Raw genomic sequence first — 50,668 nt, forward strand, 5'->3', positions numbered from 1 at the left:
ACCGGCGGCGAACCGCTGGTGCGTCACGGCCTCCCGGATCTGGCGGCGCGGCTGAACGCCCTGCCGGGCATCGACGACATCTCGCTGTCCACCAATGCGGTGCGTCTGGCGAAGCACGCCGACGCGCTGGCCGCGGGCGGGGTCGGGCGCATCAACGTGAGCCTGGACACCCTGCGCGCGGAGGTCTTCAAGGACGTGACCGGCGGCAAGCTGGAGAAGGTGATCGACGGGCTGATGGCGGCGAAGCGCGCCGGGCTGGACCCGATCAAGATCAACATGGTGGTGATGGGCGGCATCAACGATACTGAGGTCGGCGACATGGTCGACTTCTGCATCGAGCACGGTTTCACCCTGCGTTTCATCGAGACCATGCCGGTGGGCGACACCGGGCGCGCGGCAAACGAAGGCCACTACGTGAACCTGCAGGACGTGCGCCGCGACCTGGAGCAGCGTTTCGAGCTGATCCCCGGGGTGATGCCCGGCGGCGGCCCGGCGCGCTATGTGCAGGTGGCGGGCACGGACATCCGCATCGGCTTCATCACGCCGATCTCGCAGCACTTCTGCGACACCTGCAACCGCGTGCGGCTGTCGGTGGACGGCACCATCCATACCTGTCTGGGCAACGAGCACAGCCTGGCGCTGCGCCCGCGGCTGCGTGACGGCTGCAGCGATGCCGAGCTGGAAGAGGCAATCCTCGAGGCGATCGCGCTGAAGCCCGAGCGCCACGAATTCAACGAGCGCCCGGAGAAGGTCATGCGCTTCATGTCCATGACCGGGGGGTGAATCAGACCACCCAGATCGTCTTGGCATTCACGAACTCGCGGATCCCCAGATCGGCCAGTTCGCGCCCGTAGCCGGAATCCTTTACCCCGCCGAAGGGCAGGCGCGGGTCGCTCTTCACCACCGCGTTGACGAACGCACAACCGCATTCCAGCTGGCGCGCCATCGCCTCGCCGCGGGCGCGGTCGGCGGTCCACACCGACCCGCCAAGGCCAAAGCGCGAACGGTTCGCCAGCTCCACCGCCACCGCGGCATCCGCGGCCCGCGTGATCGCCGCTACCGGACCGAAGGTCTCCTCGTCGAAGGCCGCCATGCCCGGCTCGACGTGATCCAGCACGGTCGGTGCGTAGTAGAAGCCTTCGCCCTCCAGCGGCTCACCCCCGGTGCGGCACACCGCGCCGGCAGCGACACTGCGCTGCACCTGATCGTGCAGCTCGTCGCGCAGATCGCCGCGCGCAAGCGGGCCCAGATCCGTCCCGTCTTCCATCGGATCACCCGTGCAAAGGTCCGTCACCGCCCGGCTCAGGCGGTCCGCAAAGGCCTCGGCGATCGAATCCTCGACGATGAACCGCTTGGCCGCGATGCAGGTCTCGCCGTTGTTCTGGAACCGCCCGCGCAGGGCCTCGCGCACCACGGTGTCCAGGTCCGCGTCATGCAGGACGATGAAGGCGTCCGAACCGCCCAGCTCCAGCACCGAGGTCTTCAGGGCCTTGCCCGCGGCCGCACCCACCGCACGCCCGGCACGCTCCGAACCCGTCAGACTCACGCCCTGCACCCGCGGATCGGCGATCAGATCCTCGACCGCATCGGAGCCCACCGGCAGATTGCGGAAGACCCCCTCGGGGAACCCCGCTGCACGGAACACCTCCTCCAGCGCCTGTGCGCAGTCGGGCACATTGGAGGCATGCTTGAGCAGCACGGTGTTGCCGGCCAGGGTCGCCGGAATGGCCTGGCGGAAGGCCTGCCAGTAAGGAAAATTCCAGGGCATGACCAGCAGCACGGTGCCCAGCGGCTGCCAGGCCACGTACGAGCGGGCCGCCTCGGTGGCCACCGGCACGTCCAGGAGGAAACCCGGCCCGTGCTCGGCGTAGTATTCGCAGGCCACCGCGCACTTCTCCACCTCGGCCAGAGCCTCGACCCGCCGCTTGCCCATCTCGCGGGTCGCGGTCACCGCCAGCTCCTCCTGGCGCCCGCGCAGGACAGCGGCCAGCTGGCGCAGCAGGGCGGCCCGTTCATGCACCGGCTTCAGAGCCCAGGCCGTGCGCGCGTCCACCGCGCCCTGCAGCGCGGCTTCCACGCCGGCGGCATCCATCGGCGGGTAATTCGCCAGCACCTTGCCGGTGGCCGGATTGACGGCAGTCAGTTCAGTCATCTTCGGGCCTCTCTCTCGGGACTCGCCGGGCCAGCGCCCGCCCGGGTGGATTGATCACGCGCCCACAGCCGAGTATAAGACGCACACATCCGTATTCGGTAAGGGCCTTCGCAATCATGTCGAATCTCTCGATCCGCAATGTCTGCCTGCTGGGCGGAACGGGCTTCGTCGGGCACCACATCGTGGCGCGGCTAATCGACCGTGGACTGAATGTACGCGTGGTCACGCGCCATCCGCACCGTCACCGCGAGCTCATGGTGAACCCCGAGGTGGACCTGATCGCCGGCAATATCCACGAGCCGGAAGAACTCGACCGCGTCCTGCGCGACCAGGATGCCGTGATCAACCTGGTCGGGATCCTCAACGAGCGGGGGCATGACGGTTCCGGTTTCCGCCGCGCCCATGTCGAACTGACGGAAAAGGCCCTGGCCGCCGCCGAACGCCAGGGCGTGCGCCGCTTTCTGCAGATGAGCGCGCTGAAGGCCGACATGCCGGACCCGCCCAGCCACTACCTGCGGACCAAGGGCGAAGCCGAACAGGCGGTGTTCGCAACCACGGCATTCCCGGTCACGGTGTTCCGCCCGTCGGTGATCTTCGGCCCGGAGGACAGCTTCCTCAACCGCTTCGCCACGCTGCTGCGCTTCTCGCCGGTGATGCCGCTGGCCCGCGCCGAAGCACGCTTCGCCCCGGTGTTCGTGGGCGACGTGGCCGACCACTTCGCCGAGGCACTGAACGATCCGAAGACCTTCGGCCAGGGATTCGAGCTGTGCGGCCCAAGGGAGTACAGCCTGGGCGAACTGGTGCGCTACGTCGGCCGGGTCTCCGGTCACCGGCGTCCGGTCATTGGCCTGCCGGACTGGGCGGGCCGCCTGCAGGCGAACGTGCTGGAGCACGTGCCGGGCAAGCCGCTGTCGCGCGACAACCTCGCCTCGCTGTCGATCGACAGCGTATGCACCGGGCAGACCCTGCACTGTCCCACCCGGCTGGAGAGCATCGCACCCACCTATCTGGGCAAGGGCGGCCGCGAGGCGCGCATGCAGAAACTGCGCACCAGCTACGAGCGCGACTGAGGCGCCCGCCACCGGGATGCACATCTATCTGGTCGGTGGCGCGGTCCGCGACCGGCTCCTGGGCCGCCCGGTCAACGAACGCGATTACGTAGTGGTCGGCGCCACGCCCGAGGCCATGGAAGCGGCCGGCTATCGCGCCGTGGGGCGCGACTTTCCGGTGTTCCTCCATCCGCGGACCCAGGAGGAATACGCCCTCGCCCGGACCGAGCGCAAGACCGCGCGCGGCTACCACGGCTTCCAGTTCAACGCCGCCCCCGATGTCCCGCTGGAACAGGACCTGGAACGGCGCGACCTCACCATCAACGCCATGGCCGAGGACGACGGCGGCGAGGTGATCGACCCCTTCGGCGGCCGCAATGACCTGGAAAACCGCACCCTGCGGCACGTCTCCCCGGCGTTCGCCGAAGACCCGGTACGCCTGCTGCGTCTGGCACGCTTCGCCGCCCAGCTGGCCCCCTGGGGGTTCGAGATCGCCGACGAGACCCGCGCCCTGCTGCGCGAGCTGGTCGCCTCGGGGGAAGTCGACGCCCTGGTTCCGGAACGCGTCTGGGCCGAGTGCGAAAAAGCCCTGGCCAGCCCCGCTCCGCGCCGGTTCATCGAGGTGCTGCGCGAATGCGGCGCGCTGACGGTGCTGCTGCCGGAACTGGAACACCTGTTCGGCGTACCGCAGCCGGCGAAATACCACCCCGAGATCGACACCGGCGTACACACCCTGATGGTGCTGGACCAGGCCACGCGCCTGAGCGACGCGCCCGAGGTCCGCTTCGCGGCGCTGACCCATGATCTGGGCAAGGCGGACACCCCGGAGGACATCCTGCCCGCGCACCACGGGCACGAGGAACGCAGCGCCACCCACATCAAGGCGCTCGCCGAACGCCTGCGCATTCCCCGGCGCTACCGCGACCTCGCGATCCGCGTAGCGCGTCATCACGGCCTCGCGCATCGCCTGTTCGAACTGCGCCCGAAGACCGTGATGAAACTGATCGAGGGCCTGGATGCCCTGCGCCGCCCGGAGAACGTCGAGCCCTTCCTGCTGGCGGTCGAGGCCGACTTCCGCGGGCGCACCGGCTGGGAGGAGCGCCCCTACCCCCAGGCCGACGCCCTGCGCCGCGCCGTGGAGGCCGCCGCGGCCGTCAGCCCGCAACCCCTGATCGAGGCCGGATACCAGGGCCCGCAGCTGGGCGAGGCCCTGCGCCGCGAGCGCATCCGCGCGATCGCCGAAGCCCTGGAAGGGCACTGAACCCGGCCCCACTTGCCTGCAACGCGCAGCGGCCGTACTCTTCACGGTTCGTTGCCGCACAGAGGATCCCGCAATGGATTTCGCCAAGGCCCGGATGAACATGGTGGAACAGCAGGTACGTCCCTGGGACGTACTCGACATGCGCGTACTGGGGGTCATGGAGACGCTGCCGCGCGAGCGCTTCATGCCCGAACCCTACCAGGCCCTGGCCTATGCCGACACGGAGATCCCCCTCGGTCACGGCGAGGAAACCCTGCCGCCGCGCGTGATCGGGCGCATGCTGCAGGCCGTGGCGGCCAGGCCCACCGATACCGTGCTGGAGATCGGCACCGGGTCCGGCTATGCCACCGCCTGCCTGGCGCGCATGGGCGCCCATGTCGACAGCGTGGAACGCCACGACGACCTGCGCCTGGCCGCGCGCAACCGCCTGCACGACCTGAACATCACCAACGCGGCGCCGCGCACCGGGACGGTGACCCCCGAATGGCGTCCGCCGCGGGAGCGCTATGACGTCATCGCCGTCAACGGCGCCATGACCGAATACAACGACTTCCTGGAACAATTCCTGGCGCTGGGCGGCCGCCTGTTCGTGGTGACCGGGGAGCCTCCGATCATGGAGGCGCTGCTGGTGACCCGGACCACCGAGGACAACACCCTCCACGAGCAGCTGTTCGAGACCCGCGTGCCGCCGCTGGCCGGCTTCGAACCGCAACCGGCCTTCGAATTCTAGGCCACCGAAAGCCCTGTCCGTCCCGAGCCCGTCCGCCACTGGCGGCGGGCTTTGCTAGTATGTAAAGCCTCGCCTGTCCGGATCGAATCGCCATGAAACGACTGCACCCCCTGCTCGCCGCCGCCGGTCTCGCCCTGTTCACGGCCGCCCCCGCCCAGGGCGCGAGTCTGATGGAAGTCTACGAACAGGCCGCGCGCGAGGATGCCGAACTGCAGATCGCCGAGGCGGAATACCGCAGTGCCCTGCAGAACCGCCCGGCGGCCCGCTCCGGCCTGCTGCCTCAGCTGCGCGGCGAGATCGAGGGCGGTGCGTTCTACAACGACCCGGACGGACGCGACAGCACCGATGGCCGGCAGAGCCGTTTTGCGCTCTTGCTGGACCAGAGCATCTACGACCGGCGCAACTACGTGGAACTGAGCCAGGCCGACCTGGAGATCGCCCGGTCCGAGGCGGAACGCGATGCCGCGCGCCAGGACCTGATGCTGCGGGTGTCCGAGGCCTATTTTGACGTGCTCGTGGCCCAGGAAGGCCTGGAGTTCAGCATCGCCGAGCTGGAGGCCATCGAGCGCCAGCTGGAGCAGACCGAACGCCGCTTCGACGTCGGCCTGATCGCCAGCACCGACGTAAAGGAAGCACGCGCCCAGCGCGACCTGGCCGAAGCCCAGCGCATCGCCGCCGAAAACGAACTGGACGTGGCCCGCGAACAGCTGGCCTTGATCACCAACCGCTACTGGGACGAACTCGATACCCTCACCCCCGAGGCCGAACTCCAGCTGCCGCAGCCGCGGGATGCCGAGGCGTGGGTGCAGCGTGCCCTGGAAAACAACCTGGAGCTGGCCGCCCAGCGCCTCGCCACCGAGACCGCACGCGAACAGATCCAGCGCCAGCGGGCCGAAGGGCAGCCGCGCGTGGGCCTCAGCGCCTCGGTCTCGGAAAACCGCTACCACGGCATAGACGGCAGTGGTGACACGGATATCGACTTCACTGCGGCCGGATTCAACGCCCAACAGGCACGGGCGCTCGAAGGCCTGGCCGGCGCCGGCGGCAGCCAGTTCGAGGATGGCCGGGAGGCGCAGATCGGCATCCGTCTGGAGATCCCGCTGTACACCGGCGGCCGGGTGACCGCCCTGACCCGTCAGGCGCGCGAGGACTTCCAGGCCGCGCAGCAGGGGCAGACGCAGGTCGAGCGCATGACCCGGCGCGACACCCGCAACGCCTATCTCGCCTCGGTGGCCACCGAATCCCGCGTGCGCGCACTGAACCAGGCACTGGAATCGACCCAGGCGGCGTTCGAGGCCGCCGAGGCCGGGTTCGAGGTCGGAACCCGCACCCAGGTGGACGTGCTCCTCGCCCTGCGCGAGGTATTCGGCGCCGAGCGCGACTTCGCCGAGGCGCGTTACGACTTCCTCGCCAACACCCTGCGCCTGGAACGGGCGGCGGGACAGCTCACCGAGGAAGACCTGGAATCCATCGACGCCATGCTGGACTGATGAGCACCGCCGCGCGGGCCCGCTGCGAGCGCTCCGACCGCTCGCCGCTGCTGCTGGTGGACCTGCAGGAGCGGCTGATGGCGGCGATGCCGGAGACCGAGCGCCAACGGACGGTGCGCAACGCCAGCCGGCTGGTCGAGGCCGCACGCCAGCTGGAGATCCCGGTGGAGGTGTCGCGCCAGTACCCCCGGGGGCTGGGCGACACCGTGGAGCCACTGCGCTCCGCTCTGGCCGAACTGGACGAACTCGCCACCGTTACCGACAAGACCGCCTTTTCCTGCTGCGGCGAGGCAGCCCTGGAACAGCGCCTGTCCGGCTGTCGCAGCGTGGTCCTCGGCGGCGCCGAGACCCACGTGTGCGTGACCCAGACCGCGCTGGACCTGCTGGATGCCGGGGTCACGGTGTTCGTGGCGAGCGACACGGTCTGCTCGCGCAACCCCGAGCTGCGCGTCAACGGCCTCGAGCGTCTGCGCGCGGCGGGGGCGATCATCACCAACCACGAGTCCGTGCTGTTCGAATGGCTCGGCGATGCCCGCGCCGCCGAGTTCAAGTCGGTCAGCCAGTTGCTGCGGGAGGTCTGACACATGCGCGTCGTCGGCAATCTCCTGCTGGGGATCTGGCTGGTCCTGTATGGCCTGCGCGGCCTGCTCGGCCTGCAGTTTCAGTACGATCACTACGTCATGAGCGCCCTGGCACTGATCGCCGGCGTGCTCTTCATCCTGCGCCGATAGAGAGACTCCGATCGCATGCGCCTGACACCGGACGAATACCGCGAACTGGACGGCCGCCGCATCACCCTGCTGGGGATGTCGGGTGTCGGCAAGACGCGGCTGTCCAACATGCTGCGCCAGGAGGACTGGTTTCATTACTCCGGCGACTATCGCATCGGCACGCGCTACCTGAACGAACCGATCCTGGACAACATCAAGTCCCAGGCGATGCAGGTCCCGTTCCTGCGCGAGCTGCTGCGTTCGGACTCCATCCAGATCATCAACAACATCACGGTCGACAACCTGCATCCGGTCTCCAGCTTCCTCGGAAAGCTGGGCAACCCGGAGCTGGGCGGGCTGCCGCTGACCGAGTTCAAGCGCCGGCAGGCCCTGCACCACGAGGCCGAGGTGCAGGCAATGCTGGACGTGCCGGACTTCATCCACAAGGCGCGCACCCTGTTCGGTTACCCGCATTTCGTGAACGATGCCGGCGGATCGGTGTGCGAGCTGGACAGCCCCGGCGTGCTCGAGACCCTGGCCGAACACACCATCATCCTCTATATCCAGGCCACGGACGAGGACGAGCGGGAGCTGATCGAACGCGCCGAGGCCAACCCCAAGCCGCTGTACTACCGCGAGGCCTTCCTCGACCAGCAGCTGGCCGAATACATGCGCATCGAGGAACTGGAGTACGTCGCCCAGATCGACCCCAATGCCTTCGTGCGCTGGGTCTTCTCGCGCCTGTTCCGGGCGCGGCTGCCGCGCTACGAGCAGATCGCCGAAACCTGGGGCTATACCGTCAGCACCACCGAGGTGGCCCGGGTGCGCAACGCGGCCGACTTTGACGAGCTGGTCTGCATGGCCCTGGAACGCGAGAGGCGACTGTAATGCCCCTGGTTGCACATTCCGGACTCCCCACCTTCGAACGCCTGCGCAGCGAGGGCGAATCCGTTCTGCCGAACGATTTCGCCCGCCAGCAGGAGATTCGCGCGCTGCACATCGGGCTGCTGAACATGATGCCGGATGCCGCGCTGGCGGCCACCGAGCGTCAGTTCTTTCGCCTGATCGGCGAGAGCAACCAGATCGCGCAGTTCTACATCCATCCGTTCACGTTGCCGCAGCTCAAGCGCGGCCGGAAGGGGCGCGAGCACGTCGAGAACTACTACGAGGATTTCGAGCAGCTCAAGGAAGAAGGCCTGGACGCGCTGATCATCACCGGGGCCAATGTGACCCAGCCCGATCTGGCCCTGGAGCCGTTCTGGGAGCCGCTCGCCGAGGTCGTGGACTGGGCCTGGGACAACGTGACCTCCACGCTCTGCTCCTGTCTGGCGACCCATGCGGTGCTGCAGTCGCACTACGGCGAGCACCGCCAGCACATGGGCGAGAAGCTCTGGGGGGTGTTCCCGCACCGGGTGGTCGACCGCAGACACCCGCTGGTGACCGGGGTGAACACCCGCTTCGACGTACCGCATTCGCGCTACAACAAGGTCACCCGCGATCAGTTCGAGCACCACGGGCTGCGCGTTCTGGTCGAGAGCGAAGAAGCCGGCATCCACCTGGGCGCCTCGCCGGACGGCTTCCGCATGGTCTTCTTTCAGGGCCACCCGGAGTACGACTCGATCAGCCTGCTCAAGGAATACAAGCGCGAAGTGGTGCGCTACATCGAGGGCGACCGCAAGGCCTATCCGCCACTGCCGGAGAACTACCTGATGCCGCAGGCGGCCGCGATCCTCGATGAACACCGCGAGCACGTGGAGGCGGCGCTGGAACACTGCACCGAGATCCCGGCCCTGCCCGAGGCCCTGCTGCTGGACCGCCTGGACAACACCTGGCACGACACCGCGCTGGCGGTCATCAACAACTGGCTGGGCAATGTCTACCAGCTGACCAACCTCGACCGCCGCAAGCCCTTCCGCGACAGCGTCGACCCCGACGACCCGCTGGCCGGGCGGCGGTAGAACGTCACGCCGGAACCCGACCCCGGTCATTGCGAGGCGCCGCAGGCGCCGTGGCAATCTTTTCTGCGGAGGCACCCGAGCCGAACGCCCTGTCGGTGTCCGGAGGTTGCCACGGCGCCTGCGGCGCCTCGCAATGACGGGCGACACAACGGAAGGACTGCATGACCGAGACCGATCGCGCGAAACGCCGGCGTCCCCTCGTCAGCCTGTACGAGACTATCGCCGGGGACGAGGATGCCCGTGCCTGCAAGGACATCCCCGAGGGGGCCTGCCGCGCGCAGCCACGCAATTTCGTCGTCCATCTGGTCGCCAACACGCTGTCCAAGATCGGCGACGAGCTGGCCTCCGCGCGCCTGGTCCTGGCATGGCTGCTGAGCGCGCTGGGGGCACCGGCCACGTTTGCCGGCTTCCTGGTCCCCATCCGCGAATCGGGCTCCCTGCTGCCACAGCTGTTCGTGGCCGCCTCGATCCGCCGCCGCGCCATCCGCAAGGGGTTCTGGGTGCTGGGCAGCGCGCTCTCCGGTATCGCGGTCGCGGGCATGGCCATCACCGCCCTGACCCTGGAAGGAGCAGCCGCGGGTTGGGCGATCATCGCGCTGCTGATCGTGTTTGCCCTGTCGCGCGGGATCAACTCGGTGGCATCCAAGGACGTGCTCGGCAAGACCATCGCCAAACAGCGCCGCGGCACGGTGATGGGCTACGCCGCCTCGGCGGCCGGCTTCTTCACCCTGGCCCTGGGCGGGTACCTGACACTGGCCAGCCTGGACGATGCCGGTGTCGGCCTGTTCGTGGCCCTGCTGGCGGCCTCGGCCGGCGCCTGGTGGATCGCGGCGGCGGTGTTCGCCCGCCTGCACGAGGATCCGGGTGCCACCGAAGGGGGCGTCAACGGGTTCGGCGAGGCCCTGCGCTCGCTGCGCCTGCTGTGGAGCGATCGTGCCTTTGGTCACTTCGTGCTGACCCGGGCGCTGCTGATGAGCACCGCGCTGGCGCTGCCGTTCTACGTGCTGCTGGCCGAGGATGCGACCGAGGGGGCGCTGGCGACCCTGGGCCTGCTGATCCTCGCCAGCGGTCTCGCCTCCGCACTCAGTGCCCCGGTGTGGGGCCGGATGTCCGACCGTTCCGCCCGCGGGGTACTGGTGGTCGCCGGACTGCTGGCGACGCTGCTGGGCTTCGTCGTCGCCCTGGGGAGCTGGTTCGCCCCGGCCGCCTCCGGCCTGCTGGACATGGGCTGGGTGCATGCGGTGCTGTTCTTCCTGCTGGGCATCAGCCACGCGGGCGTGCGTCTGGGGCGCAAGACCTATCTGGTCGACATGGCCACGCAGGAGACCCGCGCGGCCTTCACCGCGGTCAGCAACACCGTCATCGGCGTGCTGCTGCTGGTCGGGGGCCTGTTCGGCCTGGTGGCCCAGCTGGCCGGCACCGAATTCGCCATCTTCGTACTGGCGCTGATGAGTCTGGCCGGGGCCCTGAGCGCCTGGCGCATGAAGGAGGTCTGAACATGGCCCTGATCACCCTGCGCGACATCCACCTGGCCTATGGCATGGCCTCGCTGCTGGACGGCGCCGGCCTGAGCCTGGAACCCGGCGAGCGGGTGGCGATCGCCGGGCGCAATGGCGAGGGCAAGTCGACCCTGCTGCGCATCCTCGCCGGCGAGGTGGAGCCGGATGCCGGCGATATCACCCGCCGCGACGGGCTGACCGTCGCGTGGCTGACCCAGGAGCTGCCGCCGGGCATCGAGGGGAGCGTGTTCGACGTGGTCGCCGAAGGCCTGGGCGAGTCCGGGCGGCTGCTGGAACGCTTTCACCACCTGAGCCAGGCGGCCGCCAGCGGCGACGCCGAGGCCCTGGAGAAGATGGGGCCGGTACAGGCACAGCTGGACGCGATCGACGGCTGGAGCTTGCAGAACCGGGTCGAAACCACCCTGTCGCGGCTGGAGCTGGACCCCGAGGCCGAGTTCGCCACCCTCTCCGGCGGGCTCCGGCGCCGTGTGTGGCTGGCCCGCGAACTGGTGCGCGATCCCGACATCCTGCTGCTGGACGAGCCCACCAACCACCTGGACGTGGCCGCGATCCGCTGGCTGGAGGGCTTTCTGACCGGCAGCCGCATGACCGTGGTGTTCATCAGCCACGACCGCCAGTTCATGGAGAACGTGGCCACCCGCATCCTCGAGCTGGACCGTGGCCAACTGCACGAACACCCGCCGTCCATCGCCGCGTTCCGCGAGCGCCAGGCCGAGCGGCTGGAGGTCGAAGCCCGCCAGCAGGCGGAGTTCGACCGCAAGCTGGCGCAGGAGGAGGCCTGGATCCGCCAGGGCATCAAGGCCCGGCGTACGCGCAACGAGGGCCGCGTGCGCGCATTGCAGCAGCTGCGTCAGAAACGCGCCGAACGTCGCGAACGCGCGGGGCAGGTGCGCATGCAGCTGAGCCCGGAACAGCGCTCCGGCAAGCGGGTGATCGAGGCCGAACACGCCAGTTTCGGCCACGCCGGCAAGCCGGTGCTGCACGACGTGAACCTGCTGCTGCAGCGCGGCGACACCCTGGGCGTGATCGGCCCCAACGGCGCCGGGAAAACCACCCTGCTGCGCGGCCTGCTGGGCGATCTGCCGCCGCTGGCCGGGACGGTCAAGCTGGGCACCCAGCTGACCATCGCCTACTTCGACCAGACCCGCGCCCACCTGGACGAACAGACCACCGTGCAGGATGCCGTGGGCGAGGGCCGCGAACAGGTGACGGTCAACGGCGAGACGCGCCATGTGCTGAGCTATCTGGGCGATTTCCTGTTCCCGCCGGCGCGCGCCCGCCAGCCCGTCTCCGCGCTGTCCGGCGGCGAACGCAACCGCCTGTTGCTGGCGAAGCTGTTCCTGCGTCCGGCCAACCTGCTGGTGCTCGACGAACCCACCAACGATCTCGACGTGGAGACCCTGGAGCTGCTGGAGTCGCTGCTGATCGAATACAAGGGCAGCGCCATCGTGGTCACCCACGACCGCGCATTTCTCGACAACGTGGCCACCAGCACCCTGGTGGTCCCCGGCGATGGCAGCATCGAGGAGTTCGTCGGCGGCTGGTCGGATCTGCCCGAGCGCGTGACCCGGCGCCTGATCGAGGGGGACCCGGCGCCGGACTCCGGGGCCGCCGCGGACGCGGCATCCCGGGCCACAACCCGGACCGCCCCGGCGCCGGAGCCCGCCGTCGCGGCCTCGGGCTCGGGCTCGGGCTCGGGCTCGGGCTCGGGCAAGCTCTCCTACAAGGATGCCCGCGAACTGGAGGCCCTGCCGGGCCGCATCGAGGCGCTGGAGACGGAGCAGGACTCGATCAACCAGGCCCTCTGCGACCCCGAAACTCAGCGGGACGGCGAGCGCGTGCGCGAACTGCAGGCGCGCCTGGCCGAAGTGGAACAGGAGCTGGAAGAAGCCTACCAGCGCTGGGAAGAACTGGAATCCTGAAGCTCTCGCCCGCGTCTCTCCCGGTGAAGCCCGGCCGGACCACCTGCCTTTTCGCGGCTCCGGGAGCGATGCCCCCCCACGAAACACTCAACTCCGGGGCATCTTTGCCGTAACAGCAGGAGAAACGACACGACCCGCGGGTCACCCTTTTCGTGTACGCCCGTACGCGGTGGTAGCAAGCGCCCGCAGAGGCGCCGGCGGAGGAGCAACTCATGCTGGACAAGTTTTCGATCCGCGGACTGCTGACGGCCGGCTTCGGCCTGGTGGTCCTGATCCTCGTCATCAACTCGGTCATGGCCCTGCATGCGCTGCAGACCGGCGCCCGGGACGTACAGAACCTGACCGGAGAAGACTACCCGGCCGTCGCCCGGGTCAACGAAGTCCAGCAGCGGCTGCAGGAAAGCGCGGCCTTCCTGGGCTTCTACCTGATGAGCGACGAGCAGGGCCACCATGACGCCTGGCTGGAATCCATGGACGCCCTGCAGACCGCGGCACGGGAGCTCAACAACGACCCGGTGGTGGCGGCCGACCGCGACATGGCCCGCTCGGCCGAAGCGGTCCGCGAACACGTCGACCGCTTCCACGGCCACGTCGACCGTCTGACCGAACTGGCCACCGACGACGCCGCCAACATGCCCGCGCTGGACATCGCCAACCAGCGGGCCAATCCCGCCACCCGCGCCATGGCGCAGCAGGCGTCCACGATGATCGACGCCGAGACCAACCTGCCGGAGTTCCAGCGTTCCCTGGAACGTCTGCAGCAGTTCCATAACCTGCGCATGAGCGCACTGCAGGTCACCTCGAACCTGCGCGGCTTCCTTGCCTTCCGCGACGACGCCTTCGTCCAGAACGTGAATCTCTATCGCGGGCAGCTGGAAAGCATCGTGGAGGATCTCGAAGGGCAATCCGCCACCCTGGACTTCGAACAGGAAATCGCGCTGGAAGATTTCGCCGGATCACTGGAAACCCTGCGGGGTGCGCTGGACGACATCTTCGAGGTCCACGGCTCGCCCGAGGCATTCCAGGATGCCGACATGATCCGCACCGAAATCGGCCCGCTGCTGATGGAAGCCCGCGGGGAACTGGATGGGCTCAGCGAGGCCATCACCCGGCGTGCGGAGACCCGGGCCGGTGAACTGACCACCACCATGCGCAACACCCAGGTGGCGCAGATGGTGCTGGCCATCGCGGGCATCATCCTCGGACTGGCCGGCGCGGCCACCATCATCATCACCATCCGCCGGGCCATGAACCGCTCGTCCACCGCGCTGGAGGAGATCGCCGACGGCGACGGCGACCTGACCCGCCGGCTGGAAGAGCACGGACTGAAGGAGACTGCCGCGCTGGGGCGCGCCTTCAACCGCTTCACCGACAAGATCGCCAGTGCCGTGGGCAAGGCCCGTGGCAGCACCGAGACCCTGCGTCAGGCCACCGACAACCTGAACCAGGAGGCCTACGGGGCGCGCGAGGCGGTTTCGCGCCAGCGCGACGAGACCGAACGCGTGGCCACCGCCATCAACGAGCTGCAGAGCAGCGCCGAGGAGATCGCCCGCAACACCGACGCCACCTCGCAGTCGGGCCAGGAGGCCGGTAACGCCGTACACCAGGGCATGGAGGTCATGGAACGCAACGTGGCCTCGATGTCCTCCCTGCTGGGCACCGTGGAACAGGCCGCCGACACGGTCTCGAACCTGGGCGAGGATTCGCGCCAGATCGGCACCATCCTCGAAGTGATCCGCGGAGTGGCCGAGCAGACCAACCTGCTGGCGCTGAACGCCGCGATCGAGGCGGCCCGCGCCGGCGAACATGGCCGCGGCTTCGCGGTGGTCGCCGACGAGGTGCGCAAGCTCGCCACCCGTACCCAGGAGTCCACCGACGAGATCGAGGGCATGATCTCGCGGCTGCAGAGCGCCACCAATAACGCGGTCTCGGTGATGAAGAAGGGCCAGGAAGAGGCCGAGACCACCATGGAGCACACCGCCGAAGTGAACGGCGCGCTGCAGCAGATCCGCCAGTCGGTGGACAACATCTCGGAGATGACGGATCAGATCGCCGTCGCGGCGCGCGAGCAGACCACGGTGGTCGAGGACATCAACCGCACCATCGTGCAGATCTCCGACGGCGCCGACCAGTCCGCCGAGACCGCCGACCGCGTCAGCGCGGCCTCCGACGAGCTCAAGCAGGTGGAAAGCGAGATCCAGCGCGCCCTGGCGCAGTTCCGTCTCTGAACGCCGGCCCCGGGGTAGCCGGGTCCGCCGCCGGGGCTGCCCGCGCGGACCCGAAACCGCTGCCCCGGGCGGTGCATTGTTCCCCGTCACGCCCCCGTGGCAGTCTTGTTCGATGCTGAACCTGCGACGCCCGGCACCCCCGACGGATCCCGCGGCCGATCGCGAACGCTTCCGGCGCGCGCTGCTGTGGCCCTTCGTCGGGGTGATGACCCTGGTCCTGATCCACGCCCTGCAGGAACTGCTGGGCGCGGATTTCTCGCGTCTGGGCATCCTGCCGCGCGACGGCGTCGGCGCGCTGGGGATCTTCACCTCGCCCCTGATCCACGGATCCTGGGGGCACCTGATGGCCAACGCCCCCACCCTGTGGGTGCTGGGCATCCTCACGCTCTACGGCTTCCCGCAGGCCACGCGCACCGCGGTCCCGCTGATCTGGATCATGGGCGGGCTGGGGGTCTGGCTGTTCGCCCGCGAGGGCCTGCACATCGGCGCCAGCGGCCTGACCCACGGCCTGATGTTCTTTGCCGTGGTCATCGGCATCCGCCGCCGCGATGCGCTGTCCATCGCGCTGACGATCATCGTGCTGTTCCTCTACGGCAGCATGTTCTGGGGGGTGTTCCCGACCACCCCCGGGGTGTCGTTCGAGGCGCACCTGTTCGGCGGCACCGTGGGCGCGGTCTGCGGCTGGTTCCTGTACCGCCGCGACCCCTTCCCGGTGGCGCAGCGCTACGCCTGGGAAGAAGACCCCGACGACCCCACCGACGCGGAGACCCTGCGCAAGATCGAGCAGGGCCGCCTGGACGAGATCGAACCGCCCCGTCCCCGCGACGAGCACGGCCCCGACGACCCGCCCGACCGTCGGGATTAATCCCCGAAGGTCACCCGCAGACCCGCGCGCAGGGTCAGCCCCGGGGCGGGTTCGTAATGCCGTCCGAAGTTGGCGTTGATGCGAACGTTGTCGATGTTGTCGGCATCCAGCAGATTGTCCGCGCCAACGAAGGTCTCGATGTTCGCGCCGTTGCGCGTCCACTCGCGCCCGGCCCGCAGGTTGACCGTGGTCTGCGAGCCGACACGCTCGTCGTTGGCGTCGTCGGCGTAACGCGCCCCGGCGTGCAGCGCATCCGCGGTGACGAACCAGGGACCCTCGCGCCAGTCGGCCTCCAGGAACAGCTGTTCGCGCGGCAGTCCGGGCAGCCGATTGCCGTCGTGGCGCACGCCGTCGACGTCTTCGTATTTTCGAAAGCGGAAATGATTGAGGGTGAAGGCGCTGCTCAGGGTCCATTGCGGCGTCGCCTGCCAGTCCAGCGCCAGCTCCAGCCCGTCGCGCGCGGTGCGACCGGCATTGGTGTAGAAGTCCCGGTCCCCCTCGCCCTCGATCTGGAAGGGCGTGATCTCGTCGCGCACCCGCGTGCTCCAGAGCACCGCCTCCCAGCCGAACGCACCCTGTTCCCCGCGCCAGCCCAGTTCCAGGCTGCGAGCCTTCTGCGGCTCGAGGTCCGGGTTGAAGCCGCCTCCGCCCCCGGGATTGGCAAATTCCGTGAAGGTCGGGGTCTCGAAATTGGTGGCCACGTTCACCCACGCCCGCTGTCCCGGGCGGAAATGCCACACCAGCCCGGCCATCAGGCTCTCCTCGCGGAAGGTGCGGCCATCGGAACGATCCGGCTCGCCGACGCCCTCGGAAAAGTCATCATCGATGCTGAAACGAATACGATCGTGGCGCGCCCCCAGCACCAGGTTCCAGTCCTCGCCGAGCAGGGTGTCGGTATGCAGGAAGGCGCCACGCGTACGGGCACGTTCGGTCTGTTCCAGGGCAAGGTTGGTGACGGGATCATTCGGGTCCGCGGAACAACCGGGAGCCTCGTCATCTTCCTCGGGATCACGGTCGAACAGCTGTCCGGCGGAACAGCGTCGCGTCCGCTCGTCGCGCTGTTCCTCCAGATCCACGCCCGCCAGCCAGCGCGTCGGCCCGAGATCGCCCTCCAGCTGGGCATTCAGCCCGTAGAAGTCCCGCTCGTAGGCCACCCGGCTCGACCCCGGGAACGGCAGCTGCTGGGCGTAGTCGCGCTGCGTCCAGAATCCCCCGACGCGCAGCTCGGCGTCCCCCACCGGCTGTTCCCAGCGTAGCCCGGCGGTCAACTGTTCGGCCTCCTGGGTCGCATCCAGCAACTCGGCGTTCGGGGCGGCCTGGCGCCGGTTCGCGCGCAGCTCGTCGCGGGTCAGCCCGCCCGGGTCGTCTGTGCGCGGGGCGTCCAGGTAGCGCAGGTGGGCACGCAGCGTGCCGTCGCCCAGTTCGCTTGCCGTATGCAGGCGCAGATAGCGCTTTTCCGCCCGCGACTGGTCCCGATAACCATCCATGCGGAAATCGTGCGCGGTCAGCGAGTAGCGGTGTTCGCCGAGATCCGCCTCGCTGGTCGCCTCCAGCCGGCGGAAACCGTGCGAGCCCGCCAGCACCCCGCCGCCATGCCCGCGGGGCTCGCTGCCGTCGCGGGTGCGGATCGAGATCACCCCGCCCGAGGCATTGCCGTACAGCGCCGCGCTGGGCCCGCGCAGCACCTCGATGTCGCGGATGTTCAGCAGGTCGATCGCATCCACCTGCGACTGCCCGTCCGGCGTGGTCTCGGGGATCCCGTCCTGCAGGATGCGCAACCCGCGCACGCCGAACGGCGCCCGCGAGCCGAAACCGCGGATGGAGATGCGCACATCCTGCGCGAAGTTGTGGCGGTTCTGCGCGAACACCCCCGGAACGCGATTCAGGGCCTCGTCCAGCTGCAGCCCCTGGCGCCCCTCGGTGGCCTGACGCCCGTCCACCCGGGTGACCGAGGCCGGCAGCTCCGCCAGCGGTGTCGTCAGCCGCGGCGCCGTCACCTCCACCGGATCCAGTACCGGCACATCGTCGCCGGCCGCGGCCGCCGGGACCGCCAGACCGGACACACCCAGGGCCGGCAACATCAGAAAAAACAAACGCGCCATCGGGCCGGCCCCCATGACTTCGGCGAGGCCCCGCACCGTGCTCTCCGTCATCGCCGCGCCTCCAGAATCACGCGTCAGCCACACCGACCCGGAACGCCTCTCACGGAGCAGGACATTCCCCGCTGCGCTCACTCTTTGCGCAGGTGCTCGTTGACGAAGCGGGTCACGCGGACCATGGCATCGCGCGCGGCCAGGTCATCGGCAAAGGTGCGGTTGTCGCCGTTGCGGAAGTCGAAGCCGCGACCCACGCCCGGGTACTCGATCCACGTGACGTCGCCACCACGATCCTTGAGCCCGTCGGCAGCCATCTTTGCGGTCCGGTGGCGCTGGTACTGCTCCTCGTCGCCGATCAGGATCATCACCGGGATCTCCAGCTGATTGAATTCGCTGGCATAACGATACACCTGGTGGGGTTCGCCCAGGTTGGGGTCCTGCACATGCGGGTAATAGCCCGCCCAGCAGGCCACGTCGTCCACCTGGCGTTCATGGGTCACCGCGACCTTGAGGGTCTTGTACCCGCCCCGGGTGATCGACACCAGGCAGGCGCGGTCGCCGAGGATGTCTTCCCGCGCGAGCAGCTCGTCCAGACCGCGGTCCAGATCCCCTTCCAGTTCGTAGTCGTGATCCAGCGGGTGGGTCTCGATGAAACGACCGGTATAGAGGTCCGGCGCCAGCACCACGAATCCGCGTGCGGCGAGGCGTTTCACGTGCAGCTCGGCCAGATGGTCCAGCCCGCGCCGCCCGTGCGACCACAGGATGGCCGGATAGTCCTCGCCGTCGGCCGGGCGCGCGACCATCGCCGGAACGATCACGTCGTCACGCTCGTATTCCAGGCGTTCGACCTCGACCTCGTGGTTCTCGATGTCGGGATTCAGCTGGCCTTCCTGCCACCAGCCATCGTCCCACCACCACTGGCCGTCGCCGGTCTGCGCCTCGTCGGCCGCAAGCGGCCCCGCCATCATGCCGGCCAGAAACGCGCCCGCGATACCCCGTACCATCGCTCCCTTCATGCTCTTCCCCCGCTGGTTGCAGCTCATGGTTCACTTTGCATCGAAAGATAGACGCAACGGACCGCCTTCGCCGTCCATGACGCCCGACCCTTGCGCCCGGGCCCGGTATCCGCTAGTATCCGCGATCTTTCGTCCCGACCCGAACATCTGGAGTAGCCCCGATGTCCCGAGTATGTCAGGTGACGGGCAAGCGCCCGGCTACCGGTAACAATGTCTCGCATTCCCAGCGGAAGACGCGGCGTCGCTTCCTGCCGAACCTGCACACCCATCGTTTCTGGGTGGAAAGCGAAAAGCGGTTCGTGAAGCTGCGCCTGAGCAGCAAGGGCATGCGCATCATCGACAAGCGCGGCATCGAGGCAGTCCTGGCCGACTGCCGGGCCCGCGGCGAAAAGGTCTAAGGAGGCAGCACGATGGCAGCCAAGAACCAGGGGCGCGAAAAGATCCGGCTGGTCTCCAGCGCCGGCACGGGTCACTTCTACACCACGTCCAAGAACAAGCGGAACATGCCCGAAAAGATGGAGATCAAGAAGTTCGATCCCGTCATCCGCCAGCACGTGATGTACAAGGAAGCCAAGATCAAGTAAGCGCGGCCCGTCGCGCGCGCATGAAAAAAGCCCGGCCATGCCGGGCTTTTTTGTGGCCGGACTTCGGCCGGGGCGGTGTCAGCTGCCGTCGCCCTGCGCCTCCACCACGTCTTCGGCCCAGCGGGTCATCAGCTTGCCCCAGCGATGGGCCGTGGCCGGATCCAGTTCGATCTTGGTGTAGCGTTCGCCATCGCGGATAATGACCCGCAACAGGGGCATCCCGGAGTCGTGCAGGATCTGGCGCAGCTCCACGATCTCCCCGAACGGCGCGTTGATGGAATCCATGTCGCGTTTCCTCTTGTTGCGGCCCGTGTCCCGCAGGAAGGACCGATCCACATCGTTTGCAGACAATAAGCATGCAGCCAATATTTGTCGGACGGCAACCCATTTTCGATGGCGAGGAACGCATCATCGGGTTCGAACTGTTGTTCCGGGCCGGGGCCAACGCCAGCGAGGCAAACGTGGTGGACGGAGATCTGGCGACCTCCGACCTGCTGCACAGCGCCTTCATCGACATTGGCATGAAGAACCTTGTCGGGGACCATCTGGCCTTCGTCAATCTGCCGCGCGGATTTCTGGATCACGAGGTCCTGCTCAGCCTGCCGCCCGAACAGGTAGTGCTCGAGATCCTCGAGGACATCGTGGTGGACGACGAGGTGATCGCCGCGGTTCGCCGCCTGAAAGAACTCGGCTTTCGCATCGCCCTGGACGACTACCAGTTCCGCGAACAGGATTCGCCGCTGATCGAGCTGGCGGATATCGTGAAACTCGACCTGCTCGCCTTCGACGGTCCCGGCCTGCGCGCGGAGCTCGAGCGCCTGCGGCCGTTCGACGTGGAGCTGCTCGCCGAGAAGGTCGAGGATGCAGCCACCTACGAGACCTGCCGGGAACTCGGCTTCGTGTATTACCAGGGCTTTTTCCTGTCCTACCCCAACGTGGTGGAGGGCCAGCGCCTGGAGCAGCTGGAAGTCGGCCTGCTGCAACTGATCGAGAAACTGCAGGACCCGGAGATGTCGGCCGAGCAGCTGGCTGTGCAGATCAATGCCCACCCCGACCTGGCCATCCATGTGCTGCGCCAGGCCAACAGCCCGCTGCTGCGTCACCGCCGTCCGATCGAGACCCTGCGCGAGGCGATCATGCTGCTGGGGACCGACCGCGTACGCTCACTGGCGATGGTTGCCGCCCTGCGCACCAGCACCCCGCAGCGCCAGGGCCTGGAGCAGGTCATGATCCGGGCGCGCATGGCCGCACTGCTGGCCGCGCCCTCGGGCGTACCGAACGAGTCCGAGCGCTACTTCACCCTCGGCCTGCTGTCGGGGCTGGACCGGGTGCTGGGCATTCCGCTGCACCGGGTGCTCGGCGAACTCAACCTGAGCCCGGCGATGGAGGACGCTCTACTGGAGCAAAGCGGCGAGCTGGGCGCCGTACCCCGGATCATCGAGACCTTCGAGGACCCGGACCGGCGGTTCCCGTTCGAGGTTTCACCGGTGTCGCCCCAGGTCGCCGGGCGACTGTACATGGAAGCGGTACGCTGGACGGAGAGCATGCTGGTGGAGATGCAGGGAGCGAGCAGCACATGACCATTGATCTGGATACACGCCTGGTACCGGCGGATACCGCATCCGCAGAGCCCGCAGGCCTGAGCCTGCGGCCCGCGAACGATCCGGGTATCCGCTGCGCGGGAGCGAACGGCACGACCCTGGCGATCGACCCGGGGCTGGCCTCGCTGGATCCCGCCCCACCGGAGGAGCGCTGGTTCGCCGGGGCGGCGAGCAATGCCCCGTCCGGAGAAGGGGGCCTTTACCGGAGGGTCTGCGGCGACGTCCTGTTCATTGCGCGTGAAGGCCCCGACGACGACCTGCGCGAACGCACCCGGGACGTATACCGGGACCTGGTCGCGGCCTGCCGCGAGGCGGGTTATCCGTACCTGCTGCGCATGTGGAACTTCTTCGGCCGCATCCACGAGCCGGAGAAGGGGCTCGAACGCTATCAGGCCTTCTGCACCGGGCGCGCCGAGGCCCTGGAGGCCCTGGAGATCCCCCTGGGCGGCATGCCCGCCGCCACCGCGATCGGGTCCGACCACGCCGGCCTGTTCGTGCATGCGATCGCCGCGCGCGAACCCGGAACCCCGGTGGAGAACCCGCGCCAGGTCAGCGCGTACCACTATCCCCAACGCTACAGTCCGAAGAGCCCCAGCTTTGCCCGTGCCACCCGCATCGAGACGCCGCGCGGCCCGATGCTGCTGATCTCCGGCACCGCCAGCATCACCGGGCACGAGAGCCGGCATCCGGGTGATATCGCCGCGCAGACCCGCGAGACCCTGGCCAACCTGGACACCCTGCACGCCGAGGGCGGCGCCGATCTGCCCGGTCTGCGCTGGCTGCGGGTCTATCTGCGCCACCCGGAACATCGCGACACCGTGGAGGCGATCCTGCGCGAGCACTACGGTGCCCGCACCCCGCCGGTGCAATGGGTACGCGGCGATGTCTGCCGCCAGGAGCTGCTGATCGAGGTCGAGGGCGTGCATGCCTGAGCTGCCGGAGGTGGAGACCACCCGGCGCGGCCTCGAACCCCTGCTTCGCGAACGGCGCATCCTGCAACTCGAAGTTCGCGACGCGCGCCTGCGCTGGCCGGTCCCGGCGGATCTCCCGGCGCGGATCGCCGGCGCCACCGTGCGCGGCCTGCGGCGGCGGGCCAAATACCTGCTGCTGGATACCGATGCCACCGGGCTGCTGCTGCATCTGGGGATGTCCGGCAGCCTGCGCCACTGTACGCCGGACACGCCGCTACGGCGTCACGATCACCTGAGTCTGGTCCTCGACAGCGGCAGCGAGATCCGTCTGCATGATCCGCGGCGCTTCGGCTGCTGCCTGCCACTCGACCCCGCGCCGGACGGCGGCCCCGCCACCCATCCGCTGCTGGAGGGTCTGGGGCCGGAACCGCTGGAGGCGGACATGGACGGCGACTACCTGTTCCGGCGCAGCCGCGGCCGCCGCGGCCCGGTCAAGGCCTTTCTGATGGATCAGGCCACGGTGGTCGGCGTTGGCAACATCTACGCCACCGAGGCACTGTTTCTGGCGGGTGTGCGCCCCGGCCGCGCGGCCGGCCGCGTGACCCGCGCGGAATACCAGCGCCTGGCCGAACACGTAAAGGCCGTACTCGCCGCTGCCATCGAGCGTGGCGGCACGACCCTGCGCGATTTCCTGCGCGAGGATGGCAGCCACGGCTATTTCCGTCAGGAGCTGCAGGTCTACGGCCGCGCCGGGGAGCCCTGCCGGGTCTGCGGCACGCCGATCCGCACCCGCAGCGTGGGCCAGCGGGCCAGCGCCTACTGCCCGAGCTGCCAGCGCTGACCCGGCTCAGCGGCTCAGCGGCCGAAGACGCGCGCCTCGCCCTCGCCGCGCGGATCCGAAGCCGCCTCCAGCCGTCCGGCCTCGCGCTCCCACAGCACCGCCTGCATGTCGCCGAACGGGCGCACCTGCGGGGTCAGGCGATGGCCGCGCTGCACCAGCTTGCCGCGCAGCTCGGTGTCGAAGGCCCCGGTCTCGAATTCGACCCGGTCGGGCAGGTACTGGTGGTGCCAGCGCGGGGCCTCCACCACCTCGTCGATCGACTGACCGTCGACCACACCGAGGATGCCGTGCAGCACCATGGTGATGATGCGGCTGCCCCCGGGCGTGCCGAGGATGGCCACGCGATCGCCGGTGTCCACGAAGGTGGGGCTCATGGATGACAGCGGCCGCCGCTGCGGGGCGATGGCATTGGCCTCGAAGCCGATCAGGCCGTAGGCGTTGGGCTCGCCCGGCTTGGCGGAGAAGTCGTCCATCTCGTTGTTCAACAGGACGCCGGTGCCCGGGACCACATAGCCGGAGCCGAACGGGTAATTCAGTGTCAGGGTCGCGGCCACGCGGTTGCCATCGGCATCCATCACCGAGAAATGCGTGGTCTGCGGGCTCTCCGCCGCGCCATCGGCCCCGGGACGGTTCTCCGGCTCCACCACCGGTGGCAGGCCTTCGCTGGGCGTCGCCTGGTCGGGGTGGATGCCGGCGCGCAGGCCGGCGGCATAGTCACGTGACAGCAGCCGCTGCAGCGGCATGTCGACATGATCCGGATCGCCCAGGTACTCGGCGCGGTCACGGTAGGCCCGGCGCATCGCCTCCAGGATCAGATGGATGCGGGCGTCCTCCTCCATCGCGTCCAGATCGTGGAAGGACAGGATGTTGAGGATCTGGCCGATGGCCACACCCCCGGAGGACGGCGGCGCGGCGGTCACGATCTCGGCGCCGTTCCACTCCAGGCGCACCGGGTCGCGCTCCACGACCTCGTAGCCCGCGAGGTCCTCGGTGCTCCAGATCCCTCCGGCCTCGCGCACGCCCTCCACCAGGGTCTGCGCCAGCTCGCCGGTGTAAAAGCCGTCACGGCCCTCGTCCGCTAGGCGCCGCAGGGTGTCGGCCAGATCGGGCTGCACCAGCTCCGTGCCGGCCTCCGGCGGCCCGCCACCGCGCAGGAAGATCGTCCCGGCATCGGCGCCGTCGCGCAGCGCCTGGTGCCGGAACTCGACCATCTGCTGATAACGCGGCCCGACGGTCACGCCTTCCTCCGCCAGGTGGATCGCCGGGGCCAGGCTGCGCTCCAGCGACAGTGCACCGTATTCCGTCGCCAGATGATCCATGCCCGCCGGCATCCCGGGGATGCCGGCCGCCAGCACCCCGTCCAGCGACAGCCCGTCGATGACCTCGCCGTCCTCGTCCAGGTACATGTCGCGATCGGCCGCGGCGGGCGCGGTCTCGCGCGCATCCAGCATCAGCGTGCGGTCGCTGTGCGCCTCGTGCAGCAGAAAGAAGCCCCCGCCGCCGAGCCCGGAGCCGTAGGGCTCCGCCACGCCCAGCGCCGCAGTGATCGCCACCGCTGCGTCGAACGCATTGCCGCCGTCAGCGAGGATCGCCTCGCCGGCCGCGGTGGCCTCGGGGTGGGCGGTGGCGACGGCGTGTTCGCCGGGCGTGTCCGCGGGCCCGGCAACGACCGGGGCAGCCAGCGGGGCCGCAAGCAGCCCGAACAGCGTGACGGACAGGAGGTGGCGGCGCATGACGGGCGCCCCGGCTACTTCGCCGCCATCAGGGCTTCGTATTTCGTCATCAGCTGCTCGCGGGTCTCCTTGTGATCCGGATCCAGGGGGATGCAGTCCACCGGGCAGACCTGCTGGCACTGCGGCTCGTCGTAATGCCCCACGCACTCGGTGCACAGGTTGGGATCGATCTCGTAGATCTCGTCGCCCGGGTAGATGGCCTCGTTCGGGCACTCGGGTTCGCAGACGTCACAATTGATGCATTCGTCGGTGATCATCAGGGCCATGGCTTTTCCTCCTCGGGCCAGGAAGGGGTGCGAGCGGTCAGTCGGCCACCCCGGGATCCCGGGCCAGCATGCGCGCCACCCCGGGGCTCACGAATTTTGAGACATCGCCGCCCAGGCGCGCGATTTCCCGTACCAGACTGGACGAGACAAAGCTGTATTCCTCGGCGGGTGTCAGGAACAGAGTTTCGACCTCCGGCGCCAGCTGGCGGTTCATCGCGGCCAGCTGGAATTCGTGCTCGAAGTCGGAAACCGCACGCAGGCCGCGCAGGATCACCGTGGCCTGCTGTTCGCGCACGAAATGGGCCAGCAGGGAGTCGAACCCGATCACCTCCACCCGCGGAACGTCCTTCAGCGCCTCGCGGGTCTGTTCCACGCGGGTCTCCAGCGGGAACGCCGGGCTCTTGCCGGGGTTCGCGGCCACCGCCACCACCACCCGGTCGAACAGGCAGGCGCCGCGACGCACGATGTCGGTGTGCCCGTGAGTAACGGGATCGAAGGTCCCGGGATAGATGGCGGTAATCGGCATGCGGCTCGCAGACAGTCCGGTTCGGGGGCGCCATTACACCGCAACCCGCCGCCGGAGGGAAACTCGCGGGTCGCCGGCGGGCCGACAGACGCCGGGCAAAGGGCTACACTGCGGCCCACATTCACGCCGGGCCGACCGGGAGACACGCATGACCGACGACTACCGCCCGCCGCTGGCCGACTACTGGGACGAACTGGAATCCCGTTACGGCGGCGGCTTCAACTTCCAGCAGATCAGCCGCGAGGAACTGGATCAGCTGATCGGGCACCTGCGCCAGGCCGTGAACCAGGACCCGCAGGTGACCGAGGTGGAAAAACAGAACCTCGCCCTGGTGCTCAAGCACGCCGAGGAAAGCCGCAAGCGGCGCAAGGGCTGAACACCCCGACCCCGAGGGTTCGCGTGCGAGCACGCTTGTATGTTTACTCGTGGCAGGCGAACCGGGCGCCCGAGCGCGCTCCCGCAGATGGGGCGATACAAACGGAAAGGTGGGAGCCTGCTTGCAGGCGAACGGGACAGGCTCAGCGGTCGATCAGACTGCGGATCACCTCGCCGGCTGCGGTCAGGCCGAACAGCGCCGGCAAATAGGAGATGGTGCCGTTCACCGAGCGCGGCCGCCCGCCCAGCGGCCCGTCCACCGGCCGGTGCTCGGTGCCCTTGCTCGGGTTCTCGATGGAGAACACCACCGGATAATCCAGCCGCGCATCCAGCCGGCGCAGGCGCTTGCGCATCTGCCGCGCCAGCGGGCACACCCGGGTGCCGTCCAGCGGCCCCACGCGCACCGCGCGCGGGTCGATACGGCCGCCGGCCCCCATGGCCGAGATCACCCGCACCCCGCGGGCCTGCGCGCCGGCCACCAGGGCCGCCTTGCAGGCGATGGAATCGATCGCGTCCAGCACGTAATCGGCATCCTCCGGGATCAGCTCCGCGACCGTGTCCGGGTTGAGGAATTCGCGCCGCACGGTCACCGCGATCCCCGGATCGATGTCGCGGATGCGTTCGGCCATCACGTCGGTCTTGGGATGCTGCACCGTGGAGCGCAGGGCCACCAGCTGGCGATTGAGATTGGACGGCGCGACCACATCGTGGTCGACCAGGGTCATGCGGCCGACCCCGGCACGGGCGACGGCCTCCGCGGCATAGCTGCCAACCCCGCCCAGCCCGGCAATGAAGACATGCTGGTCGCGCAGGCCGGCAGTGACATCCGCCCCCAGCAGGAGATCGGTGCGTTCGGTATAGGCGTCGTGTGGCAGTTCGTCAGTGCCGCTCATTGGTCCGGACCGTATCCAGCCGGAAAACCCGGCGTGCATTCCGGGTTGTGAGTATAGCGGTACTGACGGGGTCCGTGTTGCGCAAACGCGCCACGGCCGCGTTGACCCCGGCGATCATCGCCGGTTCGTTGCGCTCGCCGCGATGCCCGGCCAGCGGCTGGTCCGGCGCGTCGGTCTCCAGCACCAGGGCCTCCTCCGGCAGGTCGCGCACGATCCGCTGCAGGCGCCGCGCACGATCGAAGGTCACCGGCCCGCCGAACCCCAGCACGCAGCCCAGATTCACCGCCTGTCGCGCCTGCTGTTCGCTGCCGGAGAAACTGTGCAGGATGGCGGTCACGCCCGGGTACTGGCGCAGCCCCTTGAGGATCGCATCCACCGCGCGCCGGCAGTGCAGAATCACCGGCAGGTCGTGATTACGCGCGATGGCCAGCTGCGCGGTGTAGAACCGCCACTGGGTATCGAAGTCGAGCTCCGCCACGAAGCCATCAAGCCCGGTCTCGCCCACCGCCACCGCCTGTGGATCGGCATCCAGGGCGGCGTCCAGGACGTCCAGATCCGCGTCGGCGTGCTGTTCGAGAAACACCGGATGCAGGCCGCGGGCCACATACAGCCCCGGCTCGCGGCGAGCCAGGGCATCCATGTCCGCCCAGCGGTCACGGGTCACGCCGGGCAGGACCATCTGCGTGACCCCGGCGGCGCGGGCGCGATCCAGCACCGCCGGGCGGTCCGGATCGAACGGATCCAGATCGAGATGGACGTGGGTGTCGAACAGTTCCACGCCGCCGCCCCCGGGCTATGGGCTGGGGTAGGTGTAGCGGGCGTGGATGTCCTCGATGGCCTGCAGGATCTCGTCGGACAGGGCCACGTTCACCGAGTCGATGTTCTCGCGCAGCTGTTCCATGGTGGTCGCACCGATCAGGTTGCTGGTCACGAACGGCTGCCGGTTGACGAAGGCCAGCGCCAGCTGGGTCGGCGTCAGGCCATGGCTCTCGGCCAGCCGGGCGTATTCCTCGGTGGACGCCAGCGCCTGCGGGTTGCTGTAGCGCTGGAAGCGCTCGTACAGCGTCAGCCGCGCCCCCTCGGGCTTGCGCCCCTCGCGGTACTTGCCGGAGAGCATGCCGAAGGCCAGCGGGGAGTAGGCCAGCAGGCCCGCATCCTCGCGGATCGCCATCTCGGCGAGACCGGCCTCGAAGCTGCGGTTCAGCAGGCTGTAGGGGTTCTGGATGGAAACGATGCGCTCGGCCAGCCCGCGCTCGTGCTGGCGCAGCCATTCCATGAAACCCCAGGGCGTCTCGTTGGAGATGCCGATGTAGCGCACCCGCCCGCTGGCGACCACGTCCTTCAGCGCGGCGGCGGTCTCCTCGATCGGCGTGGCCCGGTCGTCCGGATCGTGGACGTAGCCCAGCTTGCCGAAGAAATTGGTCGAGCGCGCCGGCCAGTGCACCTGATAGAGGTCGATGCAGTCGGTCTGCAGGCGTTCGAGGCTGGCATCCACCGCCTGTTCGACGTGCTCGCGGGTCAGCTGCGTGCCGCCGCGCAGATAGTCCATGCCCGGCCCGGCGACCTTGGAGGCCAGCACCACGCGGTCGCGGCAGCCGCGCGAGCGCAGCCAGTTGCCGATGTAGCGCTCGGTCAGCCCCTGGGTCTCGGCCCGCGGCGGCACCGGGTACATCTCCGCCGCGTCAATCAGGTTGATGCCGCGCTCCAGCGCATAGTCCAGCTGCTCGAAGGCTTCAGCCTCGGTGTTCTGCTCGCCCCAGGTCATGGTGCCCAGGCCGATCAGGCTCACGTCGATGCCGGTGCGTCCCAGCTTGCGGTATTCCATGACCATCCCCCTGCGACGGATTCAAGTAAACAGTGTCAGCACGCCTGTATAGGCGTACAGACGGTTGGAAAAGATTTCACCGTTGGCGAAGAAGCCCACCAGCGGCACGCCCCCCAGGGCCCGCTGCACGGTGCCCAGCTCGACGTCCGCGTGCACGAACTGATGCCGTCCGCGCCCCAGACAGGACACGTAGATCGCCCCGCGGATCCCTTCCGGGCACTGCTCACGGATCTGCTGCAGCATGCGCTCCAGGTCCTCGTGCGCCGACTGGCCGTCGCGGCGCACGAACAGCACCCGTGACCCCTGCTCCAGGGTCTCGCCCACGGCCAGTAGCTCCTGGTCCATATCGACGCCGGTGATATTGCGCACGCGATAGTCCCCGGTATCCGATCCGGGGATGGGGAACCCGATCTGGATGTACCCCAGGGCCCGCTTCAGATCGCGCGAAAGCACGTCGCCGATGATCCGCCGGAACGCCGGCAGTGCCGGTTCGCCATTAAGGCGGACGATGATGTTGCGCCAGGTCTCGGTCAGTTCGTGCTGCCCGGGCAGCGGCGTGCAGCCCTGGGTGTGGCGGGCCACCAGCGGCACGTCGTCGCGCAGCACGAGGCCGGTGATGCCCGAGCTCATCACGCCATCGGCGATCTGGACCGCGTCGTCCGCGCCGGAGTTGATCCCGCCGGTCGCGAACCATGCGGTCTCTTCGCCGATACGGGTCAGGATCCCCTCGACGTCTTCCAGGCGCGGATCGGCGTTGAGAATCAGTCGCGCCGGCGTGGCCGGATCGACAAAGCCCTCAAGGGCCCGGGTCAGTTCATCGAAGGAGCGCACCGGATGCCGGATCAGGCGCACGGAGTCCGCCGGCAACTCCCCGACCATCAGGGTGACGGCGGGATCGTCGTAATACTCGTGCTCGCGGCCCATGACCGCGATCCCCATGCCGCCGACGAAGTGATCGATGGGGGCCTTCTTGCGCAGCTCGCGCAGCAGCAGCCGGGCGTTACGCGCGATCTCGTCGGAGATGCAGATGAAACCCACGCGCACGCGGCCGTCCGGGGCCGGCGACAGCTCGCCAAGCTGACCGGCGAGTTCGGCGGCCAGTGTCCGGGGCTCGTCGCCTGTGGCACTGGCACAGAGGAAAGGTTCGGTCGCGCTCATAGTCCGAGATGCTCCAGCATGCTGAGGGCCTCGTTGTCCTCGACCGGAATACCGACCTCCGCCCGCATGTCTTCGTTCCCGACAAACTCCAGACGTGCATGATGACGCTCGTCCAGCTCCTCCAGGAACCAGGCGATCTCCGAGGGATGGACCACATGTTCGCCACGCACCAGATGCCGCGCCAGCACCACGTCCTCGCGAATGTCCAGGAACAGCGGCTGCGGCAGGTCCAGCGGCAGGATATGGGTCTGCACCAGCCATTCCACCGGAGTCGGCCGCTGGCCGGCCGGCAGGCGCCGGCTGTCGATGCGGAAATGCCCGCCACCCCCGGGCTGCTTGAGCAGCTCCTCCAGCCAGTCACCGGGAAAGCCCTGGTGAACGATCAGTGAACGCCCGGTGTAGCGGGCACGGAAACGCTCCATCTGGCGGGCCAGGCGCGGGCCGAATATTCCGAACACGGCGACTCCGTTCTTTCGGGAACAGGCGAGCAATCCTATCCGAAACCGCCGGGGCATTGAAAAAGGGCGCCCCGGCTCCGTGCGATCCGGAGACAAAAAAGGGCCGCGACCCGAAGGTCGCGGCCCTGCTGCGAGCCCGGAGCCCGCGGGAGTGGCGAACATATCGCCACCGCCCGGAACCGCGATCAGCCGCGGCGCGCGAGCATGTCGTGGATGATCGGGGCGAGGATGACTTCCATCGCCTGGCTCATCTTGCCGCCCGGCACCACGAGGGTGTTGGTCCGCGACATGAAGGAGTCGGGGATCATGTTCAGCAGGTACGGGAAGTCCACGCCGAACTTCTTGGGGTCCTTGAAGCGGATCACCACCATGCTCTCGTCCGGGGTGGGGATATCCCGGGCGATGAACGGGTTGGAGGTGTCCACCGTCGGCACCCGCTGGAAGTTGATGTCGGTGCACGAGAACTGCGGGGTGATGTAGTTCACGTAGTCCGGCATGCGGCGCAGGATGGTATCCACGATCGCCTCGGCGGAATAACCGCGCTCGTCATTGTCACGGAAGATCTTCTGGATCCACTCGAGGTTCACGATCGGCACCACGCCAATGCCCAGATCCACGTACTGCGCCGCATTGACGCTCCCGTGCTGCACCAGACCGTGCAGACCCTCGTAGAACATCAGATCGGAGCCCGGCTCGATCTCCTCCCACGGGGTGAACTCACCCGGGCCGAGGTTGGTGCCGAGGCGCTGGTTGTGATGCTCGGCTTCCTCGTCGGAATGCAGGTAGTAGCGCTTCTCGCCCTGGCCGGTCTCGCCGTAGGTCTTGAACAGATCCTCGACGCGATCGAACAGATTGGCCTCGGGGCCGAAGTGCGAGAAGTGGTTGTTGCCCTCGTCGGCGGCCTTCTGCATGGCCTCCTTCATCGCCTTGCGGTCGTAGCGATGGAAGCTGTCACCCTCGATCACCACGGGGTTGATCTGCTCGCGGCGGAAGATCGACTCGAACGAGCGCTTCACGGTGGAGGTGCCGGCACCCGAAGAACCGGTGACGGCGATCACGGGATGTTTCTGGGACATGAGAGTCTCTCCTTACGCAATCAAGCGTTACAAACGTCAGCAAATCGGGGTCAGAAGACCAGATTGATCATGAACATGGCCACCACGCCGAACAGGATCGTCATGATGCTGCCGGCCTTCATGTAGTCCTTCACCCGGTAGCCGCCGGGGCCCATGATCAGGGCGTTCACCTGGTGGGTCGGGATCAGGAACGAGTTGGAGGTGGCGATGGCCACGGTGATGGCGAACACGCGCGGGTCCGCGTCCATGCCCGCGGCCTGGGCCGCGGTGGCGAAACTGATCGCCAGCGGCACCAGCAGCACGGTCGCCCCCACATTGGACATGACCAGGGTAAAGAACGTGGCCAGCGCGAAGATCGTGGCCTGCAACACCCAGGGTGGCACGGTTCCCAGCATGTCCAGGGTGTTCTGGGCGATCCAGGCAGCGGTCCCGGTATTCTCCACCGCCATGCCCAGAGGTATCAGCGAGGCCAGCAGGAACACGGTCTTCCAGCTGATGGCGTTGTAGGCGTCGTCCAGGCTCAGCACGCCGGTCAGGATCATGCCCATGGCCCCGGTGAGCAGGGCGATCGACAGCTGCAGATCGGTGAACAGGATCAGCGACACCGCCACCACAAGGAAGGTCAGCGCGTGCGGAACCTTGCTCGGGCGCAGCTCCTCGCGCGGGTAGTCCGAGGTGATCACGACGAAGTCGCGATCCTTCTCCAGGCGCGCCAGTGAAGTCCAGTTGGTGTGGACCACCAGGATGTCGCCCGGCTCCAGCGGGATGTCGCGCAGCCCCTCACGGTAGACCTCTCCGCCACGCTGCATGCGCATCACCGACAGGCCGTAGGTCTGGCGCATGGCGACTTCGGTCACCGTCTTGCCGGCCAGGTTGGACCCCGGCGAGATCGCGACCTCGGCGATCCCGGACTGGGAGGAGTCCAGGGCGCTGGCAAACACGTCCAGGTCGGTGGAGGGCCGGAACTTCAGGTTCTGGCTCAGCTCTTCCATGCGCCGCGGGCTGGCCAGCACCGCCAGGCGCGAATTGGCCTGGATCTCGTAACCGGTCCAGGGGGCGATGCGCATCTCGTCGCGCGCATGCGAGCCCACGATCGCCACGCCGGTTTCGCGCTCGACATCGGCCACGGTCCGCCCCACCAGCGGGTCGTCATCCGCCACCCGCACTTCGTGGATCTCGTAGGACAGGCCGTAGACCCGCTGGAAGTAGTCCCGGGTGCCCTCGGTCGCGGTGGGCTGAGCCCCTACCGACGGCAGCACGTAACGCCCCAGCAGCACGAAATAGACGATCACCGTGGCCAGCAGTGCCAGGCCGATGGGCGTGACATCGAACAGCTCGAAACGCTCCATGTCGTCCGGCAGCAGGTCGTTCAGCAGGATCAACGGGCTGGAGCCGACCAGGGTGATGGTTCCACCCACGATCGCGGCGAAGCCCATCGGCATCAGCAGGCGCGAAAGCGGGATACCCAGGCGGCTGGAGATGCGGCTCATCACCGGCATGAACAGCGCGGCCGCACCGATGTTCTGCATGAAACTGGAGATCACGCCGACCGTGCCGGACACCGTGGGGATGATGCGTTTCTCCCCGGTGCCGCCCACGCGCATGATGAAACTGGCGACCTTGTGCATCACGCCGGTCTTGTCCAGCCCGGCACCGATGATCATCACCGCGATGATCGAGATCACCGCATTGGAGGCAAATCCGCTGAACAGCTCGTCCTGCGCCACCAGCTCGCCCAGCTCGGGCAGCAGCGGCACCACGCCGAACACCAGCGGGAGCAGCCCGATCAGAACCATCACCAGGATCGCGGCCAGATCGACCCGCACGACCTCGGAGACGAACAGGAAGATGGTGAAGGCGAGCAGGCCCAGCACCACGATCATTTCGGTGGTCAGCGTCAGATTTTCCATGAACCGCCAGTCCTGAAGGAGCAAGGCCGGCGGAATCAGTCCGCCGGCACGGGAAGCACGGGTGCATCGTCCGGTCACGACACCGCGCGGAGCACCGGGCCACGCGGGCCGGGCGGAACTCCGCAGACAACACCCATTGAAAGCGCGCGATTATTCCATCCCGGCGGGCCGGACGCAAAAACGCGCCCGAGCCGAAGGCGTGCGCAGGCCGCGTCCCCTCCGGTATGCTGGGAAAATCAATCGAGAAGGAGAAACCGCCATGGCCGAAGCGGCGTCCACCGGCAACCAGCCCCAGTTTCGCACCATCGTCGTCGCCACCGACGGCTCGGAATACAGCACCGCCGCCGAGAACGTGGCCCTGGAGCTCGCCGGCCGCTGCGGGGCACGCCTGCGGATCGTGCGCATCATCCCGACCGACACCCAGCACGACGCCCTCTCTCCGCGACGCAGCCACGATGCCAGCGTCGCGGCCCAGGGTGACCTGGATACGCTGGAGAAACGCGCCCGCGAGGCAGGCCTGGAAGTCTCCGCCATCCTGCGCCACGGAGTCGACCGGCATCAGGAGATCGTCAGTGTGGCGGAAGAGCACGAAGCCGACCTGATCGTGATCGGCCGGCGCACCCGCGGCGAGATGGCCCGCCTGATGGTGGGCGACGCCACCGCCAAGGTGATTGGCCTCGCACCGTGCAACGTGATGGTCGTCCCGCGCGACACCGAAGCCCCGCGCCAGGGCCTGCTGGTGGGGACCGACGGTTCCGAACTGGGCGACAAGGCCGCGCGTGCGGCCGTGGAGCTCGCGCAGCACTGCAGCCTGCCGCTGACCGTGGCCTCGGTCGCCGTACCCGGACAGAGCGAGGCCCGGCGCCAGGAGGGCGTGGACGCGATCCAGCGGCTGCAGGGCGAGGCCCGCGAAGCGGGCGTGGAAACCGACGCGCTGTTCGAGGAAGGTCGCCCGGAGGTCACCCTGATCGAGATCGCGGAGCGCCAGCATCGCGACCTGATCGTACTGGGCAGCCACGGCCGCACCGGGCTCAAGCGGCTGCTGATGGGCTCGGTCTCCGAACGCGTCGTGGGTCAGGCGCGCTGCCCGGTCCTAGTGGTCAAGAAGAAGGGCTGAGCCGCCGCTTCACTCCGCCGGGGCGGGGGCCTCGGTGCGCCGGTAGACCAGATCCGCCACCGCATGCCCGCGCTGCAGCCCGCGGCGCTCGAATTTGGTCTCGGGGCGCCAGGCCGGGCGTTCCGGACGCGGCACCGGGCCATCCGGCGCGAACCATTCGGTCGCCCCGGCCATCACCTCCTGCATGTGTTCGGCGTAATCCGCCCAGTCGGTGGCCAGGTGCAGCCAGCCGCCCGGCCGGATCCAGCCCGCCAGCGCGCGCACGAACCCGGGCTGGATCAGGCGGCGCTTGTGATGGCGCTTCTTGTGCCAGGGGTCGGGGAAATACACCTGCACGGTGTCCAGACTGGCTGGCGCGAAATGCGCCTCCAGCAGCTCCACCGCGTCGCGGTCGGAGACCCGCAGGTTGGTCAGCCCCCGACGCTCGATTTCGCCCAGCAGGTGCCCCACTCCGGGGCGATGCACCTCGGTACCGATGAAGTCGCGATCCGGCGCCGCCGCGGCCTGTTCGGCCAGGCTGTCGCCGTCGCCAAAGCCGATCTCCAGGGTCACCGGCGCCTCGCGGCCGAAAACCGCCGCCAGATCCAGCATCCCGGCGTCGGGCGCCGGATCCAGGCCGAAGCGCGGCCAGAGCTCATCCAGTGCGCGCTGCTGACCCGTGGTCAGACGCCCCTCGCGGCGCACGAACGAGCGAACCCGGCGATGGTGCGCCGGGCGCCCCCCGTCCCTGTCAGCGGGCCGGTTGTCGTGCGATTCGTGCGGGGCCGTCATGAGCCGGCGAAGAACAGTCCGGTCTCCGGCGAGGAGGCCGAGGCATAGCGCCGTGCCGGCATGCGTCCGGCGCGCCAGGCCTCGCGGCCCGCCACGATCGCGTGACGCATAGCACGGGCCATGCGCACCGGATCGTCGGCCGCGGCGATGGCGGTATTCATCAGCACGCCGTCGCAGCCCAGCTCCATCGCGATGGCCGCATCCGACGCCGTGCCCACACCCGCGTCCACCAGCACCGGTACCGACGCGTTTTCCACGATCTCGCGGATGTTGTAGCGGTTCTGGATCCCCAGACCCGAGCCGATCGGCGCGGCCAGCGGCATGATCGCGCGGCAGCCGATATCCTCCAGACGTTTCGCCAGCAGCGGATCGTCGGTGGTGTACACCATCACCTCGAAGCCGTCGTTAACCAGCGTCTCGGCGGCCTTCACCGTCTCGAACACGTCCGGGTACAGGGTCTTCTCGTCGCCCAGCACCTCCAGCTTGACCAGGTTGTGCCCGTCGAGCAGCTCGCGCGCCAGCCGGCAGGTGCGCACCGCGTCTTCCGCGGAATAGCAGCCGGCGGTATTCGGCAGCAGGGTGTAGCGATCCGGCGGAACCACGTCCAGCAGGTTCGGCTCGTCGGGGTTCTGGCCAATGTTGGTGCGGCGGATGGCCACGGTCACGATCTCGGCACCGCTGCCCTCGATCGCCTCGCGGGTCTGCTCCAGATCGCGGTACTTGCCCGTGCCCACCAGCAGGCGGGACTCGAAACGGCGCTCGCCGACGTGAAACGGATCGTCGGCGGATCCGGCGGCCATCTGGCTCATGCATGCTCCTCGGTTAACGGTTGCGGGTGCGGATGCGGATGCGGATGCGGATGCGACTGCGGGCAAGAATATCAGCCACCGCCGATCGCCTGAACGACCTCGACCCGATCACCCTCCTGCAACCGCCGCTCGGCGTGCTCGCTGCGTGGCACCAGGGTCTCGTTGACCTCCACGGCCAGTCGCCGGCCGCCAAAGCCGCGCTGTTGAATCAGGTCCGCCACCGTCGGCGGCTCCTGATCCGCAGGGATTTCGCAGGTTTCTCCGTTCAACTTGATCTGCATGGGACATACCGTTGGTGATTCGGGCATTGAGCCGGGGCGCGTACGCGCATACAATTCGTGGCCAGGCGGGTGTAGTTCAATGGTAGAACATCAGCTTCCCAAGCTGAGAACGTGGGTTCGATTCCCATCACCCGCTCCATCCCTTGCTCGTTCCCGGCTTCGTTCTGTCGGCGGCATTCTATCAGCTTGCCGCGCAGGATCCCCGCATTCCCTTTTTCTAAAACAGAACTGGACTCTGTCCAATTCGCTGTTATATGTTGGAAGCATGAGCACCCGAATCCCCCAACCCGATCTGCTGGGAATCGACGAAGCGCGCGCCCTGCTGCGCGATTACCGCATTTCGCCGACCGAACAGCGAATCGAGATCGTCCGCGTGCTGTTCGCCCGCAACCAGCACCTCAGCGCCGACCACATCCTCGCGCAGCTCACGCGCCAGGAGTCGCGCGTGTCCAAGGCCACGGTGTACAACGCCCTCAAGCTGTTCGCCGAGAAGGGCCTGGTGCGCGAAGTGATCGTCGACCCGTCGCGGGTCTTCTACGACTCCAACCGCGCCCCGCACCACCACCTGTTCCACGTGGACAGCGGCCAGCTCGAGGACGTGGAACCGGCCCAGGTACAGGTGAACGACCTGCCGCCGCTGCCCGAAGGTACCGACGTGCTGAGCGTGGACGTGATCGTCCGCGTCGGCCCGGGGCAGAGTTCCGGCGAAAACTGATCCCCGAAAGCGCCCGCTATCCCGGGAGACGTCCCGTCGCCCGCCCGGGGCATTGTTGGTAACGCCCCGCTTCGCTATGATGTCGCGCTCAGCCGACGTAGCTCAGCAGGTAGAGCAATCGATTCGTAATCGATAGGTCGGGGGTTCAATTCCCTCCGTCGGCACCAGACCAGAAAAAAGGGCCGGCACTTGCGTGTGCCGGCCCTTTTTTCGTTCCAGCTTCGTTCAGCGGATTCCCGCCGGCAGGGACTACTCCCCCGCGACACGCTCGGCGAACCGCGCCAGCAGGGCATCCATGGTGGTGAAATGGCGCTGGTACCAGGGGATGATCTCGTCATCCAGTGCCGAGACCAGATCCGCGCCCTGCAGCGACCCGTCCTCCAGCCCCGCCAGCAGGGCTTCCCAGCGGGCCAGATGGGCCGCGTGTTCCTGCCGATGATAGTCCTTCTGCGGAAAACCGACCCGCTCCATCAGCTCGTCCTCGCGCGCGAAATGCTCGCGATTGAACTCCACGAAAGCCGCGAACGCCTCCTGCACGGCGTTGTCGTCGCCCTCCTCCCGGGCCCGCCCCACGGCTACCAGCAAACGGGCGGCCTCGTGGTGGTCGTCGTTCATGAAGCCCTGTTCCAGCTCCGGGACCTTCAGGCTGCGCTGTACTTCAGTCATGGCTCACTCCGGGTTCTGCACCAGGTTGTCCGTTCTCGGTTCGCGTCAGCGCGGGCGGGCGGGCACCAGCAGGGTCGGACGCCGCACGAGAATATGCTCGAACATCGTCTACTCCTGCACCTGGCCCATCTCGCCTTCCACCACCAGACGCCGCCAGCGGAAGAAGCCCTCGAGGTCGACCCGGTACGGACCCGGGCCCATGTTGTCGGCCACGTACACGTGGATGCCCTCGATCTGCGTCCTTGCGTACCCGTCCGTCGAGCGCGGCGCGCCCGGCTCGGCCACCGGCACGCCCGCCTGGCCACCGCAGCAGCCGTGGCGGGCGGACAGCCGCAGCGTCATCTCGGCGCTCCGGCCGGCGAGCCAGTCGCGTGCCGCGTCACTGAGGGACACGGAGGTCACGTGCCCGGCGCCTCGTTGTTTGTCGGGAACCAGTGACGCGTGCGATTCGCGATGCGCACAAGGGCCAGCATCAGCGGCACCTCCACCAGCACGCCGACCACGGTCACCAGCGCCGCCCCCGACTGCAGGCCGAACATGGCGATGGCGGCGGCCACCGCCAGTTCGAAGAAGTTGCTCGCCCCGATCATCGCCCCCGGCGCAGCCACCGCGTGGCGCACCCGCCACGCCCTGGCCCAGTAGTAGGCGATGAAGAAGATCAGGAAGGTCTGGATGATCAGCGGGATGGCGATCAGGGCGATATGCCCCGGGTTCTGCAGGATGCGCTCGCCCTGGAAGGCGAACAGCAGCACCAGGGTGACCAGCAGGCCGATGGGTGTCACCGGGCCAAGGCGTTTCATGAAGACGTTGTCGAACCACTCGATGCCCTTTCTGCGGATCAGCCAGATGCGCGACAGGTAGCCGGCCGCGAACGGGATCACGATGTACAGCAGCACCGACAGCGCGACCGTGTCCCACGGCACGTAGATATCGGAGATCCCCAGCAACAGGACCACGATGGGTGCGAAGGCGAACAGCAGGATGATGTCGTTCACCGCCACCTGCACCAGGGTGTAGGGGGCATCGCCGCGGGTGAGATAGCTCCAGACAAAGACCATGGCGGTACACGGTGCGGCCCCCAGCAGGATCGCCCCGGCCAGGTACTCGCGGCCGAGGTCCTCCGGGATCCAGGCGGCGTAGACCACCATGAAGAAGAACCAGGCGATCGCGAACATGGTGAACGGCTTGATCAGCCAGTTCACCGAGGTGGTGATGGCCAGCCCCTTCGGCTCGCGGCGCACGCCGAGGATGGCGGAGAAGTCGATCTGCACCATCATCGGGTAGATCATCGCCCAGATCAGGATGGCCACCGGGATCGAGACCTGCGCGTACTCCCATTGCGACAGCGTCTCCGGCACCACGGGGAAGAACTGCCCCAGCGCAACGCCCGCCACGATGCACAGCGCCACCCAAACGCTCAGATAGCGCTCGAACAGGCCCATGCCTTCTTTCGCCGAGATCTCGATGGTGGAGTCCTTCTGGTCGGTCATGCGTTCATTCACCGTTGGTCGGAAAGGAGTGACGCCGGAGGGCGCCGCCTCACGCAGTCGCCTGCGAGGCGGTGATCCCGGTCAGCGCCAGCAGGCGTTCGGCGCCAACCGGTTCGTCGCGCAGCAGCGGAACCACGGCATAGCGGGCGGCGTGTTCTTCGGCCACCGCGCGGATCTGCGACCGCTCGGCGCGTGCCCGGTCGCGCAGCAGCCCGGAAGCGGGTCCGGCCGCGGCGATGCTGTTGTTCACCACCCAGGCCCAGGGCTCGATCCCCGCGCGGCGCAGATCCTCCTGCAGATCCCGCGCCTCCAGCACCGGCGTGGTCTCGGCCAGCGTCACCAGCAGCATCTTCGTACGCTGCGGGTCCTGCAGCTGCATCATCGGGGTGGTGTAATGGGTACCCGTGTCGCCCATCTGACGCACGATCTCGCGGTGATAGGCGCCCGTGGCATCCAGCAGCAGAAGCGTGTGGCCGGTGGGAGCGGTATCCATCACCACGAACTTGCGGCCGGCCTCGCGGATCACGCGCGAGAAGGCCTGGAAGACCGCGATCTCCTCGGTACAGGGCGAGCGCAGGTCCTCCTCGAGCAGGGCACGGTCCTCCTCGTTCATGTCCTTGCCCTTGCTTTGCAGGACCTGCTCGCGATAGCGCTCGGTTTCCACCGTCGGATCAATGCGGCTCACCGTCAGGTTCTCGACCTCATCCGACAGGGTGGTGGACAGATGAGCGGCCGGATCCGATGTCGTCAGATGCACGGGGAAGCCGCGCCGCGCCAGGGACACCGCGACGGCAGCGGCCAGGGTGGTCTTGCCCACTCCCCCCTTGCCCATCAGCATCACCAGGCCCTTGCCGTCGGCGGCGATGTCATCCACCAGCTCGGCCAGGGACGGGGCATCCAGACCGACGTCCTCCGCGTCCGACTCGTCTTCAATGTCCGCCACGGGCACCTCGCCCGGGGTCGCGAACAGCTGACGCAGATGGTCCAGCCCGACCAGGTTGAACGGCTTCAGCGCGATCTCGTCGCGCGGCAGGGCCTGCAGTGCCGGCGCCATGTCCGCCAGCGCCGCGCGCTCGCGTTCGAAGATGCCGCGCGCCAGCTCGTCGGCGACCGCCTCGGGCTCGGGCATCCGGCCGTTCACCACCAGGTACTGCCGCTGCAGACCGATCTCCGCCAGCTCGTCATGCGTGCGCGCCACCTCGTCGAGGCTGCCGCTCTGCGCCCGGGCCACCAGCACCAGCCGGGTGGCATCCGGCGAGGCCAGCGCATCAACGGCCGCCCGGTACCGCTCCTTCTGCTTTTCCAGCCCGGCCAGCGGACCAAGACAGGAGGCATCACCCTGCCCCTTCTCGAGGAAACCGCTCCAGGCGCCGGGCAACTGCAGCAGGCGGATCGTGTGTCCGGTGGGCGCGGTGTCGAACACCACGTGGTCGAAGCCCTTCACCAGATCCGAGCCGGTCAGCAATTCGGTAAACTCGTCAAAGGCGGCGATCTCGGTCGTACAGGCACCCGAGAGCTGTTCTTCGATGCCCGCCACCACGGTATCCGGCAACACCCCCTTCACCGGGCCCACGATCTTGTCGCGGTAAGCCTCGGCGGCCGCCTGCGGGTCGATCTCCAGCGCGGACAGCCCGGGCACGTCGGCCACCGGGGTGACCCGATTGCCGATCGAGACCCCGAACACCTGATCCACGTTGGAGGCCGGATCGGTGCTGACCAGCAGGACCCGGCGCCCGGCCTCGGCCAGGCGGATGGCACTGGCACAGGCGATGGAAGTCTTGCCGACCCCGCCCTTGCCGGTCAGGAACAGGTAACGCGGGACATCTTCCAGAAACTGCATCGGCTCAAGGCCTCCTCAGCAGCAACCGCTGCTCTTCTCGGCCGGACCGCAGCAGCCCTCCGCGGCGGCCGCGGTGCCGACGCTCTCCGCCGGGGCGGGCGCACCGGCGAGTTCGGCCAGCTCCGCGCGGTCCGGGTAGCGCCCGGACACGGCGATCTCGCCGTCCACCAGAATCAACGGCAGCCCCTGCTCGCCGTGTTCCTCGAGAAACGCCCGAACGACCGGATTGTCAGCGAAGGCCATCGGCTGCTGTGCCAGATTCATGCGTTCGAGATCGATACCCTGCTCCTGCGCCCAGCGGGAAGCGGCGGCGAAATCGACCAGGCTCTGGTCCACCTCGGGTCCGCAGACACCGGTGTTGCAGCAAAGGGACGGGTCGTAGACACGGATCGATTTCATGATGCGCTCCTGGAAACGTAAGGTTCGGGGGAATAATCGGGGGACGACCCCGGGGGCGATTTCGGGCTCGATTTCGGGGAACAGGTGGTGGCGCCCGAGAGGCCACAGTCGCCCGACTCGGCCACACAGCAGTGCTCCGTGAGATAGCTCACCAGGTCCTGCATGGCTGCCAGGTCCGCGCGATAGCGCTGGTAGCGCCCCTCCTGGGTTACGCTGATCATCCCGGCGTGGGTCAGCGTCTTCAGATGGAACGACAGATTGGTGCGCGGGATCTCAAGCGCCTGTGCGATCTCCCCGGCCACCAGCCCCTCGCGTCCGTAACTGACCAGAAGGCGTACGATGTCCAGACGGACACCGGAGGCCAGCGACTCGAACATGGTGGTGGCGGTGAGCTTGTCCATGGTTCAACTATTCAATATTTCTTGAATTGTTGTCAAACAGCCCCGAGGCCCCACCATCGCCCCCCCGGAAACAGAACGGGGCCCCGCAGGGCCCCGTGATCCTTCGGCCTGCCCGGACGGATCCGGGGCCGGCACGAAAAGGAAGAATGGGGGTCAATCCCCCGCGCCGTAATAGGCCTCCAGCGGGATCTCGCCCAGCACCTCGTGGCTGCCGAACCCTTCGGGACGCACGACGACCAGACTGCCGGGCTCCACGTTCTCGAAAACCACGGTGTTGATATTCCCCCGGTGGCTGATCAGGAAAAGGTTGCCTTCGCCATCGAAACCGCCGATGCGGTCACGTACGTCTTCCATCAGCCAGTCCTGCTCGCCCTCCGGCATGGTCTGCAACAGGTTCAGCGCATCCCAGGTCTCGAACTCGCCGAACGCACGCTCGGCGGTCTGGCGGGCGCGGCACAACTCACTGCTGAGCACCTCTTCGGCCCGGATTCCCCGGTCCTCCAGTGCCCCGCGCAACGCCTCGGCCTGGGCCTTGCCCGCTTTGCTCAGCTCCTGTTCTTCGCTGCAGTCGCGCTCCGGGGACAGATGCATCGACACCTCGGGTTCGGCCTCGGCCGACTCCGTGTGCCGCATCATCACGACCTTGCCGCCCTTGCCCAGGGCTTCCCACAGGGTTTCCTCGTCGGCCGCGGCCTGGGCGACGGCCGGGCCGCCCAGGCCGATCAGGCCCGCGACCAGCAGGCTACCCAGTCGACCGGGAAACGGCCGCCCACTCATCAGACTCTTCACGTAGCTCTCTCCTCAGTTGCGATAGGCATGCATCACCGCATACCCGTCATGATGCAGGTCTCCCAGCTGAACGATGCCTGAATCCACCCGCTCGATCGGCTGGTAGAACGCATCCATGTCCAGCCCCACGGCGGCGCGAGTGCTGTCACAAAGCTCCAGGCTCACGTCGTGCATGTTCACAAGCTGCATCAGACGCGAACGCAGTTCGTCGCGTTGTTCGGCGAACTCGCCATCGGGGTCCACCTCGAACGGCGAGCCTTCCAGATCGTCGTCGGTGACAAACCGGATGCCCTGCGCCCGGAACACCAGCCGGATGTCATAGTCAATCAGACGATTCTCGTAGGCCTCCACCATGCTGTTGATGCTGCCCAGCATGGAACTGAACTGGGACGGGTCATCGAAGCCCACGTGCCAGGCGATATTGCGCTCCTCGCCAAAGGCCTGAGCCTGCGAGGCCGGCAGCGCCAGCAGCAGCACGGAAAACAGCAACCCCACCGAGCAGCGACGCAGCGGACGTATTTCCCCGGTTCGCGAATTCGTCATTTTCATCCTCCAGCGCTGGCGCGCATTTACCGTCATTCCACGCGAAAGGGCCCGTGCCTTTCCTGCTTGATACATAGACCATGACGATATCCGCGCGCGATGTAATCCTTTCCCGCAACGAACGGGCGAACGCGAGAGCGACTTCGGGAAACGATTCCGGGAGAGGGGCCGGGAAACGGCAGGGGAAGGGGCGCTCAGCGGGCGTCGCCGCGGACCACGGTCACGGGCGCGGCCGCCTCGACCAGCACCCGACCGGGATGCTCGGGGTCGAAGCGCACGCGGATGTGGCGATCGATCAGCAGCTCGTTGTCGACCCACTGCACGCGGTGGCCCGGGGCATTCGCGACCAGGCGTGTCTGCCCGTCGCACCCGGCCTGTACCACGACCACCTCGATGTCGTCGCCCAGGCGGAAGGAATCCCCCACCCGAAGATCCAGGGTCTCCATCGCAGTGCTCCGGTTCGGTTTCAGCGGCCGCGGCCGTTGCCGCCACGCGGACCGCCACGTCCGCCGGGCCCGCCGCGCGGCTTGCGCTCGCGAGGTTTCGGGCGGTTCGGGTCCTGCGGCAGGGAGGCGCGGTCAATGTTCTCGGTGGGGATGCGTTCGCCCAGGTAGGACTCGATGTCCGGCAGGTAGAACGCCGAGTCCTCGCAGCCGAAGCTGATCGCGTCGCCCTCGGCGCCGGCGCGCGCGGTACGCCCGATGCGGTGCACGTAGTCCTCGCCCGACTGCGGCAGGTCGAAGTTGAACACGTGCGTCACCTCGGGGATGTGCAGACCGCGGGCGGCCACGTCGGTCGCCACCAGGAAGGTGTATTCACCCGCGGCGAAGCCCTCCAGCAGCTTCGAGCGCTTCTTCTGCGGCACGTCGCCCGAGAGCAGCGCGGCGGCGTGGCCGTTGGCATTGAGCCAGTCGGCCACCTTCTCCGCTCCGTGTTTGGTATTGGAGAACACGATCGCCCGTTCCGGCGCCAGATCCCGCGCCAGCGCCAGCAGCAGCGGGATCTTCTCGTCGTTGGCCGGATAGTAGATGGTCTGACGCACCCGGTCGGCGGTCAGGGTCTCCGCTTCGATCTGCACCTTCTCCGGGTTGTCCATGTGCTCGTAGGCCAGCTCCATCACCCGCCACGACAGGGTGGCGGAGAACAGCATGGACAGCCGTTCCTGCGGCGGGGCGCAGCGGCGCATCAGAAAACGCACGTCCTTGATGAAGCCCAGGTCGAACATGCGGTCGGCCTCGTCCAGCACCACCACCTCGGTGTGCTTCAGGCCGAAGACCTTCTGCTTGAAGTAGTCGATGATGCGTCCCGGGGTGCCGATCAGCACGTCGGCGCCGGCGGCCAGCGCTTCCCGCTGGCGATCGTAGTCCGTGCCACCGTAGGCCAGAGCCAGCCTCAGGCCGGTCTCGCCCCCCAGCAGCTCCGCGTCGCGGTGGATCTGTACCGCCAGCTCGCGCGTCGGAGCCAGGATCAGGGCGCGCACGTCGGTGGGCCGGCGGTGCTCCGCAGGCGCCTGGCGCAGCAGGCGGTTGAAGGTGGCGATCAGGAAGGCCGCGGTCTTGCCGGTTCCGGTCTGTGCCTGCCCTGCCACGTCGCGGCCCTCCAGCGCGATCGGCAGCGCCTGCGCCTGAATGGGAGTACAGGTATCGAACCCGGCCTTGCGCAAGCCCGCGCGTACCGTCTCGGGCAGATCGAAACGGTCGAATGCGGGTACTGAGGGGTCTTGCGCGGCGTCAGTCATGGGGCTCCCGGGCGGGCTTCGCTGTTTTACTTGAACTTTGCCGTCATCTTCGTCGATAGTACGGCGTACGCGGCCCTGAAGAAGGCCGGTGCCAACCCAACGTCATGAGGACGCGGAGTGAGCGACAAGATCATTTATACATCGGACGCCAGTTTCGACGAGGACGTCCTGAAGTCCGACCAGCCGGTCCTGGTGGACTACTGGGCGGAATGGTGCGGTCCCTGCAAGATGATCGCGCCGATTCTGGACGAAATCGCCGAAGAATACGCCGGCAAGGTCAAGGTTGCCAAACTGAACATCGACGAAAACCCGTCGACGCCGCCCAAGTTCGGAATCCGCGGCATCCCGACGCTGATGTTATTCAAGAACGGGGACGTCGAGGCCACCAAGGTGGGCGCGCTGTCCAAATCGCAGCTGACCGCCTTTCTCGATCAGCACGCCTGATCGGCTGCACGGTCGAGCGCCGTAACGGGGCGGGCTTGCAACAGCCGCCCGCCCCGCTTAACATTCAAGCGTTTCGTCGATACCGGGTCTCTCCCGGAGTCGTCCCCTGCCCCGTCATCATTGCAATCCTGCGGCTATCCCCGGCCGCCGTTCATCCACGTTGAGCACAGCGCCCCACGCATGAATCTGACCGAACTGAAGCGGATGACCGCCGCCGACCTCGTTGGCCTCGCCGAAAACCAGGGCATCGAGAACATGTCCCGTGCCCGCAAGCAGGACATCATCTTTGCCCTGCTGAAGGCCCACGCGAAAAGCGGCGAGGCGATTTACGGCGACGGCGTACTGGAGATCCTCTCCGACGGCTTCGGCTTTTTGCGCAGCCCGGACGCCTCCTATCAGGCCGGCCCCGACGACGTCTACGTCTCCCCCAGCCAGATCCGCCGCTTCGGCCTGCGCACCGGCGACACGGTGGCCGGCAAGATCCGCCCGCCGAAGGACAACGAACGCTACTTCGCGCTGCTGAAGGTCTCGGAGATCAACTTCGAGCCGCCGGAAAATGCCAGACACAAGGTCCTGTTCGAGAACCTCACGCCGCTGCATGCCAACCATCGCATGCGCATGGAGCGGGGCAACGGCTCCACCGAGGACATCACCGCCCGCGTCATCGACATCGTCGCGCCGTTCGGCAAGGGCCAGCGCGGCCTGATCGTCTCGCCGCCCAAGGCCGGCAAGACCCTGATCCTGCAGAACATCGCCCAGAGCATCGCGACCAATTACCCGGAGTGCTATCTCATCGTCCTGCTGGTCGACGAACGGCCCGAGGAAGTGACCGAGATGGACCGCATGGTGCAGGGCGAGGTCGTCTCCTCCACCTTTGACGAACCTGCCCAGCGCCACGTGCAGGTGGCGGAAATGGTCATCGAGAAGGCCAAGCGCCTGGTCGAGCACCGCCGCGACGTGGTCATCCTCCTGGACTCGATCACCCGACTCGCCCGTGCCTACAACACCGTTGCCCCCAGCTCCGGCAAGGTGCTCACCGGCGGCGTCGACGCCAACGCCCTGCACCGGCCCAAGCGTTTCTTCGGGGCCGCGCGCAATGTCGAGGAAGGCGGCAGCCTGACCATCCTCGCCACGGCCCTGGTGGACACCGGCTCCAAGATGGACGAGGTGATTTACGAGGAATTCAAGGGTACCGGCAACATGGAGGTGCACCTGGAGCGGCGCATCGCCGAAAAGCGCATCTACCCGGCGATCAACGTCAACCGTTCCGGCACCCGCCGCGAGGAACTGCTGACCGATCCGGAGGAACTGCAGAAACTCTGGATCCTGCGGAAGTTCCTGCACGGCATGGACGACATCGAGGCGATGGAATTCCTCCTCGGCCGTATGCAGTCGTCCAAGACCAACGGCGAGTTCTTCGATCAGATGAAGCGTTCCTGACGTCGCGCCCCGGCGTCAGGCGCTGGCCGCCAGCGGCTCGAACTCCAGCATGCGGTCCAGCCGCCACCACTGACGCCGCCCGCCGGGATCCAGCAGGATCAGGTACTCCGCCCCGCGGCGCGTGCGCAGATCCAGCGGCGTCACCCGGGCGACGTAATCCAGACCCGCCCGCCGCCAGCGAATCCGCAGCGGCCGACCGTGCATGATGCACAGTTCCAGCTCCGAATACCGCTCGCAGGGGATGGGCCGGTATTCGGGCGGGCGCATCAACCACCCTCCCGCTCGGCTTCCACCTCGGGGACGTCATCCCCTCCGCACTCGGCAGGCTTGCGGCAGCGAAAGACGATCGGCGAGCAGCAGACCGCGCAGTCTTCCACCCATTCGCCTTCATTGCTCACCATGTCGATGGTAGTCTCGCCCGGCTCGCCGCACCAGGGGCAGGCAAACGCCACGAATTCGATCGGTCGGCTCATTCCGACACCTCCTCCTGTTGGCCATCGGCTTCGGACTCCGCCAGAAAGGCCTCCAGCACCTCATTCAAGAACTGCAACCCCTCCGGAGTTGCACGCAGCACACCACTACCGGCGGGCTCCAGCAGGCCCCGCCCGCGCACCCGATCCAGCCCGGGCTGCAGGGCCGCAAGCGGCAGCCCGGTACGTTCGCAAAAAAGCTCCTCCGGCGCACCCTCGACCAGGCGCAGGGCATTCAGCATGAACTCGAACGGCCGCTCGCCGGGTACGACCGGTGTATCCCGCCCCCCGGCCGGGTCGTCGAGATAGGCCTGCGGCTGGCGCGGACGCACGCGGCGGATGATGGAGCCGTCGTGGACCCGCGTGAGCTTCCCGTGAGCACCGGCCCCGATGCCGAGGTAATCCCCGAAGGTCCAGTAGTTGAGATTGTGCCGGCACCTCTCATCCGCCCTCGCGTATGCGGACACTTCGTAGCGAGTATAGTCCGCCTCCGCGAGAAGCGCCCTTCCGGCGGCAAAAAGCTCGCCCACCGCGTCGTCTTCCGGCAACACCGGTGGCCGCGCGGCAAACAGTGTATTGGGCTCCAGCGTGAGCTGATACCAGGAGATGTGCTCCGGCTGCTGCGCGATCGCCGCCTCCAGATCCGCCACCCCCTGCGCCACCGACTGCCCCGGCAGGCCGAACATCAAGTCCAGATTGATCCGCTCGAAGCCGGCCGTCCGCGCATGAGCCACCGCCTCGGCGGCCTCCTCCGGTCCGTGGATGCGCCCCAGACGCTGCAGCATGTCGCCGTCAAAGCTCTGCACCCCCAACGACAGCCGGTTGATCCCGGCCTCGCGGTAGCCACGGAAATAATCCCGGTCGGCAGTCCCGGGGTTCGCCTCCAGGGTGACCTCCACGTCCGGCCGCAAGGGCAGCAGCGCGCGCAGTCCCGACATCAGCTCCGCCATGGCTTCGGGCGGGAACAGACTGGGGGTGCCACCGCCGATGAACACGCTCTCGATGCGACGCCCCCACACCTCCGGCAGCTGCGCTTCCAGATCGCGCAGCAGCGCGGCCACGTAGGCGTCGAACGGGGGTTCGCCGCCTCGCGGCTCGTGCGAGTTGAAGTCGCAGTACGGGCACTTGCGCACGCACCACGGCAGGTGGACGTACAGCGCCAGCGGGATCGGGGTATCGAAGCTCGGGGTCATGCCGGGAGCATAGCCCGCGGCTCAGCGGCCGGCACGTTCCCGCAGGGCTTCCGCCAGTTTCTGCAGGGCCTGGCCGCGGTGGCTCAGGCGGTTTTTCTCCGCCGGCTCCAGTTCGGCCGAGGTGCAACCGCGTTCCGGCAGCTCGAACAACGGGTCGTAACCGAACCCGCCGCCACCCGCCGGCGCGGCGGCGATGCGTCCGCGCCACACGCCCTCGGCGATCAGCGGGGCCGGGTCGTCGGCATGGCGCAGGAACACCACCACGGCCCGGAAACCCGCGCCACGGCGCTCCGGCGGCACACCCTCCAGCGCCGCCAGCAGCTTCGCGTTGTTGGCGGCATCGGCGCCGTCGCCGCTCTCCCCGGCATAGCGCGAGGAATAGATCCCCGGCTCGCCGCCCAGGGCGTCCACCTCCAGCCCGGAGTCGTCGGCCACCGCCGCCAGCCCGGTGTGCCGGGCCGCATTGCGCGCCTTCAGCAGGGCGTTCTCGACGAAGGTCAGGCCGGTCTCCTCGGCCTCCGGCACATCCAGTTCGGTCTGCGTGACCACCTCCATGCCCAGCGGCTCCAGCAGCGCCGCCAGCTCGCTCCGCTTGCCCGGATTGCCGGTGGCCAGGACCACGCGCTGCGCCGCCATGCCGCTCAACCCTCCCCGAGCACCGCGCGCTGCGCGTCGATGATGGTGCCGATGCCCTTCTCGCCGATGTCCAGCATGGTGTCCAGCTCGTCGCGCCGGAAGGCGTGACCTTCGGCAGTGCCCTGGATCTCGATCACCCCGCCGGCCTCGTTCATCACCAGGTTCATGTCGGTCTCGGCGCTGGAATCCTCGTCGTAGTCGAGATCCAGCACCGCCGAGCCGTTGAAGATGCCCACCGACACCGCGGCCAGATAGCCGTGCAGCGGGTCCTTCTTCAGCAGACCGGTCTCGCGCCCGTGCGCCACCGCGTCGCGCAGGGCCACATAGGCGCCGGAGATGGAGGCCGTGCGGGTCCCGCCGTCGGCCTGGATCACGTCGCAGTCGATGATGATCTGGCGCTCGCCGAGCGCCTCCATGTCGACCACGGCACGCAGGGCGCGACCGATCAGGCGCTGGATCTCCATGGTGCGCCCGCCCAGCTTGCCGCGCGCCGCCTCGCGCGCCATGCGGTCGTGGGTGGAACGCGGGAGCATGCTGTACTCGGCCGTGACCCAGCCCTTGCCCTTACCCTTGAGCCAGGGCGGAACTCGCGGCTCGATGGTGGCGTTGCACAGCACCCGGGTGTCGCCGAACTCCACCAGAACCGAACCCTCGGCGTGGCGGGTGAAGTGCCGGGTAAAACTGACCGGGCGCATCTCGTCGGGCTGTCGGCCGCTGGGGCGCATGGCGATTCCTTGCTAAATTTGTCGGGCGCGCAGTATACGGGAGACCGGGGGTCGCGGGGCCACCCCCGCCCGGCCGATCCCGCCCCGCGCGCTCCGCCCCATCGGACTGACCCGCCATGCAGCGTTTCCGCATCCGCCTGGACATCTCCCCGGACATGATGGAGCAGTACTATTCCGGGCGCTCCACCACCGTATTCGCGATTTCCGAGGCCGGGGTCAGCGTGCAGTTCCCCGCGCGGCTGCTGCGCCCGCATATGACCCGCGACGGAATCCACGGGCTTTTCGAACTGGTTACCGAAAACGACTACCGCCTGCGCGATTTTCGTCGCCTGACTTGAAATCGCGCCTGAACACCCCTATTTCGGTTATTGAGTCAAAAAGACACCCGAACGAGGAGGGTATAGTCATGAATATGATGCGTTACGAACCCTGGAGCCTGCTCAACCAGCTCTCGCGCGAACTCGGCCGCCTGCCCGACGTGCCCGGTGGCGAGGACTCGGTGAGCGCGGCCGACTGGAGCCCTGCGGTGGACATCCGCGAGGAAGACGATGCCTACGTGCTGCATGCCGACGTCCCGGGCGTGGATCCCAAGGACATCGAGCTGCACATGGAGAACGGCGTGCTGACGCTGCGCGGCGAGCGCAAGTACGAGCACGAGGAAGAGCAGGAAGGCTACAAGCGCGTGGAGCGCATGCGCGGCACCTTCTTCCGCCGCTTCTCGTTGCCGGACACCGCCGATGCGGAGAACATCTCCGCGCGCAGCCAGAACGGCGTACTGGAGGTTCGCATTCCAAAGCAGGCCAGAGTGCAGCCGCGCCGGATCGAGATCGAGAGCTGATCCGCATCCGGCGGCGCTCCCGGCCCTGGCCGGGACGGCCTCCCAACGGGCGCTGCCGGCGCAAGCGGGCAGCGCCTTTTGCTTGGAGCAGGCCCAGGGAAACACTGATCAATGTACACGCTCGCGCTCGAGTCGCTTTTGCGTGCGAACAAGGCGCGGCGACCGCCGTGCAGTCATTCTGCACAAGGGAGCCGCAACGCCGTGCGCGC

General features: G+C 67.9%; 57 protein-coding genes and 2 tRNA genes. 27 read left to right on the forward strand and 32 right to left on the reverse strand.

The window, feature by feature from the left end; all coding sequences use genetic code 11:
• A partial coding sequence (locus G020_RS0110825; protein ID WP_024329577.1) for a GTP 3',8-cyclase MoaA occupies positions 1-783 on the forward strand: 783 nt, incomplete at its 5' end.
• Between the two features lies 1 nt (position 784).
• Here the strand turns inward: G020_RS0110825 and G020_RS0110830 are convergent.
• On the reverse strand, positions 785-2,152 hold the full coding sequence (locus G020_RS0110830) for an NAD-dependent succinate-semialdehyde dehydrogenase (RefSeq protein WP_024329578.1): 1,368 nt from the start codon (positions 2,150-2,152) through the stop codon (positions 785-787).
• 116 nt (positions 2,153-2,268) lie between these two features.
• Between G020_RS0110830 and G020_RS0110835 the strand changes: the two genes are divergently transcribed.
• The 12 genes from G020_RS0110835 to G020_RS0110890 all read left to right on the forward strand — a co-directional run bounded on the left by G020_RS0110835 (position 2,269) and on the right by G020_RS0110890 (position 15,885).
• On the forward strand, positions 2,269-3,222 hold the full coding sequence (locus G020_RS0110835) for a complex I NDUFA9 subunit family protein (protein WP_018947103.1): 954 nt from the start codon (positions 2,269-2,271) through the stop codon (positions 3,220-3,222).
• Between the two features lie 16 nt (positions 3,223-3,238).
• Positions 3,239-4,462, forward strand: coding sequence for a multifunctional CCA addition/repair protein (locus G020_RS0110840; RefSeq protein WP_024329579.1), 1,224 nt, complete (start codon positions 3,239-3,241; stop codon positions 4,460-4,462).
• A gap of 73 nt (positions 4,463-4,535) precedes the next feature.
• On the forward strand, positions 4,536-5,192 hold the full coding sequence (locus tag G020_RS0110845; RefSeq protein ID WP_018947105.1) for a protein-L-isoaspartate O-methyltransferase: 657 nt from the start codon (positions 4,536-4,538) through the stop codon (positions 5,190-5,192).
• A 92-nt stretch (positions 5,193-5,284) separates the two neighbouring features.
• Positions 5,285-6,682 (forward strand): TolC family outer membrane protein, encoded by a 1,398-nt coding sequence (locus G020_RS0110850; RefSeq protein ID WP_024329580.1) that lies wholly within the window; start codon positions 5,285-5,287, stop codon positions 6,680-6,682.
• Positions 6,682-7,263 carry an isochorismatase family protein gene (locus tag G020_RS0110855; RefSeq protein ID WP_024329581.1) on the forward strand — a complete coding sequence of 194 codons (582 nt, stop codon included), beginning with the start codon at positions 6,682-6,684 and terminating at the stop codon, positions 7,261-7,263. The genes G020_RS0110850 and G020_RS0110855 overlap by 1 nt, the downstream gene beginning before the upstream one ends.
• A 3-nt stretch (positions 7,264-7,266) precedes the next feature.
• Positions 7,267-7,413 (forward strand): hypothetical protein, encoded by a 147-nt coding sequence (locus tag G020_RS15400; RefSeq protein ID WP_018947108.1) that lies wholly within the window; start codon positions 7,267-7,269, stop codon positions 7,411-7,413.
• Positions 7,414-7,428: 15 nt separating this feature from the next.
• Complete coding sequence (locus tag G020_RS0110865) at positions 7,429-8,280, forward strand: hypothetical protein (protein ID WP_018869054.1); 852 nt, start codon at positions 7,429-7,431, stop codon at positions 8,278-8,280.
• On the forward strand, positions 8,280-9,350 hold the full coding sequence (locus G020_RS0110870; RefSeq protein ID WP_018947109.1) for a homoserine O-succinyltransferase: 1,071 nt from the start codon (positions 8,280-8,282) through the stop codon (positions 9,348-9,350). Before G020_RS0110865 ends, G020_RS0110870 begins: the two co-directional genes overlap by 1 nt.
• A gap of 161 nt (positions 9,351-9,511) precedes the next feature.
• The gene (locus G020_RS0110875; protein WP_024329582.1) at positions 9,512-10,846 is read left to right on the forward strand and encodes an MFS transporter; all 1,335 of its coding nucleotides are present in this window, start codon (positions 9,512-9,514) and stop codon (positions 10,844-10,846) included.
• 2 nt (positions 10,847-10,848) lie between these two features.
• On the forward strand, positions 10,849-12,792 hold the full coding sequence (locus G020_RS0110880) for an ATP-binding cassette domain-containing protein (protein ID WP_019590555.1): 1,944 nt from the start codon (positions 10,849-10,851) through the stop codon (positions 12,790-12,792).
• A 212-nt stretch (positions 12,793-13,004) separates the two neighbouring features.
• Positions 13,005-15,020 carry a methyl-accepting chemotaxis protein gene (locus tag G020_RS0110885; protein ID WP_024329583.1) on the forward strand — a complete coding sequence of 672 codons (2,016 nt, stop codon included), beginning with the start codon at positions 13,005-13,007 and terminating at the stop codon, positions 15,018-15,020.
• Between the two features lie 112 nt (positions 15,021-15,132).
• Positions 15,133-15,885 carry a rhomboid family intramembrane serine protease gene (locus G020_RS0110890; RefSeq protein ID WP_024329584.1) on the forward strand — a complete coding sequence of 251 codons (753 nt, stop codon included), beginning with the start codon at positions 15,133-15,135 and terminating at the stop codon, positions 15,883-15,885.
• Here G020_RS0110890 and G020_RS0110895 read toward each other — a convergent pair.
• Positions 15,882-18,002: a TonB-dependent receptor gene (locus G020_RS0110895; protein ID WP_231363079.1), complete on the reverse strand. Its 2,121-nt coding sequence runs from the start codon at positions 18,000-18,002 to the stop codon at positions 15,882-15,884. The two genes, G020_RS0110890 and G020_RS0110895, sit on opposite strands and share 4 nt — an antisense overlap.
• A 113-nt stretch (positions 18,003-18,115) precedes the next feature.
• Positions 18,116-18,985, reverse strand: a complete 870-nt coding sequence (locus G020_RS0110900; protein ID WP_018947115.1) for a dienelactone hydrolase family protein — start codon at positions 18,983-18,985, stop codon at positions 18,116-18,118.
• Between the two features lie 173 nt (positions 18,986-19,158).
• Between G020_RS0110900 and rpmB the strand changes: the two genes are divergently transcribed.
• Together rpmB and rpmG are read left to right on the forward strand one after the other, a co-directional pair.
• Positions 19,159-19,395 carry a 50S ribosomal protein L28 gene (gene rpmB / locus G020_RS0110905; RefSeq protein ID WP_024329587.1) on the forward strand — a complete coding sequence of 79 codons (237 nt, stop codon included), beginning with the start codon at positions 19,159-19,161 and terminating at the stop codon, positions 19,393-19,395.
• Positions 19,396-19,407: 12 nt separating this feature from the next.
• Positions 19,408-19,581 carry a 50S ribosomal protein L33 gene (rpmG, locus tag G020_RS0110910; RefSeq protein ID WP_018869042.1) on the forward strand — a complete coding sequence of 58 codons (174 nt, stop codon included), beginning with the start codon at positions 19,408-19,410 and terminating at the stop codon, positions 19,579-19,581.
• A 78-nt stretch (positions 19,582-19,659) separates the two neighbouring features.
• Here the strand turns inward: rpmG and G020_RS0110915 are convergent, their stop codons facing one another.
• Positions 19,660-19,866, reverse strand: a complete 207-nt coding sequence (locus tag G020_RS0110915) for a hypothetical protein (RefSeq protein ID WP_018947116.1) — start codon at positions 19,864-19,866, stop codon at positions 19,660-19,662.
• Positions 19,867-19,937: 71 nt separating this feature from the next.
• Between G020_RS0110915 and G020_RS0110920 the strand changes: the two genes are divergently transcribed.
• Genes G020_RS0110920 through mutM form a run of 3 tightly spaced genes read left to right on the forward strand, consistent with a single transcriptional unit; the run spans position 19,938 to position 22,934 of the window.
• Complete coding sequence (locus G020_RS0110920) at positions 19,938-21,161, forward strand: EAL and HDOD domain-containing protein (RefSeq protein WP_018947117.1); 1,224 nt, start codon at positions 19,938-19,940, stop codon at positions 21,159-21,161.
• Entirely contained in the window at positions 21,158-22,114 is a 957-nt protein-coding gene (locus G020_RS0110925; protein ID WP_024329588.1) for a hypothetical protein, read from the forward strand. Before G020_RS0110920 ends, G020_RS0110925 begins: the two co-directional genes overlap by 4 nt.
• Positions 22,107-22,934 (forward strand): bifunctional DNA-formamidopyrimidine glycosylase/DNA-(apurinic or apyrimidinic site) lyase, encoded by an 828-nt coding sequence (gene mutM / locus G020_RS0110930; protein ID WP_024329589.1) that lies wholly within the window; start codon positions 22,107-22,109, stop codon positions 22,932-22,934. The genes G020_RS0110925 and mutM overlap by 8 nt, the downstream gene beginning before the upstream one ends.
• 14 nt (positions 22,935-22,948) lie before the next feature.
• Here mutM and ggt read toward each other — a convergent pair whose 3' ends face one another.
• The 3 genes from ggt to coaD are packed head-to-tail and all read right to left on the reverse strand — an operon-like array spanning position 22,949 to position 25,459.
• Positions 22,949-24,667, reverse strand: coding sequence for a gamma-glutamyltransferase (ggt, locus tag G020_RS0110935; protein ID WP_024329590.1), 1,719 nt, complete (start codon positions 24,665-24,667; stop codon positions 22,949-22,951).
• Between the two features lie 14 nt (positions 24,668-24,681).
• Positions 24,682-24,933 carry a YfhL family 4Fe-4S dicluster ferredoxin gene (locus tag G020_RS0110940; protein ID WP_018869036.1) on the reverse strand — a complete coding sequence of 84 codons (252 nt, stop codon included), beginning with the start codon at positions 24,931-24,933 and terminating at the stop codon, positions 24,682-24,684.
• Positions 24,934-24,970: 37 nt separating this feature from the next.
• Positions 24,971-25,459, reverse strand: coding sequence for a pantetheine-phosphate adenylyltransferase (gene coaD, locus G020_RS0110945; protein WP_018869035.1), 489 nt, complete (start codon positions 25,457-25,459; stop codon positions 24,971-24,973).
• Positions 25,460-25,607: 148 nt separating this feature from the next.
• Here coaD and G020_RS0110950 point away from each other — a divergent pair, with 148 nt between their 5' ends.
• Complete coding sequence (locus tag G020_RS0110950; protein ID WP_018947121.1) at positions 25,608-25,835, forward strand: hypothetical protein; 228 nt, start codon at positions 25,608-25,610, stop codon at positions 25,833-25,835.
• A 142-nt stretch (positions 25,836-25,977) separates the two neighbouring features.
• Here the strand turns inward: G020_RS0110950 and G020_RS0110955 are convergent, their stop codons facing one another.
• The 7 genes from G020_RS0110955 to G020_RS0110985 all read right to left on the reverse strand — a co-directional run bounded on the left by G020_RS0110955 (position 25,978) and on the right by G020_RS0110985 (position 33,154).
• Positions 25,978-26,727 (reverse strand): ThiF family adenylyltransferase, encoded by a 750-nt coding sequence (locus G020_RS0110955; protein ID WP_024329591.1) that lies wholly within the window; start codon positions 26,725-26,727, stop codon positions 25,978-25,980.
• Positions 26,714-27,505: a TatD family hydrolase gene (locus G020_RS0110960; protein ID WP_024329592.1), complete on the reverse strand. Its 792-nt coding sequence runs from the start codon at positions 27,503-27,505 to the stop codon at positions 26,714-26,716. Before G020_RS0110960 ends, G020_RS0110955 begins: the two co-directional genes overlap by 14 nt.
• 15 nt (positions 27,506-27,520) lie before the next feature.
• Positions 27,521-28,552, reverse strand: a complete 1,032-nt coding sequence (locus tag G020_RS0110965; RefSeq protein ID WP_019590540.1) for an NADP(H)-dependent aldo-keto reductase — start codon at positions 28,550-28,552, stop codon at positions 27,521-27,523.
• A gap of 21 nt (positions 28,553-28,573) precedes the next feature.
• On the reverse strand, positions 28,574-29,710 hold the full coding sequence (locus G020_RS0110970; protein WP_018947125.1) for an FIST C-terminal domain-containing protein: 1,137 nt from the start codon (positions 29,708-29,710) through the stop codon (positions 28,574-28,576).
• On the reverse strand, positions 29,707-30,168 hold the full coding sequence (locus G020_RS0110975) for a hypothetical protein (RefSeq protein ID WP_024329593.1): 462 nt from the start codon (positions 30,166-30,168) through the stop codon (positions 29,707-29,709). The genes G020_RS0110970 and G020_RS0110975 overlap by 4 nt, the downstream gene beginning before the upstream one ends.
• Positions 30,169-30,353: 185 nt before the next feature.
• Positions 30,354-31,244: a phosphoribulokinase gene (locus G020_RS0110980; RefSeq protein ID WP_024329594.1), complete on the reverse strand. Its 891-nt coding sequence runs from the start codon at positions 31,242-31,244 to the stop codon at positions 30,354-30,356.
• 50 nt (positions 31,245-31,294) lie between these two features.
• Positions 31,295-33,154, reverse strand: a complete 1,860-nt coding sequence (locus tag G020_RS0110985) for an SLC13 family permease (protein WP_024329595.1) — start codon at positions 33,152-33,154, stop codon at positions 31,295-31,297.
• Positions 33,155-33,413: 259 nt separating this feature from the next.
• Between G020_RS0110985 and G020_RS0110990 the strand changes: the two genes are divergently transcribed.
• Positions 33,414-34,271: a universal stress protein gene (locus G020_RS0110990; RefSeq protein ID WP_018869026.1), complete on the forward strand. Its 858-nt coding sequence runs from the start codon at positions 33,414-33,416 to the stop codon at positions 34,269-34,271.
• Positions 34,272-34,280: 9 nt separating this feature from the next.
• Here the strand turns inward: G020_RS0110990 and trmB are convergent, their stop codons facing one another.
• The 3 genes from trmB to thiS all read right to left on the reverse strand — a co-directional run bounded on the left by trmB (position 34,281) and on the right by thiS (position 36,132).
• Positions 34,281-35,042, reverse strand: a complete 762-nt coding sequence (gene trmB / locus G020_RS0110995) for a tRNA (guanosine(46)-N7)-methyltransferase TrmB (protein WP_024329596.1) — start codon at positions 35,040-35,042, stop codon at positions 34,281-34,283.
• Entirely contained in the window at positions 35,039-35,851 is an 813-nt protein-coding gene (locus G020_RS0111000) for a thiazole synthase (protein WP_024329597.1), read from the reverse strand. Before G020_RS0111000 ends, trmB begins: the two co-directional genes overlap by 4 nt.
• Before the next feature lie 71 nt (positions 35,852-35,922).
• Positions 35,923-36,132 carry a sulfur carrier protein ThiS gene (gene thiS / locus G020_RS0111005; RefSeq protein WP_024329598.1) on the reverse strand — a complete coding sequence of 70 codons (210 nt, stop codon included), beginning with the start codon at positions 36,130-36,132 and terminating at the stop codon, positions 35,923-35,925.
• A gap of 65 nt (positions 36,133-36,197) precedes the next feature.
• On the opposite strand from thiS, the gene G020_RS0111010 reads away from it, so the two are divergent.
• The 3 genes from G020_RS0111010 (at position 36,198) to G020_RS0111020 (ending at position 37,014) form a co-directional block, all read left to right on the forward strand.
• Positions 36,198-36,271, forward strand: a tRNA-Gly gene (locus G020_RS0111010).
• Positions 36,272-36,397: 126 nt separating this feature from the next.
• The gene (locus tag G020_RS0111015) at positions 36,398-36,847 is read left to right on the forward strand and encodes a Fur family transcriptional regulator (RefSeq protein WP_024329599.1); all 450 of its coding nucleotides are present in this window, start codon (positions 36,398-36,400) and stop codon (positions 36,845-36,847) included.
• Positions 36,848-36,938: 91 nt separating this feature from the next.
• Positions 36,939-37,014 (forward strand) — tRNA-Thr (locus G020_RS0111020).
• An 82-nt stretch (positions 37,015-37,096) separates the two neighbouring features.
• Here G020_RS0111020 and G020_RS0111025 read toward each other — a convergent pair.
• From G020_RS0111025 to G020_RS0111070, 10 genes are all read right to left on the reverse strand, one after another.
• Positions 37,097-37,513: a bacteriohemerythrin gene (locus G020_RS0111025; protein WP_024329600.1), complete on the reverse strand. Its 417-nt coding sequence runs from the start codon at positions 37,511-37,513 to the stop codon at positions 37,097-37,099.
• Positions 37,514-37,621: 108 nt separating this feature from the next.
• The gene (locus G020_RS0111030) at positions 37,622-37,915 is read right to left on the reverse strand and encodes a CC/Se motif family (seleno)protein (RefSeq protein WP_024329601.1); all 294 of its coding nucleotides are present in this window, start codon (positions 37,913-37,915) and stop codon (positions 37,622-37,624) included.
• A complete protein-coding gene (arsB, locus tag G020_RS0111035; RefSeq protein WP_024329602.1) occupies positions 37,912-39,003 on the reverse strand; it encodes an ACR3 family arsenite efflux transporter in 1,092 nt (363 codons plus the stop codon). Before arsB ends, G020_RS0111030 begins: the two co-directional genes overlap by 4 nt.
• A 49-nt stretch (positions 39,004-39,052) precedes the next feature.
• The gene (gene arsA, locus G020_RS0111040) at positions 39,053-40,843 is read right to left on the reverse strand and encodes an arsenical pump-driving ATPase (RefSeq protein WP_024329603.1); all 1,791 of its coding nucleotides are present in this window, start codon (positions 40,841-40,843) and stop codon (positions 39,053-39,055) included.
• A gap of 15 nt (positions 40,844-40,858) precedes the next feature.
• Positions 40,859-41,242 carry an arsenite efflux transporter metallochaperone ArsD gene (gene arsD, locus G020_RS0111045; RefSeq protein WP_024329604.1) on the reverse strand — a complete coding sequence of 128 codons (384 nt, stop codon included), beginning with the start codon at positions 41,240-41,242 and terminating at the stop codon, positions 40,859-40,861.
• A complete protein-coding gene (locus tag G020_RS0111050) occupies positions 41,239-41,643 on the reverse strand; it encodes a helix-turn-helix transcriptional regulator (protein WP_024329605.1) in 405 nt (134 codons plus the stop codon). The genes arsD and G020_RS0111050 overlap by 4 nt, the downstream gene beginning before the upstream one ends.
• A gap of 153 nt (positions 41,644-41,796) precedes the next feature.
• Positions 41,797-42,432: a histidine phosphatase family protein gene (locus G020_RS0111055; protein WP_029681295.1), complete on the reverse strand. Its 636-nt coding sequence runs from the start codon at positions 42,430-42,432 to the stop codon at positions 41,797-41,799.
• A 12-nt stretch (positions 42,433-42,444) separates the two neighbouring features.
• Positions 42,445-42,975 carry a DsrE family protein gene (locus G020_RS0111060; RefSeq protein WP_024329607.1) on the reverse strand — a complete coding sequence of 177 codons (531 nt, stop codon included), beginning with the start codon at positions 42,973-42,975 and terminating at the stop codon, positions 42,445-42,447.
• A 194-nt stretch (positions 42,976-43,169) separates the two neighbouring features.
• On the reverse strand, positions 43,170-43,421 hold the full coding sequence (locus G020_RS0111065; RefSeq protein WP_024329608.1) for a carbon storage regulator: 252 nt from the start codon (positions 43,419-43,421) through the stop codon (positions 43,170-43,172).
• Positions 43,422-43,441: 20 nt separating this feature from the next.
• Positions 43,442-44,713 (reverse strand): DEAD/DEAH box helicase, encoded by a 1,272-nt coding sequence (locus tag G020_RS0111070; protein WP_024329609.1) that lies wholly within the window; start codon positions 44,711-44,713, stop codon positions 43,442-43,444.
• 117 nt (positions 44,714-44,830) lie between these two features.
• Here G020_RS0111070 and trxA point away from each other — a divergent pair, with 117 nt between their 5' ends.
• Both trxA and rho read left to right on the forward strand, forming a co-directional pair.
• Positions 44,831-45,157, forward strand: a complete 327-nt coding sequence (trxA, locus tag G020_RS0111075) for a thioredoxin TrxA (RefSeq protein WP_018947144.1) — start codon at positions 44,831-44,833, stop codon at positions 45,155-45,157.
• A gap of 180 nt (positions 45,158-45,337) precedes the next feature.
• A complete protein-coding gene (gene rho, locus G020_RS0111080; protein ID WP_018947145.1) occupies positions 45,338-46,597 on the forward strand; it encodes a transcription termination factor Rho in 1,260 nt (419 codons plus the stop codon).
• Between the two features lie 15 nt (positions 46,598-46,612).
• Here rho and G020_RS0111085 read toward each other — a convergent pair whose 3' ends face one another.
• The 5 genes from G020_RS0111085 to rph are packed head-to-tail and all read right to left on the reverse strand — an operon-like array spanning position 46,613 to position 49,621.
• The gene (locus G020_RS0111085) at positions 46,613-46,864 is read right to left on the reverse strand and encodes a transcriptional antiterminator, Rof (protein WP_024329610.1); all 252 of its coding nucleotides are present in this window, start codon (positions 46,862-46,864) and stop codon (positions 46,613-46,615) included.
• Positions 46,864-47,070, reverse strand: coding sequence for a CPXCG motif-containing cysteine-rich protein (locus G020_RS0111090; RefSeq protein WP_018947147.1), 207 nt, complete (start codon positions 47,068-47,070; stop codon positions 46,864-46,866). The genes G020_RS0111085 and G020_RS0111090 overlap by 1 nt, the downstream gene beginning before the upstream one ends.
• Positions 47,067-48,260: a radical SAM family heme chaperone HemW gene (gene hemW, locus G020_RS0111095; protein WP_024329611.1), complete on the reverse strand. Its 1,194-nt coding sequence runs from the start codon at positions 48,258-48,260 to the stop codon at positions 47,067-47,069. Before hemW ends, G020_RS0111090 begins: the two co-directional genes overlap by 4 nt.
• Before the next feature lie 21 nt (positions 48,261-48,281).
• The gene (rdgB, locus tag G020_RS0111100) at positions 48,282-48,896 is read right to left on the reverse strand and encodes an RdgB/HAM1 family non-canonical purine NTP pyrophosphatase (RefSeq protein ID WP_018947149.1); all 615 of its coding nucleotides are present in this window, start codon (positions 48,894-48,896) and stop codon (positions 48,282-48,284) included.
• 5 nt (positions 48,897-48,901) lie between these two features.
• Positions 48,902-49,621 carry a ribonuclease PH gene (gene rph, locus G020_RS0111105; protein WP_018947150.1) on the reverse strand — a complete coding sequence of 240 codons (720 nt, stop codon included), beginning with the start codon at positions 49,619-49,621 and terminating at the stop codon, positions 48,902-48,904.
• 116 nt (positions 49,622-49,737) lie between these two features.
• On the opposite strand from rph, the gene G020_RS0111110 reads away from it, so the two are divergent.
• Entirely contained in the window at positions 49,738-49,959 is a 222-nt protein-coding gene (locus G020_RS0111110; protein WP_024329612.1) for a DUF2835 family protein, read from the forward strand.
• 68 nt (positions 49,960-50,027) lie between these two features.
• Complete coding sequence (locus tag G020_RS0111115; protein WP_018947152.1) at positions 50,028-50,459, forward strand: Hsp20/alpha crystallin family protein; 432 nt, start codon at positions 50,028-50,030, stop codon at positions 50,457-50,459.
• The last annotated feature ends 209 nt before the right edge of the window (positions 50,460-50,668 follow it).

Source organism: Thioalkalivibrio sp. ALR17-21 (assembly GCF_000420185.1).
In the GTDB taxonomy this organism is placed as follows: domain Bacteria; phylum Pseudomonadota; class Gammaproteobacteria; order Ectothiorhodospirales; family Ectothiorhodospiraceae; genus Thioalkalivibrio; species Thioalkalivibrio halophilus.

Excerpts from the sequence above, each read along its gene's own strand:
- mutM (WP_024329589.1), top strand. The coding sequence starts at position 22,107 with ATGCCTGAGCTGCCGGAGGTGGAGACCACCCGGCGCGGCCTCGAACCC.
- G020_RS0110865 (WP_018869054.1), top strand. The coding sequence starts at position 7,429 with ATGCGCCTGACACCGGACGAATACCGCGAACTGGACGGCCGCCGCATC.
- G020_RS0111025 (WP_024329600.1), bottom strand. The coding sequence starts at position 37,513 with ATGACTGAAGTACAGCGCAGCCTGAAGGTCCCGGAGCTGGAACAGGGC.
- G020_RS0110955 (WP_024329591.1), bottom strand. The coding sequence starts at position 26,727 with ATGAGCGGCACTGACGAACTGCCACACGACGCCTATACCGAACGCACC.
- G020_RS15400 (WP_018947108.1), top strand. The coding sequence starts at position 7,267 with ATGCGCGTCGTCGGCAATCTCCTGCTGGGGATCTGGCTGGTCCTGTAT.
- G020_RS0111060 (WP_024329607.1), bottom strand. The coding sequence starts at position 42,975 with ATGACGAATTCGCGAACCGGGGAAATACGTCCGCTGCGTCGCTGCTCG.
- G020_RS0110875 (WP_024329582.1), top strand. The coding sequence starts at position 9,512 with ATGACCGAGACCGATCGCGCGAAACGCCGGCGTCCCCTCGTCAGCCTG.
- G020_RS0110990 (WP_018869026.1), top strand. The coding sequence starts at position 33,414 with ATGGCCGAAGCGGCGTCCACCGGCAACCAGCCCCAGTTTCGCACCATC.
- arsD (WP_024329604.1), bottom strand. The coding sequence starts at position 41,242 with ATGAAATCGATCCGTGTCTACGACCCGTCCCTTTGCTGCAACACCGGT.
- arsB (WP_024329602.1), bottom strand. The coding sequence starts at position 39,003 with ATGACCGACCAGAAGGACTCCACCATCGAGATCTCGGCGAAAGAAGGC.
- rph (WP_018947150.1), bottom strand. The coding sequence starts at position 49,621 with ATGCGCCCCAGCGGCCGACAGCCCGACGAGATGCGCCCGGTCAGTTTT.
- G020_RS0111065 (WP_024329608.1), bottom strand. The coding sequence starts at position 43,421 with ATGGAGACCCTGGATCTTCGGGTGGGGGATTCCTTCCGCCTGGGCGAC.
- G020_RS0111070 (WP_024329609.1), bottom strand. The coding sequence starts at position 44,713 with ATGACTGACGCCGCGCAAGACCCCTCAGTACCCGCATTCGACCGTTTC.
- G020_RS0111050 (WP_024329605.1), bottom strand. The coding sequence starts at position 41,643 with ATGGACAAGCTCACCGCCACCACCATGTTCGAGTCGCTGGCCTCCGGT.
- G020_RS0111090 (WP_018947147.1), bottom strand. The coding sequence starts at position 47,070 with ATGAGCCGACCGATCGAATTCGTGGCGTTTGCCTGCCCCTGGTGCGGC.
- G020_RS0110870 (WP_018947109.1), top strand. The coding sequence starts at position 8,280 with ATGCCCCTGGTTGCACATTCCGGACTCCCCACCTTCGAACGCCTGCGC.
- rho (WP_018947145.1), top strand. The coding sequence starts at position 45,338 with ATGAATCTGACCGAACTGAAGCGGATGACCGCCGCCGACCTCGTTGGC.
- G020_RS0110840 (WP_024329579.1), top strand. The coding sequence starts at position 3,239 with ATGCACATCTATCTGGTCGGTGGCGCGGTCCGCGACCGGCTCCTGGGC.
- G020_RS0110985 (WP_024329595.1), bottom strand. The coding sequence starts at position 33,154 with ATGGAAAATCTGACGCTGACCACCGAAATGATCGTGGTGCTGGGCCTG.
- G020_RS0110880 (WP_019590555.1), top strand. The coding sequence starts at position 10,849 with ATGGCCCTGATCACCCTGCGCGACATCCACCTGGCCTATGGCATGGCC.
- G020_RS0111110 (WP_024329612.1), top strand. The coding sequence starts at position 49,738 with ATGCAGCGTTTCCGCATCCGCCTGGACATCTCCCCGGACATGATGGAG.
- G020_RS0110855 (WP_024329581.1), top strand. The coding sequence starts at position 6,682 with ATGAGCACCGCCGCGCGGGCCCGCTGCGAGCGCTCCGACCGCTCGCCG.
- G020_RS0110900 (WP_018947115.1), bottom strand. The coding sequence starts at position 18,985 with ATGGTACGGGGTATCGCGGGCGCGTTTCTGGCCGGCATGATGGCGGGG.
- G020_RS0110970 (WP_018947125.1), bottom strand. The coding sequence starts at position 29,710 with ATGAGCGCGACCGAACCTTTCCTCTGTGCCAGTGCCACAGGCGACGAG.
- hemW (WP_024329611.1), bottom strand. The coding sequence starts at position 48,260 with ATGACCCCGAGCTTCGATACCCCGATCCCGCTGGCGCTGTACGTCCAC.
- ggt (WP_024329590.1), bottom strand. The coding sequence starts at position 24,667 with ATGCGCCGCCACCTCCTGTCCGTCACGCTGTTCGGGCTGCTTGCGGCC.
- G020_RS0111015 (WP_024329599.1), top strand. The coding sequence starts at position 36,398 with ATGAGCACCCGAATCCCCCAACCCGATCTGCTGGGAATCGACGAAGCG.
- G020_RS0110885 (WP_024329583.1), top strand. The coding sequence starts at position 13,005 with ATGCTGGACAAGTTTTCGATCCGCGGACTGCTGACGGCCGGCTTCGGC.
- rdgB (WP_018947149.1), bottom strand. The coding sequence starts at position 48,896 with ATGGCGGCGCAGCGCGTGGTCCTGGCCACCGGCAATCCGGGCAAGCGG.
- G020_RS0110830 (WP_024329578.1), bottom strand. The coding sequence starts at position 2,152 with ATGACTGAACTGACTGCCGTCAATCCGGCCACCGGCAAGGTGCTGGCG.
- trmB (WP_024329596.1), bottom strand. The coding sequence starts at position 35,042 with ATGACGGCCCCGCACGAATCGCACGACAACCGGCCCGCTGACAGGGAC.
- G020_RS0110940 (WP_018869036.1), bottom strand. The coding sequence starts at position 24,933 with ATGGCCCTGATGATCACCGACGAATGCATCAATTGTGACGTCTGCGAA.
- G020_RS0110980 (WP_024329594.1), bottom strand. The coding sequence starts at position 31,244 with ATGTCCCAGAAACATCCCGTGATCGCCGTCACCGGTTCTTCGGGTGCC.
- coaD (WP_018869035.1), bottom strand. The coding sequence starts at position 25,459 with ATGCCGATTACCGCCATCTATCCCGGGACCTTCGATCCCGTTACTCAC.
- G020_RS0110915 (WP_018947116.1), bottom strand. The coding sequence starts at position 19,866 with ATGGATTCCATCAACGCGCCGTTCGGGGAGATCGTGGAGCTGCGCCAG.
- thiS (WP_024329598.1), bottom strand. The coding sequence starts at position 36,132 with ATGCAGATCAAGTTGAACGGAGAAACCTGCGAAATCCCTGCGGATCAG.
- G020_RS0110925 (WP_024329588.1), top strand. The coding sequence starts at position 21,158 with ATGACCATTGATCTGGATACACGCCTGGTACCGGCGGATACCGCATCC.
- G020_RS0111115 (WP_018947152.1), top strand. The coding sequence starts at position 50,028 with ATGAATATGATGCGTTACGAACCCTGGAGCCTGCTCAACCAGCTCTCG.
- G020_RS0110920 (WP_018947117.1), top strand. The coding sequence starts at position 19,938 with ATGCAGCCAATATTTGTCGGACGGCAACCCATTTTCGATGGCGAGGAA.
- G020_RS0110890 (WP_024329584.1), top strand. The coding sequence starts at position 15,133 with ATGCTGAACCTGCGACGCCCGGCACCCCCGACGGATCCCGCGGCCGAT.
- rpmB (WP_024329587.1), top strand. The coding sequence starts at position 19,159 with ATGTCCCGAGTATGTCAGGTGACGGGCAAGCGCCCGGCTACCGGTAAC.
- G020_RS0111085 (WP_024329610.1), bottom strand. The coding sequence starts at position 46,864 with ATGCGCCCGCCCGAATACCGGCCCATCCCCTGCGAGCGGTATTCGGAG.
- G020_RS0110895 (WP_231363079.1), bottom strand. The coding sequence starts at position 18,002 with ATGGGGGCCGGCCCGATGGCGCGTTTGTTTTTTCTGATGTTGCCGGCC.
- rpmG (WP_018869042.1), top strand. The coding sequence starts at position 19,408 with ATGGCAGCCAAGAACCAGGGGCGCGAAAAGATCCGGCTGGTCTCCAGC.
- G020_RS0110845 (WP_018947105.1), top strand. The coding sequence starts at position 4,536 with ATGGATTTCGCCAAGGCCCGGATGAACATGGTGGAACAGCAGGTACGT.
- G020_RS0110850 (WP_024329580.1), top strand. The coding sequence starts at position 5,285 with ATGAAACGACTGCACCCCCTGCTCGCCGCCGCCGGTCTCGCCCTGTTC.
- G020_RS0110950 (WP_018947121.1), top strand. The coding sequence starts at position 25,608 with ATGACCGACGACTACCGCCCGCCGCTGGCCGACTACTGGGACGAACTG.
- G020_RS0110965 (WP_019590540.1), bottom strand. The coding sequence starts at position 28,552 with ATGGAATACCGCAAGCTGGGACGCACCGGCATCGACGTGAGCCTGATC.
- G020_RS0110835 (WP_018947103.1), top strand. The coding sequence starts at position 2,269 with ATGTCGAATCTCTCGATCCGCAATGTCTGCCTGCTGGGCGGAACGGGC.
- G020_RS0111000 (WP_024329597.1), bottom strand. The coding sequence starts at position 35,851 with ATGAGCCAGATGGCCGCCGGATCCGCCGACGATCCGTTTCACGTCGGC.
- arsA (WP_024329603.1), bottom strand. The coding sequence starts at position 40,843 with ATGCAGTTTCTGGAAGATGTCCCGCGTTACCTGTTCCTGACCGGCAAG.